This window comes from Microcoleus sp. T3_A4 (assembly GCF_036700465.1).
In the GTDB taxonomy this organism is placed as follows: Bacteria; Cyanobacteriota; Cyanobacteriia; order Cyanobacteriales; family Microcoleaceae; genus Microcoleus.
Genome location: NZ_JAUBOY010000029.1, coordinates 56,658 through 99,360 on the forward strand (window position 1 = coordinate 56,658; position 42,703 = coordinate 99,360).

The 42,703-nt window shown below is 45.9% G+C and carries 33 protein-coding genes and 1 pseudogene (1 of these 34 running past the window's edge); 20 read left to right on the plus strand and 14 right to left on the minus strand.

The window, feature by feature from the left end:
- Both QUA07_RS17510 and QUA07_RS17515 read left to right on the plus strand, forming a co-directional pair.
- On the plus strand, positions 1–118 hold the end of the coding sequence (locus tag QUA07_RS17510; RefSeq protein ID WP_333327221.1) for a DUF3891 family protein. The gene continues 611 nt to the left of window position 1, outside the view; only the last 118 of its 729 coding nucleotides appear in the window; its start codon lies off the left edge, out of view; its stop codon occupies positions 116–118.
- Positions 119–387: 269 nt separating this feature from the next.
- Positions 388–1,356: a YegS/Rv2252/BmrU family lipid kinase gene (locus QUA07_RS17515; protein ID WP_333327223.1), complete on the plus strand. Its 969-nt coding sequence runs from the start codon at positions 388–390 to the stop codon at positions 1,354–1,356.
- Between the two features lie 52 nt (positions 1,357–1,408).
- On the opposite strand, the gene QUA07_RS17520 is transcribed toward QUA07_RS17515, so the two are convergent.
- Positions 1,409–1,765, minus strand: a complete 357-nt coding sequence (locus QUA07_RS17520) for a hypothetical protein (protein WP_006631047.1) — start codon at positions 1,763–1,765, stop codon at positions 1,409–1,411.
- 374 nt (positions 1,766–2,139) lie between these two features.
- On the opposite strand from QUA07_RS17520, the gene QUA07_RS17525 reads away from it, so the two are divergent.
- From QUA07_RS17525 to QUA07_RS17535, 3 genes are read left to right on the plus strand one after another with little or no spacing between them, the layout of a single operon-like run.
- Positions 2,140–6,633, plus strand: a complete 4,494-nt coding sequence (locus QUA07_RS17525) for a WD40 domain-containing protein (RefSeq protein WP_333327225.1) — start codon at positions 2,140–2,142, stop codon at positions 6,631–6,633.
- Between the two features lie 19 nt (positions 6,634–6,652).
- A complete protein-coding gene (locus QUA07_RS17530) occupies positions 6,653–6,892 on the plus strand; it encodes a hypothetical protein (protein ID WP_333327227.1) in 240 nt (79 codons plus the stop codon).
- Positions 6,880–7,323: a PIN domain-containing protein gene (locus QUA07_RS17535; protein WP_333327229.1), complete on the plus strand. Its 444-nt coding sequence runs from the start codon at positions 6,880–6,882 to the stop codon at positions 7,321–7,323. Before QUA07_RS17530 ends, QUA07_RS17535 begins: the two co-directional genes overlap by 13 nt.
- 211 nt (positions 7,324–7,534) lie before the next feature.
- Here the strand turns inward: QUA07_RS17535 and QUA07_RS17540 are convergent, their stop codons facing one another.
- Positions 7,535–9,262, minus strand: a complete 1,728-nt coding sequence (locus QUA07_RS17540) for an ABC transporter ATP-binding protein (RefSeq protein WP_333327231.1) — start codon at positions 9,260–9,262, stop codon at positions 7,535–7,537.
- Positions 9,263–9,568: 306 nt separating this feature from the next.
- Positions 9,569–10,051 carry an FxLYD domain-containing protein gene (locus tag QUA07_RS17545; RefSeq protein ID WP_333327233.1) on the minus strand — a complete coding sequence of 161 codons (483 nt, stop codon included), beginning with the start codon at positions 10,049–10,051 and terminating at the stop codon, positions 9,569–9,571.
- Positions 10,052–10,228: 177 nt separating this feature from the next.
- Here QUA07_RS17545 and QUA07_RS17550 point away from each other — a divergent pair, with 177 nt between their 5' ends.
- Entirely contained in the window at positions 10,229–10,435 is a 207-nt protein-coding gene (locus tag QUA07_RS17550) for a tyrosine-type recombinase/integrase (protein WP_333327235.1), read from the plus strand.
- 457 nt (positions 10,436–10,892) lie between these two features.
- Here QUA07_RS17550 and QUA07_RS17555 read toward each other — a convergent pair whose 3' ends face one another.
- Positions 10,893–12,602, minus strand: a complete 1,710-nt coding sequence (locus QUA07_RS17555) for an ABC transporter ATP-binding protein/permease (protein ID WP_333327236.1) — start codon at positions 12,600–12,602, stop codon at positions 10,893–10,895.
- Between the two features lie 629 nt (positions 12,603–13,231).
- Here QUA07_RS17555 and QUA07_RS17560 point away from each other — a divergent pair.
- The gene (locus tag QUA07_RS17560; RefSeq protein WP_333327238.1) at positions 13,232–14,455 is read left to right on the plus strand and encodes an RNA-guided endonuclease TnpB family protein; all 1,224 of its coding nucleotides are present in this window, start codon (positions 13,232–13,234) and stop codon (positions 14,453–14,455) included.
- 146 nt (positions 14,456–14,601) lie between these two features.
- On the opposite strand, the gene QUA07_RS17565 is transcribed toward QUA07_RS17560, so the two are convergent.
- Positions 14,602–16,305 carry an NAD(P)/FAD-dependent oxidoreductase gene (locus tag QUA07_RS17565; protein ID WP_333327240.1) on the minus strand — a complete coding sequence of 568 codons (1,704 nt, stop codon included), beginning with the start codon at positions 16,303–16,305 and terminating at the stop codon, positions 14,602–14,604.
- Between the two features lie 93 nt (positions 16,306–16,398).
- Between QUA07_RS17565 and QUA07_RS17570 the strand changes: the two genes are divergently transcribed.
- Positions 16,399–17,313, plus strand: a complete 915-nt coding sequence (locus tag QUA07_RS17570) for a PPC domain-containing protein (RefSeq protein WP_333327242.1) — start codon at positions 16,399–16,401, stop codon at positions 17,311–17,313.
- 184 nt (positions 17,314–17,497) lie between these two features.
- On the opposite strand, the gene QUA07_RS17575 is transcribed toward QUA07_RS17570, so the two are convergent.
- Complete coding sequence (locus QUA07_RS17575) at positions 17,498–18,109, minus strand: hypothetical protein (protein WP_333327244.1); 612 nt, start codon at positions 18,107–18,109, stop codon at positions 17,498–17,500.
- Between the two features lie 52 nt (positions 18,110–18,161).
- Entirely contained in the window at positions 18,162–19,337 is a 1,176-nt protein-coding gene (ribD, locus tag QUA07_RS17580; protein ID WP_333327246.1) for a bifunctional diaminohydroxyphosphoribosylaminopyrimidine deaminase/5-amino-6-(5-phosphoribosylamino)uracil reductase RibD, read from the minus strand.
- Between the two features lie 317 nt (positions 19,338–19,654).
- Between ribD and QUA07_RS17585 the strand changes: the two genes are divergently transcribed.
- Both QUA07_RS17585 and QUA07_RS17590 read left to right on the plus strand, forming a co-directional pair.
- Positions 19,655–20,515 (plus strand): FAD-binding domain-containing protein, encoded by an 861-nt coding sequence (locus tag QUA07_RS17585; RefSeq protein WP_333327248.1) that lies wholly within the window; start codon positions 19,655–19,657, stop codon positions 20,513–20,515.
- 168 nt (positions 20,516–20,683) lie between these two features.
- Positions 20,684–21,097 (plus strand): hypothetical protein, encoded by a 414-nt coding sequence (locus tag QUA07_RS17590; protein WP_333247610.1) that lies wholly within the window; start codon positions 20,684–20,686, stop codon positions 21,095–21,097.
- A 107-nt stretch (positions 21,098–21,204) separates the two neighbouring features.
- Here QUA07_RS17590 and QUA07_RS17595 read toward each other — a convergent pair whose 3' ends face one another.
- A complete protein-coding gene (locus QUA07_RS17595; protein ID WP_333103913.1) occupies positions 21,205–21,744 on the minus strand; it encodes a cyclic nucleotide-binding domain-containing protein in 540 nt (179 codons plus the stop codon).
- A 148-nt stretch (positions 21,745–21,892) separates the two neighbouring features.
- Here QUA07_RS17595 and QUA07_RS17600 point away from each other — a divergent pair, with 148 nt between their 5' ends.
- The 8 genes from QUA07_RS17600 to QUA07_RS17635 all read left to right on the plus strand — a co-directional run bounded on the left by QUA07_RS17600 (position 21,893) and on the right by QUA07_RS17635 (position 33,985).
- Complete coding sequence (locus QUA07_RS17600) at positions 21,893–22,171, plus strand: hypothetical protein (protein WP_333327250.1); 279 nt, start codon at positions 21,893–21,895, stop codon at positions 22,169–22,171.
- A gap of 231 nt (positions 22,172–22,402) precedes the next feature.
- Positions 22,403–23,512 carry a hypothetical protein gene (locus QUA07_RS17605; RefSeq protein WP_333327253.1) on the plus strand — a complete coding sequence of 370 codons (1,110 nt, stop codon included), beginning with the start codon at positions 22,403–22,405 and terminating at the stop codon, positions 23,510–23,512.
- A gap of 232 nt (positions 23,513–23,744) precedes the next feature.
- A complete protein-coding gene (locus tag QUA07_RS17610) occupies positions 23,745–24,020 on the plus strand; it encodes a hypothetical protein (RefSeq protein ID WP_333236574.1) in 276 nt (91 codons plus the stop codon).
- Complete coding sequence (locus QUA07_RS17615; RefSeq protein ID WP_333327255.1) at positions 24,013–24,354, plus strand: type II toxin-antitoxin system PemK/MazF family toxin; 342 nt, start codon at positions 24,013–24,015, stop codon at positions 24,352–24,354. Before QUA07_RS17610 ends, QUA07_RS17615 begins: the two co-directional genes overlap by 8 nt.
- Before the next feature lie 64 nt (positions 24,355–24,418).
- A complete protein-coding gene (locus QUA07_RS17620; RefSeq protein ID WP_333327258.1) occupies positions 24,419–27,538 on the plus strand; it encodes an AAA family ATPase in 3,120 nt (1,039 codons plus the stop codon).
- A gap of 381 nt (positions 27,539–27,919) precedes the next feature.
- Positions 27,920–31,228 carry a PAS domain S-box protein gene (locus tag QUA07_RS17625; protein WP_333327261.1) on the plus strand — a complete coding sequence of 1,103 codons (3,309 nt, stop codon included), beginning with the start codon at positions 27,920–27,922 and terminating at the stop codon, positions 31,226–31,228.
- Between the two features lie 159 nt (positions 31,229–31,387).
- Positions 31,388–33,262 carry an adenylate/guanylate cyclase domain-containing protein gene (locus QUA07_RS17630; protein WP_333327263.1) on the plus strand — a complete coding sequence of 625 codons (1,875 nt, stop codon included), beginning with the start codon at positions 31,388–31,390 and terminating at the stop codon, positions 33,260–33,262.
- Positions 33,263–33,382: 120 nt separating this feature from the next.
- Positions 33,383–33,985 (plus strand): Uma2 family endonuclease, encoded by a 603-nt coding sequence (locus QUA07_RS17635; protein WP_333327266.1) that lies wholly within the window; start codon positions 33,383–33,385, stop codon positions 33,983–33,985.
- A 9-nt stretch (positions 33,986–33,994) separates the two neighbouring features.
- Here the strand turns inward: QUA07_RS17635 and QUA07_RS17640 are convergent.
- The 5 genes and pseudogenes from QUA07_RS17640 to QUA07_RS17660 all read right to left on the minus strand — a co-directional run.
- Positions 33,995–34,189 (minus strand): annotated as a pseudogene (locus tag QUA07_RS17640) (YebC/PmpR family DNA-binding transcriptional regulator); the annotation flags it as partial.
- 240 nt (positions 34,190–34,429) lie between these two features.
- Positions 34,430–36,031 carry a hypothetical protein gene (locus QUA07_RS17645; RefSeq protein WP_333327269.1) on the minus strand — a complete coding sequence of 534 codons (1,602 nt, stop codon included), beginning with the start codon at positions 36,029–36,031 and terminating at the stop codon, positions 34,430–34,432.
- 122 nt (positions 36,032–36,153) lie between these two features.
- Entirely contained in the window at positions 36,154–36,921 is a 768-nt protein-coding gene (locus QUA07_RS17650; RefSeq protein ID WP_333327272.1) for a YebC/PmpR family DNA-binding transcriptional regulator, read from the minus strand.
- Between the two features lie 148 nt (positions 36,922–37,069).
- A complete protein-coding gene (locus QUA07_RS17655; protein WP_333327275.1) occupies positions 37,070–37,708 on the minus strand; it encodes a histidine phosphatase family protein in 639 nt (212 codons plus the stop codon).
- A 173-nt stretch (positions 37,709–37,881) separates the two neighbouring features.
- The gene (locus QUA07_RS17660) at positions 37,882–39,012 is read right to left on the minus strand and encodes an endonuclease NucS domain-containing protein (RefSeq protein WP_333327278.1); all 1,131 of its coding nucleotides are present in this window, start codon (positions 39,010–39,012) and stop codon (positions 37,882–37,884) included.
- 182 nt (positions 39,013–39,194) lie between these two features.
- On the opposite strand from QUA07_RS17660, the gene QUA07_RS17665 reads away from it, so the two are divergent.
- A complete protein-coding gene (locus QUA07_RS17665) occupies positions 39,195–39,548 on the plus strand; it encodes a DUF4864 domain-containing protein (RefSeq protein ID WP_333327281.1) in 354 nt (117 codons plus the stop codon).
- A 16-nt stretch (positions 39,549–39,564) separates the two neighbouring features.
- On the opposite strand, the gene QUA07_RS17670 is transcribed toward QUA07_RS17665, so the two are convergent.
- The gene (locus tag QUA07_RS17670; RefSeq protein ID WP_333327284.1) at positions 39,565–40,260 is read right to left on the minus strand and encodes a class I SAM-dependent methyltransferase; all 696 of its coding nucleotides are present in this window, start codon (positions 40,258–40,260) and stop codon (positions 39,565–39,567) included.
- A 333-nt stretch (positions 40,261–40,593) separates the two neighbouring features.
- Here QUA07_RS17670 and QUA07_RS17675 point away from each other — a divergent pair, with 333 nt between their 5' ends.
- A complete protein-coding gene (locus QUA07_RS17675; protein ID WP_333327287.1) occupies positions 40,594–42,456 on the plus strand; it encodes a polysaccharide biosynthesis/export family protein in 1,863 nt (620 codons plus the stop codon).
- Positions 42,457–42,703 lie beyond the last annotated feature (247 nt).

Here is a 42,703-nt window from a genome sequence, read left to right on the forward strand (position 1 = left end):
GGTGAACGTCGAAGCGTGTCTTTTGGATAAAGTCAAGTTCGACAGCAACAAGGAAATCAAGGAAGCGTTGCACAAAGCTCCCCGCGAAGTCTTAGAGTGGACTTTTGTCAAGTCTTAACTAAACCTTTGAAAAATAGGTGAGGATTGTTATCGAAGTTTAGCGGGCATGGCATTTGTGTTAACTTAATGTTAAAACCATGTCTAAATCAGGGTTATAGTTGAGTCTTGCTCCCCCTTAACTCCCCTTAATAAGGGGGGGATAAGAACAGTCAAAATGGGTCTTATTAAGGGGGATGCGATGGCGATCGAAACTTGGATACAAACGAAACGAAAAAATCTAGAGTTTCAGTTCAGCCATTACCCATTACCTATTACCTATTATCAACTATGAAACGTTCAGCTTGCCTAATTTTCAATCCCGTCGCCGGTAACAGCGACCCCGACCAAGACTTAGCTAGAATTCGGGAACTTTTAGAGCCTTTTATTGACTTAGACATTCGGCTGACAACCCCCGAATTAGACGCCGACCAAATCGCCCGCGAAGCAGTTGATAGAGGAGTTGAGGAAATTATTGCTTGCGGGGGCGACGGCACATTATCAGCAGTTGCTGGGGCGGTTGTCGGCACAAATATTCCTTTAGGAATTATTTCGCGGGGAACGGCTAATGCTTTTGCTAATGCTTTAGATATTCCCAATACAATTGAAACCGCTTGCGCCACTATTTTTGGAGGGTTGACACGGGTGGTGGATGCGGCGATTTGCAACGGGGAAATGCCGATGGTTTTGTTAGCTGGAGTGGGTTTTGAGGCAGAAACCGTCGAATTAGCAGATCGCGAAATGAAGAATCGCTGGGGAATGCTGGCTTACATTCTTTCAGGAATTAAACAGTTAAACAATTTAGAAAGATTTGAAGCGGAAATCGAAACCGAAGATAGAATAATCAGCCTTACTGCTGTGGCCGTCACCGTGGCAAATGCAGCGCCGCCTACTTCGATTTTAGCTCAAGGCCCGGCGGGGATTGTTTTTGATGACGGCTTGCTGGACGTGACGCTGGTTGCGCCTCAGAATAAAGCAGGGGCGATCGCAGCTTCTTATCACCTATTGCAAACAGCTTTGAGCGGCAATCCTACGGATCGCGACGACATCGGTTATTTGCGGGCAAAAAAAGTAACAATTAGTGCCGATCCGCCTCAAAAAGTGGTTGTAGACGGGGAAATCATCGGCATGACTCCGGTTTCTTTTGAGTGCGTTCCGGGAGGTTTAACTATTTTTGTACCGCGAATTGAAGAAGAGCCAGTGGTAGAAAAACTCACTGGTTTAGCGGACATCGAAATTACATTGAAACCCGTAACTTAAAATTTTTAGCTACACAAACAAAAAGAAAGACCGCGCGGGCGGTCTTTCTTTTTTAGGCGTCTAAAATTTGGCGAATGCGACGCTCCAAACGTTCGAGATCGAGTCCGCCTTCATCGCGGCTGATGCGGCGCACGGTGACGTTAACATTGCTCAAATCTGCCAGCAAATCTTGGAGGATTTCTTGTTGCTGCCGAGCTTGAGTTATTTCGCGTGGTTCCTGCACCAAATCACGAACAATTGTATCTTCGGCGCGTGAAGCAACGATCGGGTCTGCTTCGCCGTCTACGTGTACGAAAGTGCGCCGACCAGGCCCCCGTTCTTCTTCAATTGGTATTACTGCTGTTACTCGATCGGAGCGTACATATTTGCCAAACCCCAGGTGGACTAAGACAGAAGATTGTATTTTCATAGATAGCAACTTTTATTTGTTAGTTATCTATATTTTAACTTTTGCACTATGATATAACAACTAATATCCGAGCTATTTACACTACAATATGTGTCGGTATTTTCTATATTTAATCGTTGTCAATTTTACTAAAAAATGCTAACTTAATTAACTGGATATAACTTACAAGCCGTGGGTCAGAAACCGGGTTTTTTACGAAAATACTTCGCTCCTACCAGCAGATTCGGTAAAAAACCGGTTTCTTTGGTCGGAGCGCGTAAATCCTGTTAACATAAAATTAGAGCAGTTTGCGATACGCAGCGCATTTCAGGGACACAGCCTACCGATTCTAGATTTGAGCATTACTTCCACGGAAAAACAGGAAAGCCTAAATCATGCTAATTAGTCTCGACTTAGTTATCAGCCTCCTGACGACAATTCCCTTCGGCACCATCAAAGACAAGTTTCAGCGCAATGAAAGTGTCATCAAAATCTTAAAAAGATTTAACCTCGACCCCGATGCTCCGCCCGCAGATTTTAGCGGAGTTTATGTTTATACTTTAGTAGAGTACGGCGCTGGCAAACCCAAGCAGATTTTAGAACTGTTTCGCCAAAAAGAGATTGAATCAGCATTTCGCAAAGCTTTCGAGTCCGATAGCCCAGCCATTTTAATTCAAGCAGGCGATGAATATCTGAATAAGAGTGCTTTAGGCAAAGAAATTCGAGATTTAGGCATTGACCCCAGACGGGAATTCATGGCATTTGCCGCCGTGTTTATGGAAGTAGCAAAGCGGACGCGGACGCTGGGAGATGTGATGATGGGAAATTCGATCGCCTCTTTGCAAAAACGCCTATCTATGGTAATGGATCGCATCGAACGCCTCCCCACTATCGAAGGAATTCGCACCGAGTTTGCACGACTGGAAGCTGAAGATTATCCCGCACTTCCCGCCGCAGCATCAACTAATATTCAAAAGTCTCAAGCTTTTATTTTATCACAACAAGTTCGCGGGTGGTTTGAAACATTAAGTTATAAGTTTGAAACCTATCAAATCTCGGAAGATAACTATTTTGAATGGATTATCAATGTCCCCGTCAGACGCAATCGGTACGATCGCATTTTAGTGCGCGGAATTGCCGGAGAAGCGGGACTCAGGGATATCTCAGCTTTGCGCGAGTCGGTAGAAAGACAGCGCACCGATGAAGGGTGGTTAGTCACAGCCCGCCGCATCAGTCGCGCCGCGCGGGATGAGATAGAGAAAGCCGAAAATCGTAATTTAGCTTGTTATACTTTCGATGAATTGCTCGACCAAGATGCCGATTTTACCGCTTATCTGGATTGGCTAGAAAAAGAAATAACCAGCCGAGAAATTGATACCAAATATGTGCCGCTAGCCTGTACGAAAGAAGAAATTGATCCCGATACTCACCGCAAGATAGGCGTGAGTCATTATGACGGGCGAGATGGCTGGATCGAAGGTTATATTGACCTGTGGTTAGAAGACCCAGTAAAAGAACATATTTCAGTTTTAGGAGAATTTGGAACCGGGAAAACTTGGTTTGCGATGCACTATGCTTGGATGGCGCTACAACGCTACCGAGATGCTCAAAAGCGCGGCTTAGAACGTCCGCGTTTGCCGTTAGTAATTCCTTTGCGAGATTACGCCAAAGCAGTGAGTGTCGAGTCGCTATTTTCCGAGTTTTTCTTTCGGAAGCACGAGATACCTTTGGCGGGTTATTCTGCCTTTGAACAACTCAATCGCATGGGCAAGTTTCTGTTGATTTTCGATGGTTTTGATGAAATGGCCGCTAAGTGCGATCGGCAAGAAACCATCAACAACTTCTGGGAACTAGCAAAAGCCGTGGTTCCTGGCGCAAAAGTCATCCTCACTTGCCGTACCGAACACTTTCCTGAAGGCAAGGAAGGACGGGCATTGTTCAATGCAGAACTGCAAGCATCAACAACCATTCTAACAGGCGAAACTCCCCAATTTGAAGTCTTAGAATTAGAGAAATTTAACGACGAGCAAATTGGGCAAGCGCTGTCATTTCAAACAGAAGCGGCGACTGTCGAAAAAGTGATGGGAAACCCGCAGTTATTGGATTTAGCGCGTCGCCCGGTGATGACCGAGTTAATTTTGGAAGCATTGCCCGATATTGAAGCTGGAAAACCCGTGGATATGTCGCGAATCTATCTGTATGCGGTGCGGCGGAAAATAGAGAGAGATATCAAAGCAGAACGGACTTTTACTTCTTTGGCAGATAAGCTTTACTTTTTGTGCGAGTTATCGTGGGAAATGCTGTCAACCAACCAAATGAGCCTGAATTATCGCGGTTTTCCCGATCGCATTCGCAGCTTGTTTGGTTCAGTGGTGCAAGAGGAAAAAGACTTAGACCACTGGCACTACGACATGATGGGTCAAACGATGCTCATCCGCAATGCTGATGGGGATTATACTCCGGCGCACCGTTCGTTATTAGAGTTTTTTGTCGCTTATAAATTTGCAGCGGAATTGGGAGTTTTGGCCGCAGATTTTACCGAATTAGTGGCGCCTGAACAGTCTTGTGTAAATCCTGATGCAGAACCTCGATCGTACACTTGGTCTAATTATTGTCGGCTGCAAGCCCAGAAGAGAAATAATGGTGAGCTTATTGCGCCTTTGAAAGGATTTGCGGCGGAAGATTTAGGACAACTCCGTCAGAGTTTCGGACACGCGCCGCTGACAAAAGCAGTGATGGATTTGTTGTTACCAATGGTAGGGGCGGTGTCCTCGTGCCGGCCCTGCCTCGATGTAGCGGCAGCTACGGAGGAATTATTGGAAATTCTGGAAGCAACGCGGGGAAAAACTGAAAGTGAGGTAGGTTATGTGGGAGGGAATGCGGCGACGCTGTTGGTGAAAATCGATCGCACTGCGTTAGAAACAAAAGACCTTTCTCGTGCAGTTATTTTAGGTGCTGATTTGACAAATGCTAGCTTGCGTCGTGTCAATTTTGCTGAAGCGAATTTGGCTAATTCAGCTTTTACTAAAATGTTCGCTAGTGTTCGGTCAGTAATATTTAGTCCTGATGGCAAACTGTTAGCTACAGGTGATAGCGATGGCGTAGTTCGCTTGTGGGAAGCTAGCAGTGGCAGAGAAATATTGACCTGTAAAGGACATACCAACGTGGTGGAGTCAGTGGCCTTCAGTCCTGACGGTGAGATACTCGCTAGCGCGAGTTATGACAAAATAATCAAGTTATGGGATGTCCAGACGGGTGAATGTTTAAAAGTGTTGCAGGGACATACCGAATCAGTAATGTTTGTCACCTTCAATCCTGATGGAAATATACTTGCTAGTGGGAGTTTCGATCGCACGGTAAGGTTATGGGATATCCGCACGGGTGAATGCTGCAAAATTTTGCAAGACCATACTAAAGTTGTATTTTCAATTGCTTTCCATCCTGCTGGTGAGATGCTTGCCAGTGGCAGCGGCGACAAAACAGTGAGGCTATGGAATATCGGTACTGGTGAATGTCTCAAAACTTTGCAAGGTCATACTAAAAATGTGTTTTCAGTGGCTTTCAATTCTGCTGGTGAGATGCTGGCTAGTGGCAGCGCCGACAAAACAGTGAGGCTGTGGAATATCGGTAGCGGTGAATGTCTTAAAACTTTGGAGGGACATTTGGATCAAGTACGGTCTATCGCCTTTAGTTCTTCCGGGGAAATACTCGCAAGTGGAAGTTTCGATCGCACAGCAAAACTGTGGGATATCAACAGCGGTGAATGCTTGAATACTTTGCAAGGGCATAACGATCGAGTAGGGTCAGTCGCCTTCAGTCCAAACGGTGAAATACTTGTTAGTGGTAGTTATGATAAAACGCTGAGGCTGTGGGATATCAACAGCGGTGAATGCTTGAATACGCTGCAAGGGCATAGCAATCAAGTAAGGTCGATCGCCTTCAGTCCAAACGGTGAAATGTTTGCCAGCGGCGATGACGAAAAAACAGTCAAGCTGTGGGATGTCAGCAGCGGTAAGTGCCTCCAAATCTTGCACGGACATCTCGATCGGGTACATTTAGTTGCCTTCCATCCAAACGGTGAAATACTTGCTAGCGGAAGTTATGACCAAACGCTGAGGCTGTGGGATATCCGCAGTGGTGAATGCCTCCATATTTTGCTAGAGAGTGGAAAAGAAGTACGCTCAATCGCCTTCAGTCCTTCGGGTGAAATACTTGCGAGTGCAGGTTATAAACAAACGGTGAGGTTGTGGGATATCGGTACTGGCGAATGCCTCAAAACGTTGCACGGGCATAACAATTCTGTACACTCGGCTGCTTTCAGTCCTTTGGGCGAGATATTTGCCAGTGCAAGTTTTGACGGAACGGTGAGGTTGTGCGATATCCATACTGGTGAATGCCTCCAAATCTTACATGGGCATACGGGTTGGGTTCGCGCGATCGCCTTTAGCCAAAACGGTGAAATACTTGCCAGTGGAAGTGTCGATCGAACAATAAGACTATGGGATATCCATACTGGTGAATGTCTCCAAATCTTGCAGGGGCATACTGATTGGATACGTTCAGTTGCCTTTAGTTATTCTGGTGAAATAGTTGTTAGTGGAAGTGTCGATCTAACGGTAAGATTATGGGATATCCGTACTGGTGAATGTCTAAAAATTTTGCAATGTCATACCAGTAGAATTAACTCAGTTGCCTCCAGTTCAGATGGGAAAATTATTGCTGCTTGCAGTCGGGATGGCACAATTATACTTTGGGATGTTGAGACGGGTGAGTGCCTCAAAATACTGAAAAGTGACAGACCGTATGAACACATGAATATCAAGGGTGTTACGGGTTTAACGGAAGTTGAAAAAGCCACGCTCAAAGCTTTAGGGGCTGTTGAAAATTAATCATCGCCAAGGAGGAAATATGCAATCAGCAATACGGATTACAACCAAAGTTCTTGCAGGAAATAAACTTGAAATTCAAGTGCCACCTGGTTCTGTTGGCGAAGAGGTTGAAGTTTTTGTGATCATACCAGAAAAGGCTCAAGGCGGGCGGCGTAAAGTGTTGGAATTGCTTACAGAAATCCGCAGCCGTCATGTCTCCAGAACTGTTGAAGAAATTGACCGGGAACTAGAAGAAGAAAGAAACTCATGGGACAACTAAACCTACCATCCTCTGCTACAATTTACTTGGATACACAAGTCATTATTTACACCGTTGAAGCCAACCAGAATTACTATTCGGTTCTTCTACCCTTGTGGCTGAAGTTTCAAGCAGGTGAAATTGAACTGATGACCAGTGAATTGACGTTGCTGGAAACCTTAGTTTTCCCTCTAAAAAATGCTAACACTATCTTAGTCAGTGACTACGAACAACTTTTATTGTCCTCAGATATACAGCTAGTTCCCATCACTCAATCTGTACTGAGAACAGCAGCTAATTTAAGGGCTAACACCAATCTCAAAACCCCTGATGCTATTCATGCTGCGACAGCCATCACTGAAGGCTGTACGCTGTTTCTCACCAATGACAATGGATTTCGTAATGTTCCAAATCTATCTGTTGTCATCCTGAGTGATGTTTTGGCATCATAATCATAGGCGATCGCATTCCCAAAAGAATGCTATTCTTCCCTTTGGATATATCTGAAAACCTGTTCAACTGTCAGGTTGAGTTCGGGGAAGGCAGATGACAAAATACGATTTCTGATAGGACTTACCAACGGGTGGTCAGAAACCGGGTTTTTTACGAGAATACTTCGTTGAGGCCAGCAGAGGCGGCCAAAAACCCGGTTTCTAAGGTAGCCTACTGACTAAACTGTTGAGCGTAGTAGCCAGCATAGCGAGATCCCTTTTCCAGCAACTCCTCGTGCGTCCCAGATTCCACAATTCTGCCTTTTTCCAAAACTAAAATGCGATCGGCTCTCCGCACAGTAGCCAAGCGGTGAGCGATAATAAACACAGTGCGATCGCGCATCAATCTTTCCAGCGCCTCCTGCACTAAACCTTCGGATTCCGAATCCAGCGCCGATGTCGCTTCATCCAAAATCAATATTCTCGGATCAAGCAAAACTGCACGGGCGATCGCAATTCTTTGTTTTTGTCCCCCAGATAAATTTACACCCCTTTCTCCTACCCAAGTTTGATAACCGTCGGGAAACTCACTAATGAATTGATGAGCATTAGCAATCTCCGCAGCTTTTTGCACATCTTTCAGTTCATAATAAGATCGCCCAAAAGCAATATTTTGAGCAATTGTACCCGAAAATAAAATAGTTTCTTGTGGCACAATGCCGATTTGCCGACGCAGCGTATTTAAGGTCACATCTTGAATATCAATCCCATCAATTAAAATTTGTCCCGCTTGCGGATCGTAAAATCTCGGTAACAAGTTTACTAAAGTAGTTTTACCCGCACCGGATGCACCCACGAGAGCAATCATTTCTCCGGGAAGCACCAACAAACTCATGTTTTGCAGAATTGGTGTCTCTGAGTTATAGGCAAAATTAATATTGCGGTATTCGACTTTTCCGGTAACGTGGGGCAGTTCAATTGCACCCGATTTTTCGACTACAGCGGGTTCAATTGCTAATAGTTCAAAAATGCGATCGCTAGAAGCTTCTCCCTGCTTAAAATCCCCGTAATTAGCAGTTGTAATAGCGATGGGGTCAATTAAAAGTGCCACCCCTGCGATATAACTGATAAATTGAGTACCTGTGAGGTTTCCTTGAGAAATTTGCCAACCTCCCAGGAAAAAGAGCAAAATCACGCTCATCGCTTCCAGAAAGCCAACTACAACGAACTGAAGTGCTTTTATTCTTTCTGACAAATACTTAGCGCGGCGGTTTTGTTCTGCTTCTTCTGCAAAGCGCGCAATTTCGTAGTCTTCAGCCACAAATGCTTTGATTAAACGAATGCCACTGAATACTTCTGTCAGCAAAGCGGATAAATCAGAAATGCGATTTTGACTTTGGCGCGAGTAACTCAGCAGTCTTTCGCCAAACCAGCCAATTAAGATAGCCATCAGCGGTGCAATAATTAATGCACCTAAAGTTAATTGCCAGTTGAGATAAATCATATATCCCAGAACCGCAATTAGCTGCAAAACACAAGGAATAAACTGATGAAAAAATTTATTTACGACTTCGCCAATGCGGTCAATATCTTCGGTGAGGCGGTAGGATAAGTCTCCGGTTTTGGCAGTTTCAAAGTAGCCGATATTGAGTTTTTGCAGGTGGGAGTAGACTTTTTTGCGGATTTCTAAAGCAATAGTCAAAGCAGCTTTTGCCATCAGCGTATCTTGACCGTACTGGGCTGTACCGCGAATTAGAAAGATAATGGCGCTGAGTGCAGCAATTTGAGCGAACCCTTGTAAATCTCCTTTGCCTATAAATTTTGCTGTTTCGCCAACTAGCCACGCTATAATCGGCCAAAATATGGTAAATACTACGGTACAAGCTAATGCTTTACCGATGGTTTGTTTTTGGGGACGGAGGTAGGGTAAGATTTGCCAGTATGTCGATCGAGTTTTCAAGATATTTTGCCCTCGCAAATTCTGTTTTTGGGGATCTCTGCAAGAATATTCAAACTTCGATCCTCCCTAACCCCCCTTCATAAGGGGGGGACAAGATTATTATTCAAAGTCCCCCTTTTGAAGGGGGATTTAGGGGGATCTCTGCGTAAGTCATAGAGATATCTGAGCCAAAACATGATAACAGCGATCGGACAAATCTCAACAATCATTCTTCACCGAAAGCATCCGGGATACAAAGCCCCCGGATTCATCCGTGGGTTAACTGTCCAATTCTTCAATCTAAAATCTAAAATCTAAAATCTAAAATCATTCTTGACCGTCGGCATGAGTAGCCTGTACTTTAGCCCCCGCGACAACTTCGCCCCGAAAGGCGGCTGACTGTCCGGGTGCAAGAGTAACTGGTTCAGCGTAGATAAATCCGTTGTCAATTAAATTGCCTGACTCGTCCAAAACTTCATAATTGACTTTGACATTCTTGATTATTTTGCAGCCTTGATTAAGGACTTGACCGCTGAAAAAGTTGCCGTCATAATTAGTCGCCGCAATAGACACTTTCGCAGCAATGTTGGAACCGGGAATGCAAGTTTGGGAATTTCCTAAAGAGGGCTGTTTCTCGCATAACTTGCCTAAGTCTACTGTTTGGCCGTCGGGGGTTTTCATGTAGCAAAACGGCTCATCAATTTCGGAGTTTTGGGCAATTGTATTTGTAGCGTATGCTATCAAAGGGCTAGCTGATATCGGGGACATTAGTAAACTAGAGAAAGCTACTGTTAAATGTAAATAAATCATGCTTTTTTAGGCAAGTTAGGAAATTAATTGCTACAATACAATACAGCTAAAATTTAGGCTAGCATATCTATATTTAGGGGTCGTCGCACTCACGCTGCATAGTGCTATGATAAGACATCAAACTTTAGAAAGTAAAGTAAAGTCATTGTCGTTACTCAAGATAACCCACGACAAAAAATGTTAGAACTGATTGTGGTGTTCTTGAGCAGGAAAGGAGAGCACTTGACCTCATCCCACGTTCTCAAAATTGTAGCGACTGCCGGCAAGCGGGCCGAGGTTGAGGGGAAAGTTTCGCCGCACTGGCTAAGGCATTCTCCCGCCAGTCAAGCATTGAATAGGGGCGTGCCCATCCACTTGGTGCAAGCAACATTGGGACACAGCTAAATTGAGACGACGGGTCGCTATCTTCACGCGAACCCTGCTGATAGTAGCGGGTTGCATCTGCTGGTTTAGGACTAGGGCAGCAGAACTATAACTGCTTTCTCCACTACATCTTTTACAACAGGGCCATCGCTATCAGTATATAGCAATCCTAAATGATTTGCGTAATTATTGTAGGGGCAATCCCCCCGTGGTTGCCCCGATAGATAGGGGGTAGGCACTCTTAGCACTACCCCTACAAATTTATCTGATTGATTTAGGATTGCTATACTGCGTTGGAGTCTTCATCAACTGCTTTCAAGTGATGTCAATGCTATGGCAACACGCTATTGAAAAACTCCTAAAAGGGAAGTGATGGACGGGTACGGTCAAAAGTTATTCTGTTCTACCCGATCGCACGCCTGGAATTTTGAGGCGGATACGGTAAAGACCATTACTTGCAGTGGGGCAATTGCATTTTTCAAGTAAACTCGGCGAGATCGGGGCTGTAATCTTTAGCCGATATCAGATGCCAATTGGTATTACCAACTAGCCTTAAGACCTGCTCGTGATACTGTACCAAAGTCGGACGGTGACCGACACTGATAAAGGCAGTTCCTGTTTCTTTGAGCAACTGATAGAGCCGTCTCTCGTTAGCCACATCCAATGCACTCGTTGATTCATCCAAAATAGCGTAGCGAGGTTTAGTCAGCAGTAGGCGTGCAAATGCTAACCGTTGTTGTTCTCCTAGTGACAAAACATCAGCCCATTCCAATTCCACATCAAATCCACCTACCCGTTCTGGCAAATGGGAAAGATTGACTTGTGCGAGTATTTCGTGCAGTTGTTCATCAGTAACTTGACCGCTGGTGTTGGGATATAGCAATTGGCTGCGTAAGTCCCCTAGCAGCATATAAGGCCGTTGGGGCAAAAACAGCGTTTCCTCCGGTTTAGGACGGACAATGCAACCCGTACCCGCATTCCACAATCCTGCGATCGCTCGCATTAACGAACTCTTGCCAGCGCCAGAAGGTCCAACAATCAAGACGCTTTCACCGTGTCCCACCTTGAAAGATAAATCTCTAACTAAGATTCGCTCATAGTTAGGCGTCTCTAAGGTAACCCGTTCGAGGGCTAGATAGTGCTGTTCCACAACATCAATCGTTGCCATGCCGGCTCGAGGTGCTGCCATTTGCTCGGACAGAACCCGATCAAATGTTCCTAAACGATTAATCTGAGTGGTAAAGTTAGTTATCATATCAAAATTCTCGGCAATAAAGCCCAGGGCACTTAAAATAGACACAAACGCTCCAGAAGCTTGCGTTACCTGCCCAAAATCTATCTGACCCGCAAAGTATCGAGGAGCTAAAAAAACTATAGGTAAATTTGTAAATATCATCCCGGTTCCTTGGGTAAATAAACCAAGGTTACGCTGCAAGACAATCAGGTTATTAAAATTATTCAAAACTTCATTAAATCGCTGTGATACTGCACTATATTCACGCTCTTCACCTCGGTAAAATGCGATGGATTCACTATTGTCTCGAAGATGAACCAAACTATAGCGAAAATTTGCTTCTCGTTGTAACTGATTGAACTTTAATCTACTTAATCTCTTCCCTATAAAGATAGTGAAAACAGTTTTAAAACCAGCCAGTATAAATACAACTAAAGTCAGTGCCTTGTCAATTGTAAAGAGAACGCCGAGAAAAGAAATTATTGTGACAACTTGGTTGAATAATAATCCCCAAATATCAATATTTTGCTTAACAAACAAATTAACGTCTTCAGCTAAACGCTGATCGGGATTATCAACCTTATCATTGAACTTAATTTTGTAGAAACCTTGATTGCTAAAATATTTCTTCAGTAAGTGATTCGTTAGCCACTTTCGCCAGTAGAGTTGCAGTACATTTTGCGAATAGAAGAAGAAAACCATAATGGGCGTGAATATGGCAAACAGACCCAATAGCATCAGCCACATCTTATAGAAGTCTGAAACATTCTTTCCCGTGACTGCATTCATCAAGTCCCGCATAATATAGCTCTGGACTATGCTCACAGCATTGAAACCTAGCATTAATAACATTACGAGGGCGAACAACCCCCTAGCTCCCCATTTTTCTCTGGAAAAGAAGTAGGGGTTTGCGATCGACCAAAACTGCTTTACCGACTGCTTCAATTGATTCATCTTTTCTTATGGGTAGGAAAAATTGTGCTTTGGTGGAAACTACCTGTAGCGGATGGGGCAATTCTCATCGTTCTTGTCCATCAGCGACACCTGGTATGGGTGATGCTCCCGTGGTACTTCCCTAATGATGCTCGGATAACTTCAGAATTTATATCTTAAGGTAGATGACAGATTTTAAATATCAGTAATTTTACTGAGTTAATGCAACTTACCCGGCACACGGGGTAAGTTCCGTCTGAAACCATTGCGAGGTGAGACTTGCCCGGAGCCTCCAAGTCTTTTACATAAATACAATCTCTTACAACCCTTATGTGGCTGGGTTTTTGCTTAAATTCATCCTCGAACAATACTCTCGCCCTAAATATTGAGAAAATCTTAAATACATGACTACGGTTTGTCGGCAGTCAAGTCGCTAAAACCGAGACGGGAAAAAGAATACAGCCCCCAGAACTACCCCCGCAGGGGGTAAGTTCCGATTTAACTCCTCGCTCCTGTTGTCCCCCGCTATAACTGTACCCAGTTTAGCGGTGGGATGAAAGGCAGGGAGATTGTAGGTACGGAAATCTCCAAATCTTTATCGATGTCGCTGTTTTACTGGAATGTGTATAATACAGTAAGGAGGTAATGAGATGCTGCATACTGCCATCAAGGTTCGACTTGATCCAACATTAGAGCAACAAGCCCTACTGTCTCAGCACTTTGGCTGTGCCAGATGGTGGTGGAACTATGCTCTAAACAAGTCAATTGAGACTTACAAAGAAACGGGTAAAAGCCTTGGTCAGTCAGCACTCAATGCCTTTTTACCCAAACTCAAGAAAGCCGAAGAAACACTTTGGTTGTCTGAATGCTATAGCCAAGTTTTGCAAGCAACAACGCTCAACCTCACAACTGCCTATAAAAACTTTTTTGCAGGTCGTGCTAGGTTCCCGCGCTACAAGTCAAAGCATGATAAGCAATCGATTCAGTATCCTCAAAATGTCAAGGTACTTGATGGGTTTGTTCAGTTTCCGGGCAAAGTCGGCAAAGTTAAAGCCAAGTTGCACAGGAACATAGAAGGAACAATCAAAACCGTAACGGTTAGCTTAGATCCTTCTGGGAAATACTTTGCCTCAATATTGACGGAGAGTGAAGGCGACAATCCGACTGTTTCAACGGCAGGCAAAGTAATTGGAATTGACTTGGGATTGACTCACTTTGCTATTACGAGCAATGGCTGCAAAGTCTCCAAGTATGATCGCCCCAAGCATCTAGCCAAACACGAGAAAAACCTCAAACGCAAGCAACAAAAGCTAGCTAAAAAACAGAAAGGAAGTAATTCAAGGAACAAAGCCAAAAAGACTGTAGCTAAAGTGTACGAACGGGTAACTAAATCCCGTCAGGATTTTCTACATAAGCTTTCGAGAAAGCTCGTCAATGAAAACCAAGTTGTCGTAGTAGAGAATCTTAATGTCAAAGGCATGGTATGCAATCACAATTTAGCTAAAGCCATATCTGATGCGGGATGGGGAATATTTGTCAATTTCCTAGCTTACAAGCTAGAGAAAAAAGGTGGTAAGTTGGTTGAAATTGACCGTTGGTTCCCCAGCTCCAAGCTCTGCTCTAATTGCTATTACCAGATTGATAAGCTACCGCTTGATATTAGGAAGTGGACTTGTCCTAATTGCGGTACTCGTCATGACCGTGATGGTAATGCTGCAATAAACATTAGAGCGGAAGGCATCAGGATACTACAGACGGATGGAACAGCCGTTTTTGCTAACGGAGGGGAAGTAAGACCAAAGATTGGACGCAAGTCTGTTCTGAGGCATTCCTCCGTGATGTTAGAAGCCGACACTATAATCGTTTCGATTTAGTGTGGGTAGTTCACAATCAGTAAAATGGCTTTAAGCTGTTGGGCATCTAAATTGTATTTTTGGGCGGGCTAGAAGCCAGCCCACAAGAATTAGATGCACGGGCTAGGAGCAACGGCCAACAAGAATTAGATGTACACCTTACGAGATTATCTAATACTCGGCTTTCTATTGCCAAGATTCCGCGCTCCGGGAATTTTCCGGCTGGGACGGCGACTGTTCAAACTGCTAGCAGATCGAGCATTCAAAGCATCAGCAGAAGGTATCAAACCCAAGTCTTGCAAAATTTCACCAGCCGCCCTTTGTCCAGTTTCGCAACCGCCTTCCATGTAACCTTGATTTTCTAGCGAAGTGTGTTCCCCGGCAAAATATAAATTGCCAACTCGTTCGCCTTCAACGCCGTACATTTGCGTCCACTGTCCGACTAAATAGCAGGAATAAGAACCTTTAGAAAAGCGTTCTCCCGGCCAATAAGCTCGCACAGCTTTGCCCGATCGCAAATTTCTCACTCCGGGAAAAACTCTTTCAAATTGGTTCAAAAATCTTTGTGCTTGGTCTTCGGGAGTTCCGGCACCGATCGACAAACCCTGCTTTCCTCCTGTAAAATTAGTAACTAAACCGTTAGGAGTAGGAGCAAAAGGCGTAGCTTCCCAGGTATTCTGGAATCCTAAATCGCTATAAACAGAAGCCGTCGATCGATAAGGTTCCCGCCAAATTCGGCTGCGGTAGCCAGTAATTAACTTAGAATTAGTACCGTAACCCAACTGCTCGATCGCCCTACGCTTCGGTTGGGGCAAAGGTACGTTAATTTTAACGTCTCGCAGAGTGCTGAACGGCAAAGTTAACAAAACTCGCTCGTAAGTGCGCTCGAAGGCGCTTTGTCCCGATCGCAAATTTACCCGATAGCGGCCATCCGGCAAAAGAGTAATCGCTTCCAAAACCGTCCCCGCCTCGATCGAACCAGACAATTGACCCGCCAAACGGTTGATAATTTGACTGTTGCCGCCGTCAATTTGATAGCGCTCATCGCTGTTGCCGTACAATTCAAAACTGCCAGGTTCAGAACCGATTAAAAACAGCAGATTTAACGCCGACTGTTCTTCAGGATCTCGACCGTATTCAGTCGTGTAAGCAATGCGGAGTAACTGCCTGACAATCGTGCTAGTCTCAGCTTGGTCTACATATTCAGCGATCGAAAGATTGTCCAATCTTTCCGCTGCTTCTGTAAAATCTTGATAGCTAATTTCATCGCCAACCGCCTCCAAATCAGCAGTAATTTTACTCGCTAGTGGCGCAAATTCCGCGATTATTTGCTCAAGAGAAAAGCGGCGCCCTTGAAAGAAAAAAGTATCCTTCACCAGTCCACTCTGCACTTGGGCTAAGTCGATCGCCCGCAAACCCAATTCCGTCGCCAGCGAGATTAAATTAGTGTGGCCGGTGTCAATAAATTCTCCCCCCAGATCCGCCGGAATCAGCGTTCCAGCCACCTTGGGAATAGTGCGAATCCGCCCCCCCACGCGATTCGTTGCCTCGATTATATCGGCGCGCACGCCCGCTTGGCGCAAGCGATAAGCCGCCGTCAAACCCGCAATCCCTGCACCCACAACCAAAATCGGCGATCGTCCGCCCTGTTGAGCAAAAGCTCCCCCTCCCTCCCTGGTAAAAGTCGCAGCAGCGACAGCCCCCGCAGCAGCTAAGCCCCCGTGCAGCAAGCCGCGCCGAGATATGGCAGAATTGGGAATGCCAGCGCTCAGCATCCCCAGCAGTTCATCAGCCGGAATGCCAGTTTCCCTTGATTTCTGAGCAATACTCGCAGCGCGGCGCAGCATTGCCATCAGTCCAGATTTAGCCATAATTAAGACATCCTCACAAAACAAAACTTTGATGTAAACTGGATTCTCGATCGTGCACTTTCCAGACTAAAGTCCAGAGAGATTTTTTTAATAATGCTAACCCTCAGAACACTGTTCGACAGCAAATTTTATCTCGAAAACAACCCAGATGTCGCCGTAGCAGTTGCCAGAGGCACGGTATCGAGTCCCTTCGATCACTACCGAAAAATTGGCAAATTTGAAAATCGCGACCCGAATGCCCTGTTCGACGCCAGCTATTATTTAGACACCAATACAGATGTAGCGGTATCAGCCAAACTCAATGGCTTTTCAGCAGCCGATCACTTTATTAGATTCGGTCAATTTGAACGACGCAACCCCAACCCTTTCTTCGATGTTGGTTTCTATTTAGCAAGCAACCCAGATGTTCAGACAGCAGTCCAAACAAATCAATTTACCCCTTTTGAACACTACTTCAAAGCCGGTCAATTAGAAAACCGCAAAGCCAGCGTTTTCTTCGATCCCAGCTTTTATCTAGAAAAATATCCGCTGGTAGCAGCCGCAGTCCAAAGCGGCGCAGTTAAAAGTGCGATCGACCATTACATTCAATTCGGTCAACAAGAAGGATTGTTGAGCACTCTCCCCGATCCCGCAGACAATTTGAACGCAGCAAAAAGCCTGGGCATTCTCACAGAAATTCAAACTGCGAGCGATTTTGTGGGAGATGCAGAAACAGCCGACATTTACAGTTTCATCCTCAATACTCCCAGCCTTTTCAGTGTAACTGTTGACGGCTTGAGTGCAGATGTTGATGTTGAATTAATTCAAGATCTCAACGGCAACGGCGCAGTTGGATTAGACGATCTTATTGCTTCGTCTAACAATTTAGGCACGGCTTCAGAAACAATTGTCAGCAATGGGCCTTTACCTGCGGGGAGTTATTTTGTCCGCGTTTCTCAATTTCAAGGCGATACAAATTATGACTTGAGATTGCTAGCCTCTCCCTCAGTAATACCGCCCCAATTATAAAATCAAAATAACGTATATAGCAAGCCTAAATCAGTCAAACAAACCCCGACTTCTCCTCACTTATCCTGTCTTCCTTCGCGGTCTTTGCGCCTTCGCGGTTCGTAAAAAAACATCTGGTTCACAAATGATTTAGACTTGCTATAAAACAGGCTGCAAAAAGGGCGATCGACAATTTGCCCAGGTTTCACTTATTAGTTGCTGGCCCGCTGGGAGAAGGCAAAGATTGAACAGGTGCCGGAGGCCAATTAGAGCGACTTCTGCTGAGAGTAGTAGACACCAAAGCATAGCCCAAAATAGCAGGAAGCACGATCGCACTCATAAACACGATCGTCGCAGCCCAAGTCATCGCATTCGAGATCGGGCCGTAATGAGTGCGGTAAGGGTCAAACATGGGTAAATTAGGCATCGGGGCATCCCGCAGCGCGATCGGACGTTTGAACCGCACCCGCCTGTCGTCTAGCTTTTCGAGCAAAATCCAGCCAACTTCCGCCTCTTCCTGGCATAGCTTGTGAAAAATCGCAGGATTGCGGAACAAATCGTTGCTAGCCCGCACAATCTTGTACTCCCAAACCGTCAAATCAACAGAATTGGGTTCAGACTTGGGATTGCCATTGGATCGCGCATTTTCAGGCGCATTAAAATTATCTTCTTGAGATTCGTACCGAGTCAAAACTTCCTCCTCCTCATCGCATTTTTGCCCCGCATCCAATTGCTCGTGGTTCACCAAAAGACCCACAAGCGCAGCCTCCAAGCCGAGACTGCCAATCATCAAACTCCAAATCAGAATTGCAACCATAAAAGGAGTTAAAAGTTAAAAATCAAAAACTCAAAAGACTCGCTTTTAACTTTCAATCTTTAACTTTTAAATAGCCTTCTACCACACAATCTGCACCAACTGTGCGCCAAGAAACCCCCTCTAAAGTCAAAGCATCAGTCATTACGGAAAAGCCCAAATCTCCTACAGGAGTTGGAGCACCTTTGCCACCGACAATTTTAGGAGCAATAAAAGCCATAATTTTTTGAACTGCACCCTCAGCAATTGCCTGAGCGGCTAAAGTGCCACCGCACTCCCAGAGTACAGAAAGAAAAGATCGATCGTACAAATAAGCCATAACATTAGTCGGTGTCAGAGGCGAGAGCTCCACAACTTCCACCCCTTTGGCGAGCAAAAATTCCTGAAATTCCGGGTTAACCCCAGGCTCAGTCAGCACCAAAGTAGCCGCCACAGAGGTTTCCCACAACCAAGCCGACTTCGGCAAATCCAAAGTGCGGCTCATCACCACCCGCAAAGGATTATTCCTATCAGGCTTGTGACTCGTCAGTAGGGGATTGTCCAGACGCACCGTATTTCCCCCAACAATCACAGCATCGCAGCCGACGCGCACCCGGTGTACCTCACTCCGAGCCTCCTCGCCTGTCACCCAAGCGCTGTGGCCGCTACTGGTAGCAATTTTACCGTCCAAAGTCATTGCATATTTCAAAATTCCAAAAGGCCGGCGGTACAAAATCCGGTGCACAAAAGCCTCATTGAGTTTCTGGCAAGCTTCCCCTTCCACTCCCGCCACCACTTCAATGCCAGCCTCTCGCAACCGGGCTAGCCCACTTCCAGCTACCAAAGGATTCGGATCGACCATGCCAGCCACTACTTTTGCCACCTTGGCATTAACTAAAGCTTCGGAACAGGGAGGAGTCCGGCCGTAGTGGTTGCAGGGTTCCAGGTTCACGTAGACGGTCGCTCCTGCGGCGAGTTCCCCCGCTTCCCGGAGCGCAAAAACTTCGGCGTGAGGTTGACCGGCACCGGGATGAAACCCTTCGCCGACAATCTTGCCGTCTCGGACAATTACAGAACCGACAAGGGGGTTGGGTGCGGTTTTGCCCAGAGCACGGCGAGCCAATTCTATGCAGCGGCCCATCATGGCTCGATCGAACTCTTGAACTTCGCTGTTTTCCCGTTGTTTTGTATCTTGCTGCTGTCCGTTAGTTAAGCTGGCGATCGCTTTAGCGTGCGCCGGAAAAGTTTCCATAGGATTTTGGTATTATATCTATCCCTGAGTGTACTGAACTTTGATGCTAATTTTGGCTGCGATCCGACGATCGATTGCTGATGGGGCAAACTGTACGTTACCACTGAAATATTGCACCATTCTCAATTAGCCTTTTATGAACAGGCAAGATGCCTGTTCCACAAGAAAATTTATCTTTTGTGGAACAGGCATCTTGCCTGTTGCTGATGTGCAAGATGTGAGTTACCAGGAGTGAAGGGCAATTTAGGGCATCGATCCGGCACGCCCGATCGAATAGCTTTAACATGAGTAAAGAATAGCAGGCGCTTGAGAAAACAATGAGTCAGGACATGAAGCGGGAATTTGCCAGCCGCGACGAATTAATTGCCTACGTGCGTGAACAATTCCCCGAAGCCGCCGGCCGGGACAGCAGCGTACCCCCAACCCCAGGCGGGCGGAAAGCAGCCGAGACAGCCCTACAACAAATTGACCCCGGCAAATACGCCTCAACCCGCAATTTCCTCAACGGTGCGGTAACGCGCTTGTCGCCCTATTTGCGCTACGGAGTTTTGAGTCTTGCGGAAGTCCGGGATGCCGTACTGGAGAAGGTGCGGCATCCAGAAGAGGCCGTAAAACTCGTCAACGAGTTGGGTTGGCGGGATTATTGGCAGCGACTGTACGCCGAATTGGGCAAGGGCATTTGGCAAGACCGGGAACCCTACAAAACTGGTTACACTGCTAAAGATTACAGCGAAACTCTGCCACAGGATGTCGTCGAGGGCACGACTGGTTTGGTTTGCATCGACAGTTTCAGCCGCGAGTTGCGAGAAACTGGTTATTTGCACAATCACCAGCGGATGTGGACTGCCGCTTATCTCGTACACTGGCGCCACGTGCGCTGGCAAGCCGGAGCTCGCTGGTTTTTGCAACATTTGCTAGATGGAGATCCGGCGAGCAATAATCTTTCTTGGCAGTGGGTAGCAAGCACTTTTAGTCACAAACCTTATTTTTTTAATCGCGAAAATTTGGAGCGTTACACTAAGGCGGTTTATTGTGGCGATTGTCCTCTGTACGGGCAATGCGATTTTGAGGGAACTTACGAATATTTAGAAGGGCAGTTGTTTCCTCATGGAGAAAAGGTCGATCGCAGCGGCGGTTCTAAAAGTTGGCAAGGCCCTAACAAAGGTCGCAGAAATTAAAAAGTTATTAGTCAGTAGTCAGTAGTCAGTAGTCAGTAGTCAGTAGTCAGTAGTCAGTAGTCATAAGTTAACAATTAACAGTCAACAGTCAACAATTAACAATTAACAGTCAACAGTCAACAATTAACAATTAACAGTCAACAGTCAACAATTAACAATTACTAATTTATGAACAATCCGATTATTTGGCTGCACGGCGACTGTTTGAGTCCTGAAGGCCCGGCTTTTCAAGCGCACCCAGAGGCACCGGCAATCTGGGTTTGGGATGATGCGCTCATTGATGAATGGCAGTTGAGTCTCAAACGAATGGTGTTTATTTACGAATGTTTGCTGGAGTTGCCGGTAGTTATTCGGCGGGGTGATGTGGCTGCAGAAGTTATCGCTTTTGCGATCGAATCCGGCGCTAATCAAGTGGTAACTACCGAAAGTCCCAGTCCTCGGTTTCAGGATATTTGCCGGGAAATTAAGCGATCGCACCCAGTAGAAGTTTTGCCACCCGAACCCTTTGTCCGCTACGATGGTTACATTGATTTGAAGCGTTTTTCTCGCTATTGGCGCGTCGCTGAAAAATATGTTTTCTAATTGTAATTGGAAATTGGAAATTGGAAATTGGAAATAGAAAAGAGGTGTTCTTTTCTCTTCTTCCCTCTTCCTTCTTCCTTCTTCCCTCTTCCTTCTTCCTTCTTCCTTCAACTCCCCTTCAAACGCTCCAACAGCCATTGAAATCTCGATGCCGCCAAATCTGGATTCTCGACATTTTGCGGGATGCCGTCCTCGCCGTCGGGATCTTCATATATTAAACCATCACTATCATCGCCGAAGCGTTTGACTGTACCCCGCAGTCTCGACGACAGAAATTTGGTAATCGCCCGATAAAACCGCAGGGAAAAAAGCACGTCTTGCTCGAGTTTTTCAGTTAGCAGCCGGCGGGGAATTGACAGGATGAGGCACTCTTCAATTGCCGTGACGCTAGCAGAAGGAAGCCTCCCGTCTACAAAAGACATTTCGCCTAACACTTCCCCGGAAATAATTTTTCCAATTTCTTTGTCGCCCAAAGATGATACAGAAACGCTCAAAGTTCCCTCCAGAACTATGTACAGGGCGTCTAAGGGCTTACCTTCGGTGATCAGGGTTGTGCCGGGGAGGACTTGGGTGCGGGTGCCGTTGGCGAGCATCCAATCGATGTCGCGATCGCTCAATTCGCCTAATATCACTAGAACTTTGCTCATAAAGTCAGGTTGAGATGAGATAATTTGTATTTTTTTACTTGTTTAGTTGCGTGCTGTTGTTAGATGGTCAGACCCTGAGCGAAAGCGAAGGCTAAACTTTACAAATAGAAGACTAAATTTTACACAATTTTCATAATATTCAGTAATTTTGACACGATCGAGCCACAAATATTTCTCGGATCGGTGGTATTATTCTACATTAATTGTCAGGGACTGTGCAGCAGCAGATCGCGTTGTATTAACTGCACTTGCTTTGGACGGCGGGGCTGCCAAGACTGTTTTGAAAGCTTGTTGTCTCTTGGTTTCGACTCGGTGCGCCCTCAAAAACCGGGTTTTTCCGGCGTGGCTGCAAGTGCAGCGCCCCCAAGTACAGTATTGTAGAATGCAAGCGAGACGCGCGAGCGACCCATCAATTAAACAGGATTAAGGATGGAATCATCCCTAGGATTGATTTTTTGCCGATCGATCTGTAAATTAAAATTAGCCTCTAAACCCGCCGTCCGTTCTTGAATCTAATCAGCTTGAGAGTTGACTATTCAACAGTAAAATGGCAATCTAGGAACAACACAACTCATATTTGTGTCTTTTTTGAGCAAAGCTCTCGATGTTCGCCCTCAAACACTTACACTTTTAACACCCCCTTCATTGAGGAGTTTCTATGAATAGTCTATTTTCCAAGTCTACTTTTGCGTTAATAAATCTTGCAGCTTTAGCTGTTTGTTGCAGTACCATGTCAGCGAAAGCTGAAACTGGCAACTTGCCCGATGTCGCTACAACTGCAACAATAGCCGCTCAAAATATTGACCAAATTTCTGAGCCGACGGCAACTTCAGCAGTTAAACCCGACGCAGAAACAACGGCTAGTAATAAAAAAATTGATTCAATCAGTTGGAGCGAACTAACAGAAGCTGCAGAGCCAGCAGCCTCTGAACCGGCCGCCAACTTGCAAGTATCTATTGCTGCACCCGAAAAATCGGAAGCAGCAACATCGGAAATTGCTGAGACAGAAACAGCGCCAAATACATCCATTGCTGCTGAGACCCAAAAGTCGGAAGAAACCGCTAAAATTGCTGATAATGGTGTCAAAGTGCAGTCAACAGTCGAGACTGCCAAAAAGAGCGATCGACCTAGCTCAATTGTTGCTCAAAGCAATAATCTTGAAGTAACAGCAACGAAGGAAGAAAAAGAAGTCAAAACAGCACAAGAATTGTTGAGCAATCCTGTCAGCACTTCCGCCTCAGCTTTGACAAACCAACCGAAAGTTGCTGAAAAACCGACAACTGCCTCAGAACCAACTAAAAAAGTGGCTCAAGGAACTCAAATCCGACCAGGCCGAGCTACCCGTTCTGGGCCCAGCTACATCGGCATTGGTGGCAATCTTGGTTTTGGCGGAGATTCAGCTTTAGGCGACGGTTCATTTGCCATTATTAGCAAAATCGGTTTGACAAACAATTTGTCGGTGAGACCGACTGTTTTGTTCCAGGACGACTTAGCTTTTCTAGTTCCCGTTACCTTCGATTTTGTATCTCAAAATACCGTCGAAGTCAGCGAGGATTTTGTGATTACTGCTGCTCCTTATGCAGGTGCTGGCGTGATAATTTCTACCGGGGATGACGGTACTTTGGGCTTCCTGATTTCGGGGGGTGTAGATGTGCCGCTGACGAGAAATTTTACAGCAACAGCGGGACTGAATGTTGGTTTTGTAGACGGAGCTGAAGTGGGATTGTTAGTCGGTGTCGGCTATACGTTCCCGAATATTGCCAGGTAGTGTTGCTGTTTGAGCAAACGCAGGACAAATAAATCTGTGCGGGGTTGGCTGTAGGAATACAGTCAACCCTTTTTGATGATGGAAAATCTGCCTATGCGATCAAGGTAGGGTACGCCATAAGCACAGACTGGTAATGTAGGTTGCCTCATCAGCACAGAGCGCCGATATTGATTTTTGTGAAAGATATAATGATGGTGCGATCGTACTTTCTCACCAACCACCCGAAAAAACCGTGACCAAAACAGAAATCTTAGCAGCACTCAAAAATCTGACAGCAGAAGAACGCCTAGAAATTATCGAAACAGCTTCGCGGATGATGCGCGAAGAAATAGAAGAAAAAGCCCAGCGCAAAGTTGAGAGAAAACGGAGACTCAGAGCCGCAGCAGAAGCAGCAGTTCCTTTGTATGAACCAGGAGGGCCGCTGCACGATTTGTGGTCGCCCGACAGCGAACCGTATTTCGATTCAGAGGAAGAATACCTGAGCGCAGGGGTAGAAACTAATGCGTAAGGGCGAAGTGTGGCTCGTCAGACTAGATCCAACGGTGGGAGATGAAATCGGCAAAACTAGACCTGTTGTGGTTGTCAGCGATGATGAAGTGGGAAATTTGCGCCTCAAAGTAATTGTTCCAATTACATCATGGAACGATCTTTTTTCCCCGCTTGATTGGATGGTGCAGCTCGATCCGACATCAGAAAATGGCTTGGCGAAACTCTCCGCCGCCGATACTTTTCAAGTCCGTTCCGTCTCGCAACAAAGATTTGTCCGACAACTCGGAACCCTGTCCGAGACAATTATGGAAGAAATTGCAGAAGCACTGACAATTGTTCTGGATCTAGATTGAATAACTAGGCAACAGCGTACAAATAGTGTTATTTATAGATAGATTGTATGGCGCGATGGCCTAAATGATTCCTATACAACTTACACTCAAAAATTTTCTCAGCTATCGCGAAGCTGCTTTAGACTTTCGCGGCCTGCACACCGCTTGCATTTGCGGGCCTAACGGTGCTGGCAAATCCTCCCTCTTAGAAGCCATATCCTGGGCACTTTGGGGCTGTTGCCGCAGCGATACGGAAGACGATATCATCCATATCGGCGAAACAGATGTGCGCGTTGATTTCACTTTCTCCACCGGCGGCCAAATCTACCGGGTGATTCGCAACCGCCGACGCGGACAATCGGGAAGTTTGGAATTTCAAGTCAGCTTGAATTCTGCCGAGAGTGAGGAAAAACTTAATTTTCGCACGCTCACAGACAAGGGGCTGAGAACAACTCAGCAAAAAATCCTCGAACACATCAAACTAGATTACGATACTTTCATCAATTCGGCATATTTGCGGCAGGGGCGAGCTGATGAATTTATGCTCAAAAAGCCGATCGAACGCAAACAAGTTTTAGCCAACCTGCTCAAACTCGACTCCTACGACACTTTATCCGACCAAGCCAAGGATACCTCCAAACAATTTAAAGCTCAAGTCGAAGTGCTCAAACAGAGTTTGCTAACCGTACAAGAGCAACTGCAACAAAAAGACGCTCTCGCCTCAGAACAAACTCAATTGCAGCAAGCAACCGATTTGCTTCAGCAGCAGCAGCAAGCCGACACAACCGAGTTACAGCAACTGCAACTCCAGCACCACAACCGCCAAACTTGGCAAAAACTCCTCGCAGGCCACCAGCAACAGCACGACAATATCACTCAAGAATGTCGCCGCTTGCAGCAAGAACTCAGCGCAGCCAAACAGCAGCAAAATGAGCTGCAAGCCCTCCTAGGACAAGAAAATGAAATAACAGCAGGGATCGCGTATTTCCACAGCTTGCAAGCCACAGAAGAAAGTCTGGCTGGCAAATTCAAGGCAAACCAACAAGCCCAAAATCAGCGCCAGCAATTGCAAGAACAGCAGCGGCAAGAACTGAGCTTTTTGCAAAGCAAAATTCAGCAGTTGCAAGCTCAATTAGATGTTTTAGAACAAGATGAAAAAGATGTTCTGGAGATTCTCAAACAGCAGCCGGAGGTTGATAAAGGACTCGCACAGTTGCAAGCAGTTCGATCGCGCCTCAACGAACTAGAGCAACTGCAACTGCAAGTTTCGCCACTGCTACAACAGCAGCAGCAAAAGCAACAAAAGCTCGATCGCGCCCGCGCCGGTTTAACCGCCCGCTTAGAGGAAATTAACCGACAGGTGCAAGTTCAGCAGCAGCAGCGACAGCCGCAATTACAGCAGGAAATCTCGGCCATCGCCAATCAAATTTTGCAGTTGGAAAACAAGCGAGTTTATCAGCAGCGAGTCCGCGAAAAAGGTCAAGAAAGGCACGACTTTCTCGGAAACCTGCAAGCCAAAAGCCGCGACTATCAAACCAGACTCGCTGAAATCGACCAAAAACTGCAACTGCTGCGGAAACATGAAGGAGAAAAAACCGCAGGCGAAGGTAAAGCCTCGAATTTTGCGGAAAACGAGCCATCGAATTCGCCTTTAATGGTGCGGGATGCAAATTTTGGCAATTGTCCTTTGTGCGATCGACCTTTAGACGAACACTACTGGAATTTGGTTGTCACAAAACACCACACCCAACAGCAGGAAATCTGGAACCAACTGTGGGTTGTCCGCGAACAATTAGCCGTCTCTGAGCGCGAAATTCAAGTTCTCAGACATGAATACCGCGAACTAGAAGAGGAATTAGCGCCCTACCAAGAATTGCGGGAACGTCGCAGTCATTTACAAGCACAATTAGATAGCCTGGGCCAAGATGAAAACCGACTGCAAAGTATGCGTCAAGACGCTGCAGAAATAGAGCGGTTGCTACGCACTGGCGAGTATGCAGCCGATGATTTGGGCGAACTCCAGCAAATCGAACAGCAACTGCAACAGCTCAATTATAGCGATCGCAGCCACTCCCTCGCCCGCAGCGATGAAAAGCGCTTGCGGTGGGCGGAAATTAAGCAAGCTCAAATCAAAGACGCTCAGCAGAAACTGAATAAAATTAATGCCCGTCGCCCGGATTTGCAAACTCAATTAGCTACAGTACAGCAACAGTTAGAACAGCAAAAAAATAGCTCGGAAATACAGCAGCAAATTCTGTCTTTAGATAGATACATTGCGGAAATTGGCTATAATTTGGAACAGCACGAACACGTCCGCAGCGAAATGCGCCGATCGCAGTTTTGGATCGCCCGCGCCGAAAAATTGCGATCGGCAACTGTGCAGTACCCGCAAGTGCAGCAGCGGGTTAATGAAATAGCAAATTCCATCGCAGTACGCGATCAAGATTTGCAAGCTGTCAGCGCTCAAACTTCCGCTATGAACCAGCAATTGCAAGAACATCCCGATCCCACAGCTCGCATAAGTGCGATCGAACAGCAAATCAGTCGCCGCCGGCAGCAGCTAGACCAACATTTGGGAAGTCTCGGACGCCTCCAGCAGCAGCAGCAAAATCTGGAAAATCTGCAAGTTCAGCTAGTAGCTCAAAAAGAGCAAATGCAAGTTGCTAAACGCCAGCAGCGAGTTTATCAAGAGTTGGGCCAAGCCTTTGGTAAAAACGGCATTCAAGCTTTAATGATTGAAAATGTTTTGCCTCAACTTGAAGCTGAAACTAATCAGATATTGTCGAGATTGAGCGCGAATCAATTGCACGTTCAATTTATTACTCAGCGGGCTGCTGCTTCTAAAAAAGCAACTAAATTGATTGACACTTTAGACATTTTAATTGCTGATTCTCGCGGTACTCGCGCCTACGAAACTTACTCTGGCGGTGAAGCTTTTAGGATTAATTTTGCGATTCGGCTGGCGCTGGCGAGACTGCTGTCTCAGCGGGCGGGTACGGCTTTGCAAATGTTGATTATTGATGAGGGGTTCGGGACTCAGGATGCTGAAGGGTGCGATCGACTGATTGCTGCAATTAATGCGATCGCCTCCGACTTCGCCTGCATCCTCACCGTTACCCATATGCCTCACCTGAAAGAAGCTTTTCAAGCCAGAATTGAAGTAAGCAAAACTGCTCAGGGTTCTTGCATTAGCTTGTCAATTTAAAAGGGTTGATGAACCGGATGGAAGGAGGAGAAGAAAAAAAGTTCAACATATCAGTGTTTTCACCTTCTGTTTTCTTGCCGCCTTGGGTATTTTCACCTTCTTTTTTCTGGACAAGTACCGAATGCCTTCTGTTAAACTACTTACTTTCAAGCACAAAGGCAATTGTATGCCCGTGCCCCAAACCATAAGGGAATCAGTCATTGCCAATCTAAAATCTAAAATCGAAAATGGTATTAGTCGTCTCCCCCGTCGGCTTTTTTGGGCTGCTGACTTTGTTAAAAAAGCTAAATTAAAAATAAAATTATAGAATAAGAATGGCTCAAGCTATTTATAATTTTCTATTGTTCTGTCCGCTCCCAAGGAGTTTGGATATTGCTACAGATGACAACAGACTCTTTCAACCTGTCTCTCCTAGAACGGGCGATCGCAGCGTCGAGCAACAGCATCCTCATAGCGGATGCTCGCAAGCATGACACACCTATTATCTACTGCAATCCTGCTTTTGAGAAACTGACAGGTTACAGTGCCGAAGAAGTTATTGGACGCAACTGCCGGTTTTTGCAGGGCCCCGATACCGATCAGGCCGAATTAAAGAAACTCCGCCGCAGCTTGGAAGCGGGAACGGAAATTCAGGTAGTTCTCAAAAATTATCGCAAAGACAAAACTCCTTTTTGGAACGAATTAATGGTTTCCCCCATCCTAGACAATGAGGGAAAATTAACTCATTTTATCGGAGTTCAGAACGATATTAGCAAAAGGGTAGCAGCCGAAACAGCCAGGGAAGAAAGCGAAGAAAGATTGCGCGTTATCGCCAGTACGACTCCCGTTCCCATGTTAATTACGCGCCTAGAAGACAGCGTTATTTTGTATGCAAATCCTGCTCTTGGTGAAAGTTTAGGTTTGAGTTACGAAAAAATTGTTGGTGGAAAACAAATTGAATTTTATGCCAATATCAACGACAACATTCAATTGCTAGAATTAGTCAAAGAAAACGGCTTTAGCGACCGCGAAGAAATCTGCCTCAAGAAAGCAAATGGCAGTTTGTTTTGGGTAAAAATGTCGATGCGAGCAATTAATTTTAATGGCGAAGCCGCAATTTTATCGGCATTTTACGATATTACCGATCGCGTAGAAGCAGAAACAGCACTACGGCAAAGCGAAGCGAGGTTTCAAAAACTAGCCGCCAACGTTCCCGGCATGATTTATCAATTTCAGTTAGCAGCAGACGGCGCTATGTCGTTCCCCTACGTCAGTTCCGGCTGCCGGGAGCTCTGGGAATTAGAACCAGATGTACTCCAAAACTCAGCTATTCCCGCGATCGCAATGATTCATCCAGACGATGCGCCCAGCTTCCAGGAGTCTGTTGCTATCTCAGCTAAAACTTTAGAGCCTTGGCGGTGGGAAGGCAGATTTGTTTTTCCGGGCGATCGGATTAAGTGGATTAGCGGGGCTTCCCGACCAGAACCGGGCGAAAAAGATAACATTATTTGGGATGGCGTGTTGATTGACATTAGCGATCGCAAACTTGCAGAATCAGCACTGCGGAAAAGCGAAGCCAGATTCCAAAAAATGGCCGCCAACGTGCCCGGAATGATTTATCAATACTTGCTGCATCCCGACGGTTCAAATGAATTCATTTATGTGAGTTCCGGCTGTTGGGAACTCTACGAATTAGAGCCAGAAAAAGTTGAACAAAACTCCGATTTTATTTGGGCAACGGTGCATCCAGAAGACCTAAAAACTCTGTTAGAATCAATCGCAATTTCCGGCAAAACTCTCAAACCTTGGATATATGAAGGGCGGATCGTAACCGGATCGGGAAAAGTGAAATGGATTCGCGGCATTGCCCGCCCCGAAATGCAGCCTGGCGGCGATATACTGTGGGAGGGGGTGACAATCGACATCAGCGATCGCAAGCTAGCAGAAATCGCCCTCAGCGAGTCAAAAATCGCCCTGCAACAAGCCAATCAAGAACTTGAAAAGCGCGTCCTAGAACGCACGGAAGCCTTGGAAACATCCCAAAAAATGCTGTGGTTGGTAATCAATAACATCCCTCAGTTAATCGCCTGGAAAGATCGAGATTTAGTTTACTTGGGAGGCAACAAAAACTTTGCCAAAGTCGCAGGTTTCAATCACCCCAGTGAAATCGCCGGTCTCACCGACTTCGATATGCCTTGGAAGCCGGAAGAAACAGAATTTTTTCGAGCCTGCGACCGCCGTATCATGGCAACCAACACCCCAGAATATCACATCATAGAATCCAAAATGCAAGCCGACGGCACCCAGTGCTGTCTGGATACAAATAAAATACCTTTACACGACAATTCCGGCAATGTTGTCGGCATTTTGTCTACTTTTGAAGACATCACCGATAGGCTTTCCCTAGCAGCTCAAGTCCGGGCCAGCGAGGAACTATTTCGCACGATTTTTGAAGATGCACCCATCGCTATCTACTTAGCTAATTTAGATGATAATAAGTTAGTGAGAGTCAATAAAACTTACTGCGAAATGCTGGGATATACCGCAGCAGAATTGCTTGCCCAAACATTTATTGAACTTGGACATCCCGAAGATTCTCCAAAAAATCTCCAAGTTGCTGATTCTCTTAAGCGGGGAGAAATTACTCACTATCAAATCGAACTCCGCCAGATTACCGCTACAGGTAAAATCGTTTGGGTAAACGTGACAGCTACTTTGATTCGAGACGGTGAAGGACAACCTATTTACAACTTAGGGATGATTGAAAATATAACCAATCGCAAAATTTCCGCCGCCGCACTCCAAGCTTCCGAATCTCAATTAAGAAAACAAGCCGCCCAATTGCAAGAAGCATACGAACAGCTACAAAACGCTCAAATCCAATTAGTTCAATCCGAAAAAATGTCGAGTCTCGGTCAGATGGTGGCTGGGATTGCCCACGAAATCAACAATCCTGCCACTTTTATTAACGGCAATATTTCTCATACTTACAACTATTTTCACGATTTAATTGAACTGTTAAGTCTCTACCAGGAATGCTATCCGTGTCCAGGGCCTCAGATTGCTAAAAAAGTTAAGGACTTAGAGTTAGATTTTCTGAAGGAAGATTTGCCAAAAATGCTAAATTCTATGAGAGTAGGAGTAGAAAGAATCAGTAATATTGTGTTGTCGCTGCGGAACTTTTCGCGGCTGGATGAATCAGAAATGAAGTTAGTAGACGTTCATGAAGGAATTGACAGTACACTGTTAATTTTGCAGCACAGATTGCATCAGGCAAGTAAAAAAAGCCGGATTGAAATTATTAAAGAATACGGAAAAGTCTCAAAAATTTACTGTTGTGCGGGGCAGTTAAACCAGGTATTTCTCAATATTATCAGTAATGCGATCGATGCTCTAGAAAACCAACCGGAACCTCGGACGATCGTGATTCGCACCCTCATGAAAAAAGCTGGGTTGAAAAGCCACAGTAAAACCCAGCTCAGTGATTGCGATCGCATGGTAATTTGCATCGCCGACAGTGGCCCGGGAATGAGCGAAGAGGTTCGCAAGCGGCTATTTGACCCGTTCTTCACCACCAAGCCCGTAGGCTCTGGAACTGGTTTAGGATTATCCATCAGCCATCAAATTGTGGTAGAAAAACATAAGGGAAGCCTGCGGTGCATCTCAGCGCCCGGACAGGGAGCGGAATTTTGGATTGAAATCCCCTGCTGAGCGATCGTCCATTAATCTAAAAGTTTAAATATCTAACTTTTAATTCCCAATTGCCGTCGGTGCTTGAGTTATCAGGGTTTTGAATTAACCGCACTCAGAGGCCGGAACAAATCGCACTCAGCGGTGTGCTAATCTGCAGCCCTTATTCGCTAGGCAATTATGCTGAAAAAACTACCTTTATCCTGGTCTCGCTACATTCCAGCCGGGTTGACGCTGGGTTTGGGTGTGGGACTGTCGCTTCTGACTTTCGCCTTGGTTTGGGACTGGGAAGACAAGCGCCGCGACTACGAAATGCACCGCCGCATTGACGATATTTCGATCGGCATCGAACGCCAGCTCAACTCCGACTTAGATACTGTTCTCGCCCTCAGCGACTACATGAAAGCCTTCAGCACCGTCGAGCGTTCCTCTTTTGCCCGGTTTGTCGCCCGTCCCCTATCCGTCCACCCTAGCCTGCAACTTTTGGCTTGGGCCCCCCGCGTCCCCAATTCCGAGCGGCGCAACTACGAAACCAAAGCTAGAACCGAAACCGACCCCAGCTTCGAGATTACAGAGCGTGGCCCGCGAGGAGAACTCCGCAAGGCCCTCCAGCGTTCCGAATACTTCCCGGCTTTCTACGTCGAACCACCAGCCGGAAACGAGACAGCATTAGGCTTTGACCTCGCCTCCCACCCAGAAATCCGCGCCGCGCTCGATCGAGGACGCGATACAGGAGAAATGATTGTCACCAACTACATCGGCTTAACTCAGGGCACTTCCCCGGAACTAGGTCTTTTGGCAATAGTTCCGATTTACGAAAACAGCAGTAAACCGACTACCCTGGAATCCCGTCGCCAACTGCTACAAGGATTTGTTCTGGGCGTATTTCGAGGCAAAGATATTTTCCAAACCTCTTTAAAAGGACGCAATACCGACTACCTCAATATTTATCTCGTTAGCGAGGCTCCAGACAAGCAACAAGCACCCTCGCTATTACCCCAAACGGCCAACCCGGTTCTCAAAAATCTCCCTGCTGAGAGGCAAATTCAGCAATTTGCGGTGCAGTTCCAATCCGCGAGCCAACAAGTGCTTCCAGCATCAGCCACTGCTGACCGATCCCTGATGCAAAACTGCCCGATTCTTGACAATCCAGGCCCGAACTATACAGCTTGCAGAAGGCGGCTGAAAATTAGTGGCCGCCAGTGGTCTATGTACGTGTCGGCAACGCCGGAAATTCGCAGGCTTCGCAAGCACTGGCGCTCTTGGGGAACTCTGACGATGGGGATGCTGTGGACTCTGATTCCGGTGACATATATGCTGACATCTTTGAGTCGCACCGCCCAAATCGAAAAACTAGCCGGAGAAAGAATTCGCCAAGCCGAACAGTTGCAGGCTGCTTACCTACAGTTGGAACTCGAACAAGCTAAATCCGAGCAATTGCTGCTGAACGTTTTGCCCGCAGCGATCGCCTTGCGTTTGAAGGACAATGAACACAATATCGCCGAAAGTTTTGCGGAAGTGACTGTGATGTTTGCCGACATTGTGGGGTTTACAGAGCTTTCGTCGAGAATTTCAGCGACGGCAGTGGTGGAAGTGCTCAACGATATTTTTTCGGCTTTTGACCACTTGGCCGATCGCCACGGTTTGGAGAAAATTAAGACTATTGGTGACGCTTACATGGTTGTCGGCGGTTTGCCTACGGCCCGAGAGGATCACGCCGAGGCGGTTGCGAACATGGCGATCGATATGTTGCACGAAATTCGGCTCCTCAGTTTAGAACATTCGGAACCTTTCAGCATTCGGATCGGGATTAGCAGTGGCCCTGTCGTTGCCGGCGTTATCGGCTTAAAAAAGTTTATTTACGACCTCTGGGGCGACACAGTAAATATTGCTTCGCGCATGGAATCCCACGGGATTACCGGCTGCATTCAAGTCACCGCCGAAACCTACGAGATATTAAAAGATAAATATACTTTTCAGAAGCGCGGCGCCATCCAAATCAAGGGCAAGGGATACATGGTTACTTATTTGCTAACTGGGAAAAAAGATTATTGACACCGCCCCAAAACGGATACAAGCCTCCGATTCCCCGATCGACTAAGACTTGCGATCGCCAAGCTAAAATAGTTTAAGCTCAAGGTATTCTATCACCCCTGCACCAACTGAGGAAAAACCATGACGACGCTGCTAATTCAAACCGAAAGCGTCCCACTGACTGTCAATTTCCCTGCGATCCAATCGATGACTGTTGAACAGTTTTATGAATTCTGTCTAGTTAATCGCGATTTGAGAATTGAGCGTACAGCCAGTGGGGAAGTTATCATTATGTCACCCGCCTTTTCAGATACAGGGAATCGAAACGGTAAGATTGCCCTACAATTGGGGAACTGGGCAGAACAAGATGGCACAGGTGAAACGTTTGACTCCAGTGCAGGCTTTACCTTGCCGAATGGAGCAACCCGCTCCCCCGATGCCTCATGGATTAAACTAGAGCGCTGGAATGCCTTAACTGAAGAAGAAAAAGCCTCATTCGCACCGATTTGTCCAGACTTTGTGATTGAATTGCGGTCTGCTAGTGACACTCTCAAGGGATTGCAAAACAAGATGCAAGAATATATTGAGAACGGTGTATCGCTCGGCTTTTTGCTCGATCGCAAAAATAGAAAAGTCTACATCTACCGTCCCAATGGCGAACCTGAAATCTTAGATAATCCTGAAACAGTCAGCGCAGATCCAGAGTTACCGGGATTTGTCTTGCGGATGGCCAAAATCTGGTGATTTAGAGCGTTACACCATACTCAAAGACATCAATTCATCTGTCATTTCAAAATTCGCCGTGACGCTTTGCACGTCGTCCAAATCTTCCAGTGCATCCATTAACTTAAGGAGCGATCGAGCTTTTTCCGGACTGTCTATTTCCACTGTATTGCTCGGAATCCAGCGATTTTTCGACTGCACAACAGCAAAAGTTTTTTGTTTCAAATGACACTCCCCACTCTTTCATAGACTGGGATTATTGGTTCATAGATACCTTATTTTTTAGCTCGAATCACTAAATCAATTAACTGTTATCGTCCCAGAGTTTTACCCCATTCGCTTGAGCCAGTTTGAGTATTGGATTTGACATTTCCGGGCGTGAACGCACGGAGTCGTTTGCGATCTAGCTTAGACTTCAGTTTGTGCTTCAGTGGCTTCCGATACCCCATCCTCGATCGAAGTTGGCTACGCTTGCTTTTGAGCTTGCTTTCTTTTGCTCAAAACAGCCCGTTGAATTGTCAGCAAAATTTTCCCCTCTTGTTCATTAATTTCACCGTCAGCCTCGATGATGTCAGTGCATCGCTTTAAAAGCGGTTCGGCAAAGTCGAGTTCGAGTTGTTCGAGTAAAATATCCAACTTGGGAGGCAATTTAGACTTATTTTTCACAGCTTCAATCTCAGCTAAAGACTTTGGATTTAAATTCGCCGCTTGTAATTGGGGTAATAACTCATCCCATCGGGTGAATTTTTGGGTGGTATAGACGACATACACCAAAATCCAATCCATCACAGTTTCTTGTGCGATCGCTGTCTCTAAATATTGGTCACTTTCCGCTTGCAATACCTCTTGTAAATCTTTGAGCTTGGTTTCGATTTTCGAGGAATCGATATCGGCTTCATAAAACCGACAAGCACCGTATCCCAGCGCGTAAATCATTGTCGCACTGGCGCTAGCATTAATTACCGCACCCGCCAAGGGAATATTGCTGACAAGCGTAACTCCAGCTTCGATCGCTAAATTGCTACCCAAGGATAAACCGAAAATAGCGACAACTTCTTTTTGGCGATCGCTCGATTGCAAATCCTTTCCATAGGCGGCAGCTATTTGATAAACTAACTCCGCGGATAACACCGTCATTGCCGCTAAATCCATGCCAGCCAATGCCAAAGCTGCGCCCGGAACTAAACTGCTAACCAAGCCACTTCCTGCAGCTAGCAAGGCTTTTTCCACCATTAAGCGATGTGCGATTTCTTGAGGTTTCTCGTGAGGATATTGGCGCTGCAACTCTCGAACTTGCGCCTCGGCAGTCACGACATCAACTTTATTGATCGCATTAACTAACCAGTCGATTTTGAAATTTTCAGTCAGTTTTTTTAGGATAGGACTCTGGGAAATCGAACCGAGGGCTGAACCAAAAAAATTGGGAAATTGGAGTGCTGCACTTCCGGCATTCCCTACCGCATTCCCTACCGCACTCGCGGTATTAACAACAATCTCACCTCCAGCACTGCTTGCTGCATTGCCTACCGCACTAGCCGTATTAACAATCGCACTTCCGGCATTCCCTACCGCATTGCCTACCGCACTAGCCGTATTAACAATCGCACTTCCGGCATTCCCTACCGCACTCGCGGTATTAACAACAATCGCACCTCCTGCACTGCCTGCTGCATTCCCCACCGCACTCGCGGTATTAACAATCGCACTTCCGGCATTCCCTACCGCACTCGCGGTATTAACAACAATCGCATCTCCAGCACTGCCTGCTGCATTCCCCACCGCACTCGCGGTATTAACAATCGCACTTCCGGCATTCCCTACCGCATTCCCTACCGCACTCGCCGTTGCAGAGACGGCTCCGAAAACGGAACCGAACCAATTGGATTTACCCCCTGGTTCAGCCTGCACCTTTGATTCGGATCGATCCTTGGTTTCTGATACTTCGGTTGCTGACAGAACTTCTTCTGAGTGGGTGCTGTCTCTTTTGCTTTCGTTGTTATCTAGCATGGCTTTACTGTGGGTTGAGTTTTTCAATGCAGCTTTTTCAGCAATGCGTTGGATTGACACTCCCCACTCGCCTACAGATGGGGATTCGTTTCCTGGTAATAGTGTAGCGCGATCGTCCCGCTGGCGATTTTTCGTCTTTTGCAGTGCCAGCAGGACGATCCAGATCCCTCATCTTTAAAGCATTAAACCATACTCAAAGACATCAATTCATCTGTCATTTCAAAATTAGCTGTCACGCTTTGCACGTCATCCAAATCTTCCAGTGCATCCATTAACTTTAGGAGCGATCTAGCTTTTTCAGGATTATCTATTTCCACTGTATTGCTCGGAATCCAGCGATTTTCCGACTGCAAAACTGCAAAACTTTTTTGTTTCAAAACATCCGCCAGTTGTTCCAAATTAGCCACGCTGGTAAATACCTCTGCACCTTCAGTATCCTCATCAATTAATATCAAATCATAAGATTCCGCAGCAGCCTCTAGCGACGCTTCAAACAATTGTTCCTCATCAATCGGGCCGCGTACAGTACAAACTCCTTTGTTGTCAAACATCCAGCCCACACAACCAGTTTCGCCCAAGTTGCCGCCATTTTTAGTAAAAGCTTCTCGCAAGTCAGCCGCTGTGCGGTTGCGGTTGTCTGTCAGCGCTTCAATTAGAATAGCAACCCCGCCAACGCCGTAACCTTCGTAGCGAATAGCTTCTAATTCCGAACTTCCCCCGGCCAAGCCAGCACCTTTGGCGATCGCCCTTTCTATGTTTTCATTAGGAATATCCGCCGCCTTGGCTTTTTCAATAGCCGTCCGCAGTTGAAAATTGCCAGCGGGATCGGGAACTCCGCTGCGGGCCGCGACAATAATTTCGCGAGATATTCTAGCAAAAACCTTGCCTTTAACGGCATCAACTCTAGCTTTTTGGCGTTTAATATTCGCCCACTTACTGTGTCCTGCCATACCGATTTAAGATTTTCGATTTAAAATGTGCGATCGAGATTAAACAATAACACCCAGATTCGGACTAATCAGATTAACGTAGGGTGCTCTTCTGCCGCGCACCTTACACACATAGCATAAAATGCGATTTTTGGCACGAATCTCAACTTTAATTAAACCGGATCACGGTTTCAGAGTCAGTCAGGTGAGAAGTATCGCCATTAAGTGCGATCAACCATTCTCCCTCATCCCGCACCACTTTCACCAAACAGCACAAAGAAGCGTTTATTTCTGTTTCCGCACCGCCCGCCAGCCCGATCGCAGTTCCTAAAACCGACGCACCGTGACCTACCAATAACATATCTTCGGGAAACTCAGCCACGAGGCGTTTAGCAGTTTCCCCCGCCCTTTTGAAACAAGCTTCCACGGTTTCGGGATAATTAGCAATACCGCCTTTATAGGAAGCATCAATCCGGGGAAAACGCCTGCACAAAGCTTCAACAGACTCAGTTTCCGGCATTTCTGTCATCCATTCAGGATTCAGCCATTCGCACAGTCCCCACTCTAGTTTAATTGACAAATCGAGAGCTTCTGCCGCGTGATTTGCTGTTTGGACAGTTCGCAGAAAAGGGGAAGCAAAAATATGAGAAATTCCTTCACCTTTGAGGCGATTGGCTAGTTGTTTAGCTTGAACGTGACCGTCTTCGGAAAGGTGAGGATCGTAGCGGCGTTCGGCGGTAAGAAACCAGTCGGGGTTAACGAAGTCGATGCGGTTTCCGTGTCGTGCGATCCAGACTGTTTGTGGCATGAGTTGGTTTGAGTTTGGCTTCTTGATGTAAAATTATATCAAAGTTTGTTGATTTGATTTGTTGCGAAGCTATTGATGAGATATTTTTAACCGCAGATGCACGCAGATAGACGCAGATGGATGATGGATTGGGTAAGGGGTGATGGGGTGCGATCGTATTTGTTAATTCTTCCTTAGAGTTTTACCAATCTTGATTCTAAAGCTAAATTAACTATTCTTTCTAAAGAAGTGGATTCGTCACTTTTTCCAATTATCTTGAAATAGTATGTTATGGACATCGCTAATGGCGAACCGTGACGGTAGTTTCGTCCATACTTGCTCACATAATATGCCAAATTATTCATAACATAATTCTCTCTGTATGCTGGATTATTCAAAAATTTCTCCCTGGCACCTAATGCCCTATAGGAGGTATCAGGCATTAACTTAGCTGAAGGAGAAACCCTACCTACTTTGTATTCATCCTCATTAACCATTATGCCAATTCCCTTCCGAATATAACCTGTATCTGTGACTATTTCCCAATTCGTCCAAATTCTCATTCTAGCTAGAATTTTATTATTGTTGTATCCTCTGGGAAGTGGGAGCCATAAAAACATTGCAGGGCTATTTCGTCTAGCATCAAATCTAAATTCAGCAATCAATTTATTTTTGCCGATACCATACTTAATACTACTAGAGTCAGTAAGTTCCTTGATGCGTCTATCACAGCCTAGAATCTGTCTGCGAACGCTCAACACTCCTTCGCGTTCAGTTTCATTACATTCTTGGATAAATTTTAAAAGCAACCTTGGCGGTTCAGAGAGAGTTTCGTTGCTGGATTGTTCTCGATATGTAATCTCTACTTGTGAAGTGTGTTCGGTATCTACATCTTTAAAGTGTAAATATAATTTTTCCCCGTCAGGAACGCTCGCAAATTGCAAAAACTGAAAAAATAGCCCGTGATACTTCCTGTCTGTAAAATTATCCCTGTGAAATTTGGGCGCAATTGCTATTAAGCGAACGGGTTGAGCGTAATCCACGCGATCGCCAAAAGGTTTGTGTTCCAACAAAGCATCGTAATAACGGGTTAACTGCTGAACGACATATCTATCTTCGCCGTTTTTCAACTCCAGCACAACTAACCGTTGATTCTCGTCCACCGCTATAATATCGCATCTTTGCTCGTTGACAGTGAATTGCCGCTTGATGACTGTCAAACCAAGCAAACTTTGCAAGTGAACTTCGACAAAATCCTCTAACGCTTCTTCATTTGCAAATTCCCACCCTGACCCTGTTTTCCTCAATGTGGCGCTGCTTAGCATTTTGACAATTCTTACAGTCTTTAACCAATTTTACCACTAATGTCTGTAGTGCGCTGAGGGTTTAAATAAACCCCGATCGCCCTGACAGCTTCCCAGCCATCCCGCAACAAAATCGCCTTTAAGTGGGAGCGCTATAATAGTAACTATTCGACACTCCCATCTCTTGACAAATTATTAAAAATATGCTCATCAGTGAAAGCGATCGCGCTACCATTCGCTCAGTCGTAGAACAGCAACTACAAGCCTTTCAAAAAGACGATGCTGCTGGGGCTTTTGCCTTCGCCAGTCCCGGAATTCAGCAGCAGTTTCGCACAGCCGAAAACTTTATGCACATGGTAAAAATTGCCTATGAAGCTGTATACCGTCCGCGCTCGGTATTATTTGAAAACCTCGCCACCGTAGAAGGAATTCCCGCTCAGCCAGTGCTGTTGCTGGACTCGGAAGGCATCCCAATCCGAGCCATTTATCTCATGGAAAAACAGTTTGATAATAGTTGGCGAATCAATGGCTGTTATTTGGTTTCGATAACAGCATAATAAGTTAGGCTGACTTTTAGACTGAGCTTTTTTTGCTAATTCGCAGCATCTTATTCCCGCCTTTTTGAAACTCATAAGGAGCCTCTTGAATTTCTAGACTAAAACTTCTCTTTTTCAATTCTGCCATCGTCGGGTTTAAGTGATCTGATTCCTCCCCGCTAAAACTCTGCAATAGAGGGAAGACTCGGACTTCTTTCGCAACCCGACACATTTCTGAAATTGCTGACCGATGAAATTCTTCGGAAAGCAGGTGAGAATAAGCAAATAAGAAATGGCTGCACAAAGCTAAATCGAATTGACCGTTCTCGAAAGGCAAAACTGGCAGCTCAGCATTTATGTAGCGGCCTTGCTGTAAGCCTGATGGAAAATCTTCTAAAAATTCCTGCATCGCCTTCATTCGCACTTCGCCTAGCTGGTACGGCGATTCAAAATTGTTCCACAGGTAGCCGTCTAAATTGGCTTTAACACCGTCAATTACAGTTTGATATGTTTCTTGGATGCGATCGCCAATTTCCACCGCACTAAACTGATAAACTGGATCGCAAGAAATTACCTTTTTACCTTGGCGAGTCATTTCGGCATTGAAACTCGCCGGGCCGCCCGCACAATCAAGAATTGCTAGCTTGAGGTCACTTGAGGTCAAGCTAAACATTCCTATGTATTCATCCAAGCAGCGCCCCCAGGGAATTACTTTATCCAATTTTAGTGACACTTGTCTTTGTCCTGCAGATAGAATTATCTAATATTTTACCTCAAATCAGGGTGGTTTTTCCCTATCTCCTTTCTGTGGCGGGTTGATTTGTATGCGGACTTATGTATGAATAATTTTGCTCAAACGAGATATTAATCCTGACAACAGTTGGCGGGCTTTACACTTTCTTTACAAACAAGGCACAAAATAGTTAAGTACGATCGCACAATTTTTATGCTTGCACCTGTGGATTTTGCAGCACAGCGAGGCTACACTGGACAGCAGGGAAAATAAACTAAAATCCACTAGCTAAATTGCTCTTGTTCATTGGCAGGCTGCAACCAGGGAAGAAAGATGAAACATACCATTCAAACCGCTACAAGTCTGAGTTTGTCAGCACTCCTGGTGCTATTGAGTTCGCTGCCCAGTAGAGCTCAGTTACCTGCCGTCAGAAATCCTGCGCCCGCTAGGAACCCAAACCAACCGAGAGTACCGCCGCCACCTCCGGGTTCGAGTTTGCCGCCGATCGGCAATTCTGGTTCGCTGACACCAGAAGCAGCTTATACTTTAGGCCCGGGCGATCGCATTGCTTTAGATATCTTCGGCGTCCCTGAATTCAGCAGAGAATATCAAGTGTTAGTTGATGGGACGCTCAATTTGCCAATTATTCGCAGCGTCTCAATTCAAGGGTTGACGCTGCAACAAGCCGCTAATGTGATTACCCAGCGATACGAACCCTTCATCAATGTTCCCGTTGTTACCGTAACTGTGATCGTCGCTCGCCCCCTAAATATAGGTCTTGCGGGTGAAGTTACTCGCCCGGGTTCCTACAAGATTAATCCCACTAGAGAAGGAGGAGGAGTAAAATTCCCGACTTTGATGGAAATGCTGCAACTTGCACAAGGGGTGACATCAGCAGGAGATATGCGAAATGTCCAAATTCGTCGTTCCAACAGAGGCGGGCCGGAGCAAGTTACTAATGTTGATTTGCAGGATTTTTTAGACACGGGAAATTTGCGTCAAGATGTCACGATTCGAGATGGAGATACAATTTTTGTACCGACAGCAAGGGCCCTGAATACTCAAGAAGTTCGTCAAAGAGCCAGTGCTAATTTTTCCGCTGATATTACTAAACCAATTGGTGTGGTAATTGTCGGGGAAGTAAACCGGCCGGGGCCTTATACTGTATTTGCTTCGGATGTGCGATCGAGCAACCAACAAACAGAGTTGAGTTTTGTAGCTATCGACCAACAGCAAGGAGCAGTTGTAGGCTTACCAACAATAACTAGAGCATTGAAAATTGCTGGTGGTATCACTACAGAAGCTGACATTCGCCGCGTGCAAATCCGCCGCCGAGTCAGAGGTGGCAATGAACAAACTATCATGGTAAATCTGTGGGATTTGCTGCAAAAAGGCGACGCAACTCAAGATATTTTGCTGCAAGAAGGAGATAGCGTAATTATCCCGACAGCAGCTACCGTAGACTTAGCTGAAGTTTCTCAAGTCGCAAATAGCAGTTTTTCGCCGAACGCGATTAGCATCAATATTGTAGGAGAAGTAATTAGGCCTGGGGCTTTGCAGGTGCGGCCTAGTACATCCCTGCACCAAGCTCTGCTGACTGCAGGCAGTTTCAATCAATTGCGGGCTAAAAAAGACAGAGTAGAACTATTGCGTTTGAACCCCAACGGTACTGTTTCTCGTCGCACGATTGAGGTGGATTTTGCTCAAGGGTTGAATCCTAATAATAACCCCACTCTCCGCAACGACGATGTGATTCTGGTAGCGCGATCGGGCTATGCTAGGGTAGGAGACAATATCAACAGTTTTTTGCAGCCAATAACAGGAGTTGCAAATGGGATCAGCGCTGTTAGCGGCGTTTTTACTGGGTTTCAAGCAACTATCAACGCTTTTCAAAACTTATTTTTGGGAGGAGATTTCGAGCGGCGAAATCAGCTCAGACAGCTTCGCGAACAACGTCAAGACAGACAAGAGCAACGTCAAGACAGACTGCTAGACAGAGAGCTACAACGTGAAGACAGACTGCGGCAAGAAGAAGATAGAAGACTGCAACTTGAAGACAGAAGACTGCAACTCGAAGACAGACAGCGGCAAATAGATCTTGAGAATCGGCAAATCGAGATCCAGGAGCAGCAACTTCTGCTCCAAAATCAGCAGCAGCAAATGCAGCCACAGCAAATTCAGCCAACTACTCCTTGATCAGACTCGGGCGTTGAAAGTTAGCCACCCTCTTTATGAATCGGCGGTTGAAACCGCTGCATAGAGTCATTCGATTTTAGATTTTAGAGTTTAGATTTTGGATTGACGCCACGGATAAATTCGGGGGATTGTACTATCAAGAAATTCGCTTGTCAAACGAAGTCCGAGTCATATCATGTCCGGTAGTATAACCATAATTAAGGCGCAACTTGGGGCCACCAATGGAAATTTGTCAAACCTCGAACTA

Coding starts and splice junctions, on each gene's coding strand:
- QUA07_RS17515 (WP_333327223.1), top strand. CDS start 388: ATGAAACGTTCAGCTTGCCTAATTTTCAATCCCGTCGCCGGTAACAGC.
- QUA07_RS17520 (WP_006631047.1), bottom strand. CDS start 1,765: ATGAAAATACAATCTTCTGTCTTAGTCCACCTGGGGTTTGGCAAATAT.
- QUA07_RS17525 (WP_333327225.1), top strand. CDS start 2,140: ATGCTAATTAGTCTCGACTTAGTTATCAGCCTCCTGACGACAATTCCC.
- QUA07_RS17530 (WP_333327227.1), top strand. CDS start 6,653: ATGCAATCAGCAATACGGATTACAACCAAAGTTCTTGCAGGAAATAAA.
- QUA07_RS17535 (WP_333327229.1), top strand. CDS start 6,880: ATGGGACAACTAAACCTACCATCCTCTGCTACAATTTACTTGGATACA.
- QUA07_RS17545 (WP_333327233.1), bottom strand. CDS start 10,051: ATGATTTATTTACATTTAACAGTAGCTTTCTCTAGTTTACTAATGTCC.
- QUA07_RS17550 (WP_333327235.1), top strand. CDS start 10,229: ATGTTAGAACTGATTGTGGTGTTCTTGAGCAGGAAAGGAGAGCACTTG.
- QUA07_RS17555 (WP_333327236.1), bottom strand. CDS start 12,602: ATGAATCAATTGAAGCAGTCGGTAAAGCAGTTTTGGTCGATCGCAAAC.
- QUA07_RS17560 (WP_333327238.1), top strand. CDS start 13,232: ATGCTGCATACTGCCATCAAGGTTCGACTTGATCCAACATTAGAGCAA.
- QUA07_RS17565 (WP_333327240.1), bottom strand. CDS start 16,305: ATGGCTAAATCTGGACTGATGGCAATGCTGCGCCGCGCTGCGAGTATT.
- QUA07_RS17570 (WP_333327242.1), top strand. CDS start 16,399: ATGCTAACCCTCAGAACACTGTTCGACAGCAAATTTTATCTCGAAAAC.
- QUA07_RS17575 (WP_333327244.1), bottom strand. CDS start 18,109: ATGGTTGCAATTCTGATTTGGAGTTTGATGATTGGCAGTCTCGGCTTG.
- ribD (WP_333327246.1), bottom strand. CDS start 19,337: ATGGAAACTTTTCCGGCGCACGCTAAAGCGATCGCCAGCTTAACTAAC.
- QUA07_RS17585 (WP_333327248.1), top strand. CDS start 19,655: ATGAGTCAGGACATGAAGCGGGAATTTGCCAGCCGCGACGAATTAATT.
- QUA07_RS17590 (WP_333247610.1), top strand. CDS start 20,684: ATGAACAATCCGATTATTTGGCTGCACGGCGACTGTTTGAGTCCTGAA.
- QUA07_RS17595 (WP_333103913.1), bottom strand. CDS start 21,744: ATGAGCAAAGTTCTAGTGATATTAGGCGAATTGAGCGATCGCGACATC.
- QUA07_RS17605 (WP_333327253.1), top strand. CDS start 22,403: ATGAATAGTCTATTTTCCAAGTCTACTTTTGCGTTAATAAATCTTGCA.
- QUA07_RS17615 (WP_333327255.1), top strand. CDS start 24,013: ATGCGTAAGGGCGAAGTGTGGCTCGTCAGACTAGATCCAACGGTGGGA.
- QUA07_RS17620 (WP_333327258.1), top strand. CDS start 24,419: ATGATTCCTATACAACTTACACTCAAAAATTTTCTCAGCTATCGCGAA.
- QUA07_RS17625 (WP_333327261.1), top strand. CDS start 27,920: ATGACAACAGACTCTTTCAACCTGTCTCTCCTAGAACGGGCGATCGCA.
- QUA07_RS17630 (WP_333327263.1), top strand. CDS start 31,388: ATGCTGAAAAAACTACCTTTATCCTGGTCTCGCTACATTCCAGCCGGG.
- QUA07_RS17635 (WP_333327266.1), top strand. CDS start 33,383: ATGACGACGCTGCTAATTCAAACCGAAAGCGTCCCACTGACTGTCAAT.
- QUA07_RS17650 (WP_333327272.1), bottom strand. CDS start 36,921: ATGGCAGGACACAGTAAGTGGGCGAATATTAAACGCCAAAAAGCTAGA.
- QUA07_RS17655 (WP_333327275.1), bottom strand. CDS start 37,708: ATGCCACAAACAGTCTGGATCGCACGACACGGAAACCGCATCGACTTC.
- QUA07_RS17660 (WP_333327278.1), bottom strand. CDS start 39,012: ATGCTAAGCAGCGCCACATTGAGGAAAACAGGGTCAGGGTGGGAATTT.
- QUA07_RS17665 (WP_333327281.1), top strand. CDS start 39,195: ATGCTCATCAGTGAAAGCGATCGCGCTACCATTCGCTCAGTCGTAGAA.
- QUA07_RS17675 (WP_333327287.1), top strand. CDS start 40,594: ATGAAACATACCATTCAAACCGCTACAAGTCTGAGTTTGTCAGCACTC.